This window comes from Lunatimonas salinarum (assembly GCF_017811155.1).
GTDB classification, from domain to species: Bacteria; Bacteroidota; Bacteroidia; order Cytophagales; family Cyclobacteriaceae; genus Lunatimonas; species Lunatimonas salinarum.
The window spans coordinates 115,344-173,014 of sequence record NZ_JACVCV010000013.1 but is presented as its reverse complement, the minus strand read 5'-3'; the positions used below and the strand labels follow the sequence as shown (position 1 = coordinate 173,014).

Genomic DNA, 57,671 nt, shown 5'->3' with positions numbered 1-57,671 from the left:
TCCGAAGCATTTTACATTGGTCAGTATAAGATATATTAATGGAATATATTTCATGGGTTCGGTATCAGTTCCTTTAATGGCATACAACACTTTTATTGGCGCTACTCCGTTGCGACTATGTTTTCCAATTTGGCTGCATAGGCGCTACTCGGTTGCGCCTAATGCACTGGTAACGTGGCCCTAATGAAGTTGCCGAACCGGCTTCTTCGGCTAACAATGACGGCCATACCCTGCCGCTAAAGATAAGCCATTATTGTTCCGCAAAAAATACCCTGATCGGGGTAATTTTTGGGTCAGGTATGGCTTGTTCTTGGCTAAAAGAATCGGCCGCATTGATGAGGCAGCATTGACGAGCCTGGTGCAACCGATACACCCCAGTTTACTTTCCCCGAATGGCGGCAAGCTTGGCAGAGAGCTCCTTGACGACCTCCGGATAGTGGGCATACAGGTTGTCCCGCTCCGCGGGGTCCTTCGCCTCGTCATACAACTGCCCGGCAGGATCGCCTTCTCCGGGGCGGACAATCCCCGGATCCGTAAATCCACCGGAACCCAGGCCCTCTACATACTTCCATCCACCACTTCGTAGGGCATATAGGCTTCGCGACGAGTGGTGTACCATCTCGGTCCGCAAGCCACCCGCGCTGTGATCTCGTAACACGCCCCAAAAGGATTGGCTGTCCTCTGCCTGCCCCTCTCCCAACGCTGTTTGGGTCATCGCTGCAAGCGTAGCCACCACATCCGTTAAACTCACCAACGCATCGCTATGCGTCCCGGGCCCAATCGTCCCAGGCCAGCGGGCTATCAGGGGCGTCCGATGCCCTCCGTCCCAAACGTCTCCCTTTTGCCCCCGCCTACCGGCATTGGGATCGTGGCCGAATAGCGCTATCTCCGAATCAGGCCAATAAGCGCCGTTATCGCTGGAAAAAAGCAACAGGGTCTGATCTGCAATGCCCTGCCGGTCCAGTTCCTCTATAATCCGACCCACTAATTGGTCTATATCCAGCACAAAGTCGCCATACACCCCGGCACCGGATTTTCCTTGATTTTCCGGGGAAGGCAACCACGGCGTATGGGGCCCGGTAAGCGGCAAGTATAAAAAGAAGGGATCAGCTACTCCCTTGGCCACATGCTGCTGAATATAGGAAAGCCCCTCTCCCAGGATGGTGGCATGACAGTCTGCTACCCTAAAATCGGCGGACATTTCGCCCTCCCTCCACCAAACGCCCTTTTGCCAATAGATGGCGTTGTCATCCGAGTGCTTTTTATCCCAGGCGTACTCCGTGTCCGCCTGACGAAGGGGATACACCGAGGAGGTAAGAACCACGTCCGGGTTGACCACCTGGTGGTTTCGAATAAATACATAGGGAGGAATATCCAAAGAGGCCGGGTGGATATACGAATAATCAAATCCCACATCCCGTGGGCCCTGCGTTACCGGAAGGGCATAGTCGACATTGGACCGGCCGCTTGCCGGATCCAGCCGCGCAGGTGCTCCATCCTTCGTTTGCCATCCCAGTCCCAAGTGCCATTTGCCCACGATGCCGGTATGATAGCCTGCCCGTTTCAGCAGCTTCGGCAAGGTTTCCCTGCCTTCCTCCACCACCGGCCCCGCAAAGCCTCCAATGCCAAAGGCCGCCGCTTCGGAACGAAAGGCGTACCTCCCTGTAAGCAGCCCATAACGGGACGGCGTACATACCGACGCACTGGCGTGGGCATTGGTAAAGTGCATGCCTTCTTTGACCATCCGGTCCAGGTTGGGCGTAGGTATCTTGGAGGCGGCGTTTAGCGCGCGGATATCCCCGTAGCCCATGTCATCGGCAAAGATGAAAACCACGTGTGGTCGGAGGGGAAGCTCGGTCTGTTCAGGGCCTGTGTCACAGGATCCCAATAAACCGAGGAGAAAAACCATAAGCAGGGCAAGGCAAGGGAAAGGGTATGGACGATTCATAGCTAGGGGCTTGCTAAAAGGTTGGTTTGGGGCTGTCAGGGTAAAAAAAAGCCCACAACCACGATAGACCGAGGGTTGCGGGCATGAAAGACAATCTACTGTGAGGTGCGGCGCTACACATGGTAAAATTGCTCCCATCCCTTTCTGGGAGGAGGGCCAATCAGCATGGCATTTGCCAAGGGATTGTTGACTACCTTCTTGGTTTCACGGTCAAAGACAATCTTGGTATTCATCTGCTGCGCCAGTACGCCCAGGCAGAACACTTGACTCAACGGTCCGGCGATCTCAAAGGAAGAACGGCAGGTTTCTTCCCCCTTGCAGGCTTTCAGAAAATTCGTAAAATGGTTGGAAGGGCTTTCCGGTACTTCCGGGAGCTTCGAGGCCATGTCCTTGGCGGCTTCCTCGGGTATGATGCTCAGGGTACTTCCGTGCGATCCACCCTTAAAGGTAAGGTCCTTGCCATAGATGATCTTTCCCGGATTCAGTTTGGCAGGTTGCAGTTGCCCGGTACTTGGTGGGGGTATATTGGGATCCAACTCCGACACGCCATATCCATCCGGCACGGCGGGGATGTTGTTGACACCGTCATACCAGGTGATGGTACAGGCAGGCATGCCCTTACGCTCCGGAAACTTAAACTCCAAGGTACTGGCCATGGGAAAGAAGAAGGGGTTATGTCCGTCCAGTTTGACGGGGTTCACTTCATAGGGCAGTCCTAGCTCCAAAAACTCGTGCGCGGTATCCATGATATGCGCTCCCCAGTCTCCAAGAGCCCCCATGCCAAATTGATACCAACACCGCCACTGTCCTTCGTGGAAATCTTTGTGAAAATCGTGATGCTCGATCGCTGATAGCCAGGTATCCCAATCCATGGTCGCCGGTTTTTGCTGTCCGGCAGGATAAGCTGCCATGTTCACGTCCCAGTCGTGCCATCTCCGCTTCCCATTCATGTGCGCGGTCATGGCAGTCACGTCCTGAATAATTCCGGCATCCTTCCAGGCTTTAAACTGAAAGTAGTTTCCTTCTGAGTGGCCTTGGTTACCCATTTGGGTAGCTACTTTGTACTTTTTGGCTCCTTCCATCATCAGTTCCACCTCTTGGAACGTACGGGCCATGGGCTTTTCCACGTACACGTGTTTGCCAAGGGCCATGGCATGCATGGTAATGGGGAAGTGTGAAAAATCCGGTGTTCCAACGGTCACTGCGTCGATCTGACTACCCATCTTGTCAAACATGACCCGAAAATCCTGGAAGCGGGGAACATCGGGAAACATTTCTATCACACGTTGTGTATGGGGAGCTCCCATGTCCACGTCACAGAGAGCGACTACGTTAGCCAATCCGGTGGCATGCAGGGATCGGATGATCTCACCGCCACGGTGTCCGATTCCGCAGCAGGCCAAGTTTACCTTGTCGCTCGGGGCCACATGGCCAAGTGGTTTTCCCAGTACCATCGATGGAATCAGGGAAATCCCGGCAGCACCCATCGCACCGGTTTTGATAAAACTTCTTCGGTCTTTATTCATACATTGGTCAATAAATTTTGGGCATTTCCTTTTCAAGGAGCAGTATAGCAAATCTTTTTTAAAAAGACATGATTTTTTTGGCCAATTGCGGTGCCCTTCTACAAATCGATCCCCTTCCTAAAAAGATACCGCATTTCCCGTTCATTCAGCGCCCGGTCAAAGACCGCCAAACCGCTGATTTGACCGATAAACTGATTGGTCATTTTACCGATCACCGAGTTGGCCCCCACGGTAAAGTCGGCGCCATCTTCGCCCCCATCAAAGATCCCCTCCTCATAAGGGAAGGGGTTTGTGAGTGGATTGGCACTGAGTAGACCGTCCTTGTAGGCCCTGATCTGCTTGCCATCGTAGGTGATGGCGATCATGGTCCACACTCCGGCGGCCACTTCCTCGTCGCTGCTGACGTAGGAGATCCACGCCTTTTCTCCCGGACTTTTACCACCCAAGGCGGAAATATGCCCGTGAATCCGCCCATTTGTGGGATATCGCTTCATCTCATCGTGGTGTGTCTTACTCGCTGCGTTTAAAAAGAGGTAGTATTGCCGCTTTTCCCGCGTCTCGTCCCATACACCGCCTATGGCCTGCCAGTACTTTTCGGAGTCCTTTTTCACCCAGGCCACTACCGTTACCGCTGCCTCCTTCCCGTAGATATTTAATTTGCCCAGTTTGCCACGGGGTATATAAAACCAGGTGCTGTCTACGATATAGGCGGAACTGTTGTGGATGGGGCCTTCGGAGACCTTTTCAATGGGCCCTGCCCCTTCCAATAGATGATAGGTTTCATCGTTCTGATAGGATTTGGAAACCCTCGGACTGCCCGCCTCTTCCGAAAAATCCCAAAACGCCAACAAGTGGCGCTCTATCACCTTAGACTGGGCATGGGCACCGAAGGGTAGCCATAACGCGGCCATAAAAACAAGTAAAAGCAAGTCTTTCATACTTTTTGAGGTAAAAATGGAGATGTTTTTTTTGTTGGGAAATTTAGCCGGGTGCTTACGGCATGCAGCCGGGCTTACGTTAATTTGCCACCAGCCTCATGCAACGGCAATTCCACAAAAAAGGTAGACCCTTTTCCCTCTTCGCTTTCAAACCAGATCCGGCCTCCATGTGCTTTCACTATTTGTTTGGAAATGGCAAGCCCCATCCCATGAGGGGTCTCACCGTCTGTACCGTAGCGTTTGCTATTGGTGAACAGTTCAAACAAGCTGTCCTTCAACTTATCCGGAATGCCTATTCCCTGATCCTGTATGGAAATTACCGCGTGTTCTTTCCGCTGTATCAACGCTATGTGAATAACCCCTCCCTTATGACTGAATTTAATCGCATTCGCAATCAGGTTACTGACCACCCGCCACATTTTTTCCCGGCTGATCATCGCTTTCACGGGAACCGTAGACAGTGTGATCTTTTGCTGCTTTTCATCGGCCTTAAAGCGCAGCAAATCCACGCAGTAGCCTAGCATCCGTTCGAGATCTACTTCCTCCTTCTGCAACCCTTCTGTACCTCTGTTTACCTGCAGCATTTCCGAGACAAGGTTTAATGAGTTGGTGCCGGAAATCTTGATATGTTCGATCAATGTACGGTCTTCTTCATTCCAATTCCCGCTTTCCAACAAAACGTCTGCAATCATGGTCATGCTGCTGATCGGGCTGCGGAGATCGTGCGCCACGATGTGCATCATACGTGAGTTTTCTGCGTGGCTTTGTTCCAACGCACCCAATGCGTCCTGCAATTCAATATTTTGTTCGCTGATTTGGCGATTGATTTTTCGAAACCTCCTCAGGTGATAGGCTACATGAACCAAGAATCCGACCGTAATAGCCAGAAAAACCACCGCCCCTATCAGGTAGACATTTTTCAGTTCATTTTGACGGCTGATCAGTGAAATCTCGTATTGTTGTTCCGTAACCCGGAAAGCCTCCTCCATATCGAGGTACCTGGAGGCCTCTGCCAACCGTTCATTTTCCTCGTATAGTTTCAGGTAGGCACTCAGGTCCTTGTAGGCCATCGCTTCGTCGCCGATTGCATCATAATAAAACCAACGCAACTTGAGAAATCTTGAGAGCACGTCAAAATAGCTGCTGTTTTTGATGGAGATTTGCCCTATCGACTTTTCCAAGTCGTCGATTAAGCCCTTGGCAGCAGCCAGATTTCCACGATCCAAGTAAAGGTTTGCCAGCTTTATTTTGGCCGTCCTGGCATCTGGAATATCGTATTCGGGCCGGTCATTAATCTCAATACTTCGAATTAGTGCCCGCTCGGCATTCTCAAAATCGCCCCGCTTTGCCAACACGCCTCCCAAATTCCCCAACACGACACCCTCTGCAACTTCTAAAAAATGTGCTTCCAACGGCTGGGATTCAATCGGGTAATGCTGGGTTTGCTCCTGAATGAAATCTTTAGCCGCCTGATAATAATACACTGCACTGTCCAGGTCATTCATTTTTTCATAGGAGAGGGCTACGGTGGTCAGGTACTTCTGAGGATCCATTACCTTCACGTTAAAAGACTCTGCATCTCCACATTGACTGACCTCTTCAATCGCCTGTAAAACATACGCAATTGCTGGTTCGTACTGGCGCTGATTGTACTTGAACATCCCTAACTGGTAGGTTAGATCCGCTGTGGTACACAGGGGCAGGTTGTTTCTGGCAAATTCCCTCCCATTATAATAACTCCTAAACGCATCAGCATACCGCTTTTGAGCCTTGAATATATCCCCTTCAATGAAAAAATTTTTGGAAAACTCCACTTTGTAAACCTGTTCTTTTCCCTTCAAGACCAAATCCATGCTATCCTTGTACCTTGCCGCTTGCTCCAAATCAACCTCGTAGTTTATGTAAAAAAGGGCTATATGCAGGTATTTTTCCCAGTGCTCCAGCGTATTTAGGTCTGAAAACGGCTGATACAAGGAGTCTAAATATTCCGGATAATTTGGTAGGCTTCCCGAATTCAGAAGGCGATTGGAGGTGTGATAAAGTTCATAAATCTCAGGCCTTACGGGTTCGTATTCCTCTGGATTACCTTTACAACCAAAAAGAACACTCAGCACCCCAAGAAATAATCCGCTGGCTATAAAAGATTTACGCATTTCCGACGATCAACTTTTGCACGAATAAAAATATTTTTTTAAAAATAACACAAATTTTGAAACCTCCCATCGATCCTCCAAAAATATGATGGGCTGTCCGACCTTTCGAACAGCCCCATTCGTTAAAAACCATCAAAGGGTCCTAATCCCCTTCGCTCATCCACGGAATCCCTTCACTTCACTTCCCATCCCTTTCGGTATTGTCTGCTTAGGTGCTTTTCAGCTTCCGGCAAATTGGCTATCTTCATGTTCTTCGCATCCCATTTCAGTAATTTACCAGGTTCCCGTAGTGCAACCGTTCCAAGAATAATTGCCTCCGTCATAGGTCCTGACTGATTAAAGTGGCTCTCCGTTTGGGTTCTGCCAAGGCAGGCATCCACAAAATGGTGGTAATGGTCCCTTTCCTCCAGTTGAGGTGCCGCCACTTGGCTGAATTTGGATTGCGGGAGCAAGACCGGCATTTTGGTGTGGGGAATAAGTAATGCACCCTCCGTGCCTATCAGCATGGCAGACTCGGCGGGATAATCCGTGACGGAAAACAACGCCCTTACTTCCTCAGGTGGGTAAAATTCACCGTCGAACCATTCAACCTGAAGCTGCTTCTCCGCGGTCATGGCATTTCCGGGAAACATCCAGGTGATGTGATTGGACTGAGGCCAAGTATCTGCCATTCGCTCGGGAGATTGCTGCCAGGAGTCCTGAACCCGGGCCACCACGGAGATAGGATCTTTCAATCCCATTCCTTTCCACACCGCATCAAAGATGTGGCACCCGATATCACCCGACCATCCGGTGCCGAAATCCTGCCAAGCCCGCCACTTGGACGGATGGTAAATCGTAGGAGAATATTCACGCATAGGGGCGGTACCTACCCAAAGGTCCCAGTTCAAATGATCCGGGGCGGGCTCTCCCTGCGCAGGACGGGGCCCTTTATACCGGTATGCCTCCGTTGCACCGGGTCGGTTAGAACAGAGGTAGACGTTTTTGATTTTTCCGATATGTCCTTCTTTGATCCATTGCACGGCCGTACGGTCACCCATTCCGGAAGCATGCTGGGTGCCCAGTTGGCTTACAATGCCCGCCTTGTCGGCCGCGCGGGTCAAGGCACGTACCTCTGCTACGTCGTGGCACATCGGCTTTTGGCAGTACACGTGCTTGCCCAAGCGGATGGACTCATACGAAATGGCAAAGTGGTTGTGGTCCGGCACACTGACGTTGATGGAATCGAAATTTCCCGCTTCCACCCGCAAGAGCTCTCGCCAATCAGTATATGTTTTGGCATTTGGCAACGCTTCTGCCGCCCGTTTGAGATGATTCGCATCTACATCGCAAATCGCAACGATTTCCACGTCGCTGTGGGCCATAAATCGGTTCAAATCATGCCATCCCATGCCCCCGACACCCACAGCTGCGTGCCGCAACTTGTCCTTTCGGCTTGCTGCATTCGTGGGAAGGGACATCAATAAAGGAGGCGTAAGGGCTGCCAAAGCAGCTTGCTGAATAAAACGGCGCCGGGAGGCACCTGCAAAATCGTCGTTCATAGGGCAACTATATTAGGGTTATTTTGAGTAAGCGTACACGTCCATTCAAACAGGTCGAAATCATCACTTCGTTAATCACTTTGGCAACCCTGAATTTAGGTCATCCACGCGACACGAACACAGAAAAACCCATCTAAACGACTGGAATTTAAAAATAAAATTTGGAGAAACCCGCACAAAAACAAAAATAGTCGAACGGCGATTTTACCAACGGCAAAACCTCCGTTCGACTGGAATACTACTTTCCTATAGGGACTTAATGTACATAATCAAGGAGGATACGTCATTTTCCGAAAGCACTCCCAAAAAAGACGGCATCCCTTCGTCGTATCCGGCTACTATTTTTTTGCTGGGCTCAATGATCGATTCCGTGAGGTAGGCGTCATCAGCCAACACCGGTTCCCCATCCTTCACAGGTCTTTCCTTTCCAAAAATGCCCTTCATCCCGGGACCTATACGCCCGTCGTTGTTGCCATCGATCGAATGACAGGCAATACAGTTCATCTTAGCATACAATTGACGGCCATGTTCCAATGAAACAGTTTCCTCCTCTGTCACCGCTGCCAAGGAAAAGTCCGCGTTTTCCAGTATATGCTGTAAATCCAGGGACTTAAAGCCTTCGGCCAGCAGATTTGGTTCTGCCAGGTCGTTTACGGTAAACCACAGCTTGTCATCTAGTGATAGACCGCCCTTGGCACCGATGCGGTACCCAACCTCCATTTGCATGACTTCCGCCATATTCGGCACGACCAAGAAAACAGCCTTTCGGTCTTTGGATAACTCCACTGCCAACACAGGTAGCTGCTCCTCCCCATCTTCCCCATTCAGCTTATAGTGGCCTGAACCATATTTCCCGGTCCTTTTATAGTTCCATCGCTTCACCGTGTAATTGCTGACATCTGTTGCAGACGATTCATCCAATTCGGTCGCAAAACGAATCATTACACCTCCATTTCTTGCTTGGAATTTTTCTGGAAGGTGACTTTCCCTTCCTGTATACCGTAGCCGTAGCATGGCCGTTAAAACGTCGGATTTGTGGCCCCAAAGCGCAAAGCCTGCCAAGTACATGAACCCATCTCCGGGATTGATCTCTGCTTTCATGGTTGGCGCAGGATAGTCGGCATCAATGACCGTAACGGCGCCCTGAAGTGCATTGCCCGTGTCGTCCACCAATACCTGAAACAGCCCCGGACGACCATAAGATAGGTGAACCATCTTTCCGTTCAGTGGCCCCATTTGATCACTGTGCACCCAAACTTGGCTAACACCCGATCGATCCTCCGCATGGGGTATCCAAGTTAAAGGTGGAGTGACCTCTGGGAGTTCCGGTAGATGTGCCGTAGCGGACACCCCGTAGTAGTCGCCCTTATTGATCATCATGATGGGTGTGGACGGCATATGATGTCCCTGCTGATCGGAGCCGGTCAACGTCCCGGTCTTGGGGTCTATACCCAAATATGGCCCCCGAAATCCCGAAGCAATCATCTCCATGTCCCTCCCGTCGGCAGAAACCTTAAAAACCGCCCCACCGTGCTGCGATCCGGCACGGAAACCCATAATAGCTTTGGGAGAAGAAGTCTCCGGCCCCATATCCAGCGCACCGAACTTGGCAATGTAAAAACCTCCCGTAGGATCCTTTACCATATCACTGGCCCATTCCCTCGTTTCTATGGACTGCGCCATGATGTTCGAAAAGTTCTCATAATAATCGGCCTCACCGTCTTTGTTCAGATCATGGAGGCGCACAATACCCTCCTTTCCATAGACATAAATAGCTTTATCCACAACCGAAATCGCCTGGGGTTCGTAAAATCCGGACGCAAACCGCTTCCAGGATAGCCTATTAAGTTTGTCGTTAATGCCCTCCAAAATCCAGACATCTCCATCAAAGGTCACCACGGCTGCCTTGCTTTTGTCAAAAAAATCCAAGTCCACTACCCGCACATTTCGGCTCCATGGATTCGGTACCGGAAGGGTCAAGCGATCGGTTACAAACAATGCGGTATCTGGTGCCAATTCTCCTTTGGTAAGCACTTTTTCCTTCCATCGGGGAGGCGATCCTTTTTTTACGGCAGGTATGGAATGGTCAAACCCATCCATTAGGTTGGCAAATTCCCCGGCTTCTGAATTGGCCCCGCTCCATATGCCTACCCCAAAATCCAAGGTTTCATTTGAGCGGGGAATAGATACGTACAAAAACCGGTCGTCCTTTACGTGAAGGGTTAATCCGTTGGTCTTTCCCGTCAGATGAATTCCGGTAACCCGGCCACCCTCCGCATCGTGATAGATCTTTGCGGTATGCTGCGTGACCTCCGAACTGCTTCCGTTGGTGACCTCTGCCAAGACAACATGTAACTCCTCCGGGTGCGGTTCCAGCTGAAACGATCGGGTAAATACGGTTCGGTTTGCATCCTGTAAGGCACCGGGTTTCTCCAAAATCGGGGTTCCCTTTACCGTATAAGAAAGCACCAGTTCGTCATTGGCCAAATAGTGCCCTTCCCACCTAGCTTCCTTGGCATCCAATGGCCCCCAAGAAGGGGCACCGGGATAGGGATTGGCCGGCCTGGGATCTACGAATTCGGGAGACACTCCTGCCATCCAACCGGGGTACTGACCCGTAGCAAAATGGGGTACTCCAAGAATTCGCGGAATCTTGTTATTTTTATCGTAAAAACTGTTGTAGGAAATCTGTGCCATGGTAACCATAGGCAGAAACTCACCGGTCCAAGCGACGGTCCAGCGCAACATATCGGGATCAAAAGAAGCATAGGCATCGTCGCCAAGTTTTATGGCCAATACCCTTGCGGAGATATTATCCGTTGGAAAACCATCACCCAACTCTCTGGCATCAATCGAGGTAGTAATATACGGAAAATCAGGCTCTACAAAATCCCCAAACGTCACTTGTTCAAAATCAACGTGTGTAATCTCCGGCTCCTCTTGTTTACAGCCTACCGCTAGCAGCGCAACGAAGATCCAGACAATAAATCTGTCTGCGTAAGTACTTGGCAGAAGATGCCACTTGTGAAATAGATTATTGCTTGAAATATGCATTATCAGAGATCATTTTTCGATTAAATCAAAGCAAGTAAGCACCAAATCGGCTAATTTCAAAAAAATTAAGTACGGCAATACGAACAACCAACCGGTTTCCGGCAAAATAAAAATCCCCAAACTGTCGATCCGTTACGGGATTTCATCGAGTGACACCCACTAACCGCCTATTGCCACCCATTGGCCCATTTTTCGGCTTAAACGATCCCAGCGGCATGATGTCTAACATCCAACAAACACATCATAATCCAGCACATCATGAACGCACTACGATCCATTCTTATCTTTGCCGTACTCACTTTTGGCAGTCTAACGAAGAACCATGCCCAGCAGGTACCCCATGAGGTAATCGGCCAGGTTATAGATCACGAAACCCGCGAACCGGTAGGCTTTGCAACCATTGCCCTGATCCGCGCAGAGGACGACTCGTTGGAATCCGGTGCAGTGGCGGATTTGGATGGCGAATTTGCACTTACAGGCATGCAAAATAAGCTCTATCGTCTCAAGATCTCCGTGATGGGATACCAGGAGTTCGTGAGCGAACCGTTTCAGGTATCGGAAGGAAATACACCCTCGCTTACTTCTACTTTTTACTTGGAGCCCACCCAAATCTCGTTGGATGAGGTGGTAATCACGGGGCAGCGGGACCTCTTCGAAGAAAAAGTGGACCGTACCATTTACCATGCCGAAAACGACAAAACACTCCTGGGAGGGGATGCAACAGACGTGATGCGGAGGGTGCCCATGCTTTCAGTCGACATGGATGGCAATGTGTCTATGCGGGGAAGCTCCAATATCTTGGTACTTATAGACGGCAGGCAATCGGCCATCGTCGCGTCCAACGTGGCCGATGCGCTAAAACAACTGCCTGCCGAGGAAATCAAATCAGTGGAAGTCATCACCACTCCTTCTGCCAAATACGATGCAGAAGGTACCGGAGGCGTGATCAATATCATTACCAAGAAAAACAACTTGCAGGGATCCTCTTTGAATATCAATAGCTCTGCGGGCAACAGAAGCTCCACGCTAGGGCTCAATGGTAGCCTCAAACAAGGAAATATGAGCTGGACATTGGGCGGCTTTGGTCGTTCGATGTATAACGTGTTGGGCTCATTCTCCAACGAACAAGTGATAACCCAGCCCAACGGCACCTTGATGAATGTGCTACAACAAGCCAACACCGGCACTGATATGCTGATGGGTAGGTATAATTTGGGATGGGACTTCGAGCTAGATCCTAACCAGTTCCTTTCAACATCCGTCAGTTTTGGCCTGCGAAACCGCGAAAACCTCCAGAAAAGCCTGCTTACTGAAACCTATGTATCGGATGCGTTGATCAACGCTAGCTTAAGAGATGTGGCCACCAATGACCAGGCCAATAACATTGACGCCAATTTCAACTATATCAAAACATTTGATCGCAAGGGGGAAGAATTCAGCTTATCTGCTCTATACAGCGTATCTAATCAACGCAATATGTTTGAAAACAGCCTATATGGTGAGCCCGAAACGGGAATTTTAAGTAGAATTTTAAACAATAACGTCAGCAAAAATGAAGAATTTACGGTGCAGCTGGATTATATAAGGCCACTATCGGAAAACCAAATACTCGAATACGGCGCGAAGAATATCAATCGGCAGGCAGAAAGTGACTTTGCCTACTACACGGCAGAAGGTGTGTCCGGCCCCTATCAGGAGTCTGCCAATCCAAGCAAGTCAAACAACTTTGCTTACAACCAAAACGTAACCGCAGGATATGCTTCCTTTACCACTGATTTTCTTCAGGATTTCTCCTTTAAAGGGGGAGTGCGGTATGAATATACCCACATCAACGCCAACTTTGGTTCCATGGCTCCCGAAAGCGATATCCCCTCCTACGGTGTATGGGTTCCCAGCTTAAATTTGAGTCACAAAATGACCACTGGAGACATGATCAAAGCCGCCTATAACCGAAGGGTACAGCGTCCTTTCCTCAATTTCCTCGATCCAAACCTAAACGCAGCCAATCCGCAACAAGTATCTCAGGGAAACCCGTTGCTACGCCCCGAGTATACAGACAATTGGGAGCTTTCCTACGGCACCTCCTCGAAAGTGGCTACCATTAACTTCACCACCTACTTCAGAAATACCACCGGATCCATCCAACCCATTAGAACGGTAGCGGACAAAGATGTCATCTTCACCACCTTTGAAAACATCGGCTACGAAAAGACGTTCGGATTATCCATCTTTTCCAATGTCAATCTAAGTAGCAAACTGACGGTGAACGGAAGTATAGATGGCTACTATGCCACATTGAACAACGGACTGACCGACCCCTTGTATGCGGCATTCAACTCCGGCTTCGTACTGAGTGGCAGGGGAATGGCCAGCTACCAGCTACCCAACAACTGGCAGATTCAAGCCTTTGGCTTTGCCCGGGGGCAGCAGGTACAGCTACAGGGGCAGGCAGGCGGATTTGCCATATATAACCTGAACATCAACAAACAGTTCAACGATAACCGCGGAAGCATTGGGTTTGGGTTCGAAAACTTCCTGACCAAGGAGTTTACCTTGCAGAACCAACTGGTCACACCTACCATCCTCCAACAAAGCACCGTAGGCATGCAAAATGCAGGGTTTCGCGTCAATTTCACCTACAAAATCGGGAAACTCACCGTAGATAAAAACGCAAAAAAACCAAAATCGGTCACCAACGACGATATAAAGAGCGGCGTAAGCAACAGCTCTTTGGAATAGTTAAAAAAGGTGGGGTGAGCCAACGAACGAAATCGCAGAACCCGCTCAAAAAAAATGCCACCTTTGCGCAAGGTGGCATTTTTTTTAGCTAGGAAGAAATGAGTCGATCAGGCCCGTTGACCCAAGTTGAACTCCTTAAGTTCTTCCTGCTCGATAAACGGCTGGTTTCGCAGTCGCTTACCGGTTGCCCAATAGATTGCATTGGAGATAGCCCCGCCAGTTGGAGGCAGCGCAGGCTCTCCCAACCCGGTGGGATCTATGCCGTTGTCGACAAAGTGGGTTTCAATCTCTGGTATTTCCTTCATGCGGATCAGTCGGTAGCTGTCAAAATTCTTTTGCTCCGCCAGCCCATTTTTGATGGTCATGTTTGTATACATGGCATGGCCCATTCCATCCACCATACCGCCTCTCACTTGTTGGTCCGCACCGGTTGGATTTACCACGATACCGCAATCGGTCACCGCATAGATTTTTTCCAATACGGGATTACCTTGGTTCATGCGTACTTCCGCCACCTGGGCCACATAAGATCGATGTGAGAAATACACGGAAAAGCCTTGAGCCACACCGTTTTTCTTGCCCCATCCCGATTTTTCGGCAGCTAACTCCACAACACCCCTCATTCTGTCTACATCGTAATGGATGCTTCCTACCGGATTATTTTTGGCCCTATCCAGCAATTCCAGACGGAACTGCACCGGATCCTTACCCGCAGCTTCGGCTACTTCATCTATGAAAGACTGCTCCGCAAAGGCGAGGAAATTTGTAATTGGAGCGCGCCAAGCATTTGTGGTAATGTCCGATTTGTAATCAATCGACTCGATGAGCAGGTTGTCCACCGACCCGGAGGGGAAGTTATTTTCACGGGTAGTATTTCCCGCATTGAGACCAACGCCTTTCAGTTTGTAGCCGATCAGGTTGTTATTCGCATCCAAAGCAGCTTCAAAACGATACTTAACAGCGGGACGGTAAGCACCCCCCGTATTGTCATCTTCTCTAGTCCAGATCAACTTCACGGGCGCATTGACCAACTTGGACACGTGCACGGCTTCTTCCACAAAGTCAGCTCGTAACCTTCTTCCAAATCCACCTCCTAGGCGGGTCATTTCCACCGTTACCTTCTCAGGATCTACCCCTGCAATCTCCGCCGCCGCTGCCTTGGCTCTATCGGGCGTTTGCGTAGGGCCAACCAATTCCACGCCATCGGCTTTTACATGAGCAAAAAAGTTCATCGGCTCCATGGGGGAATGTGAAAGGAAGGGACACTGAAATTCACTTTTTATCACTTTGGCAGCGTTTCGAAAGGCAGCATTTACATCCCCATCTTTGCGCATCACCTTGGCATTGCCATTGTTTAGCAAGTCGTCAAAGATCTTGTTGTGCATCTCTGTACTTTCCAATTCTCCCGCTATGGGTTCATATTGCACGTTGAGCAGCCGCCTAGCCTTCATCAAAGGCCAGGTGGAAGTCCCCACCACAGCGACATTTTCGTTAAACGAAACCACATCGGTGATCCCATTTACTGCCTTTGCAGCGTCCGCATCAAATGACTTGAGCTTCATCCCAAAGGGAGGCCGCTGCACCATCGCATGCTTCATGCCGTCCCGATAGATGTCCAGCCCATAGAGCGGCTTCCCGGTAAACATGGCCTTGTTATCGACATTCTTAACCGGCGTACCAATTATCTTGAAGTCTTTGATATTTTTAAGCGGCACATCCTCCGGCACGGTCATGGAAGCCGCTTCGGTTGCCAACTCCCCATATCCCAGTTTCTTTCCGCTATCTTTGTGTATAACTGTTCCAGCATCGGTTGTCAGGCTGCCTACCTCTACCCCTAGTCGATTTGCGGCCGCTTCCAGCAGCATCCGTCTGGCTGTAGCCCCCGCCTTACGCAGGCGCTCCCAAGAATGGGGCATGGCACCTGATCCGCCCGTAACCTGCCGATCGTATTTTTCATTATCCAAGAAGGCCTGCATCACGCGTACCTTTGCCCAATCTGCATCCAATTCTTCAGCTACGATCATGGGGAAGGAAGTCTTGATATTTTGGCCCAACTCCGGATTGGGAGAGAAAATCACCACATGACCATCCGGTGCGATCGATAAAAAGGCATTGTAATTTACCGCCTGAGCCATCAACTCCTCATCTGTTACCACCTGCATTTTGGGTGAATCACAACCGGAGAAATGAAAGCCCAGCAAAAGGCCCCCACCGGCAGTGGCTGCAATTTTCAGGAAATCTCGTCTATTGGTCTTTAGTTGTGTGCTCATGATCGATTGGTTTTAGATGCGGCGAGGAGAACAGCTTCCTTGATTCTGTGGTAAGTGCCACAGCGGCAAATATTGCCATTCATGGCTTCAACGACGTCTGCCTCAGACGGAGATGGATTCTTTTTCAAAAATGCTGCCGCTGTCATGATTTGACCTGCTTGGCAGTAACCGCATTGCGCTACGTCGATTTCTTCCCAAGCCTTTTGCACGGGATGATCCCCACTATCCGATAATCCTTCAATGGTAGTAACCTTCTCAGAGCCTACCGCAGAAACCGGGTAGGAGCAGGACTTAACCGCATTATCGTTTATATGAACCGTACAGGCTCCGCACTGGGAAATGCCACAGGAATACTTGGTGCCTACCAGCCCCAGATGATCCCGAAGTACCCACAACAAGGGGGTGTCTTCGTCCACATCAACCTGGTAGTTCTTTCCGTTGATTTGCAAGTTGTAGTTCGCCATTTTTTAGAATCTATTGTTTAACCAGAAAATTAAAAAATTATCCGATTGTTTTCAAAAAAACATGTGTATTTAACACTAATTTAATTTTAATCTATATTAACAAGGGCGACACCCCTGTACGAAAGCCGTAAATCCGAAACAGAAAAAAAACGAAGACGTAAAAAATGGATAGTATGTTTGAAATCCAGATTTAAATAATTAAATTTTGCTCAGACTTCCAAAGGCTTCAATTTTGTTGATCAAAATCCCGCCATAAGCATAGAAAACTGTTAACTTCATGAGCCGATTTCTACTGATCACCCTGATCGTCATTATTCTGGTACTTGCTGTCCTCTTTGTGGTCCAACCTCAAGTTTTGGAAGGCATTTGGATGTGGTTCGTAGGGTTTGCCGGTTATATCGTACTCTTGTTTCGCCGGGCATCCGAGGGTTTAACGAGCCTTTTTGCAAAATCCGGCGCTCAAGTAAAAGCAAGCGAACCGATGCCTGCGGCGACACCCGCTTCTTCACAGCCCGGACCACCGGCAGCCCCGGCTCTTTCGGACGATCGATTAAAAGATTTAAACGAAAAAATAAGGGTACTGGAAAATCAATTGCACAATCCAACGCAAACGGGACAGCCACTCAATTCCAATACAGTCACCGTGATGCGATACCTGGATGACGGGCAGACGACGTTGGGACTGCTGTTTTTGAAAAACCGCTTCTTTGCCTACACCTTGGAAGATGCGCACCGGGATAGCAAATTGGCCGGAAAAACCCGCATACCGGAGGGGACCTATCCCCTCGAACTCAACCGCGTGGAAACCCCGCTTACCCAACGGTACCGAAACCGGTTTGCATGGTTTGACTATCACATTGAGATCATGCAAATCCCTAACTTCAGTCGGGTATACATCCACATTGGCAACTCCCATGCCGATACGGAGGGGTGCATCCTCATCGCCGACGGCGTAAACGCAGCAGACCCCCAAAAAATGATCACCCACTCCAGACTGGCCTTCGAGCGCTTCTATAAAACACTGCATCCGATGCTCGATCAAGGGGAAAAGCTAACCATTCAAGTGCTGGATGAAGACTGGTTTGACAGGTCCCTCATCCGACAAAAAACAGTATCCCTTGCACTGGGATAGTACCACGTAAAAAAAATTAAACCTTCTCCCTATGTCACCACCAAATCCAGACAACGCCAAACCGCTATTTAAAAACAAACCTTACCTGCTGGTACAGCTTGGTGCCGTAGTGCTAGTCACCATGGTGCTTCTTTTCGGAGTCGTACCTGAATGGCAAGACAAGAACACCAGTTTTGCGGTAACATTGATCTTGCTACTCGCCGTCGGTCTCCTATATGGAATAGCCGCCCGCCACATGAACCCTAGGGCAAAGCACGTAAACCAAAACAACAACCCCTATCACGGCTTTTTCTTCAAAGGAACGGTGGTACTTACGACGCTACTCACAGGTTTTGGCCTGTTGGGGGCGTTTTTTGTATACATCGAGCACCAAAATCTCTTTCAAGCAGTCGGCCTTGCTACTGCGGTCATTTGGATAGCGGTATTTTTAGTATATTTTATGTGGTCCGTTTATTTTTACAATATCAATTATGGCATCACCGATCAAGATTGGGACAGGATCTACGAGCAAACAGAACAAAAACGCAACGGGATTTTCATTCCCGAAACCGAAGATATGGAGGTGCCAAAATACAACCCCTACCGAAGCCAGACCTTTGGCTTACCTCCCGGTACCGTGCGGGGCATGATTGCCTTCACACTACTGATGGGTGGCATGTCTTTGCTTATTACCAGCTTCGGATCTGCCTATACCGGCATGGATGTGGCTTTACTGAGGCAACAATTTGAATTCTTTGAAACGGCCTTTCTGATGATGATCGCCTTCTACTTCGGCGATAGGTCCCTGAAATACGTAAGCAAGCGATGGAGTGACCCCACAGGTAAAGGGCTCGGGGATGATTCCAACGTACAGGATGAGGGCGCCGGTGTAAAACCGCTGACGGGCGCAACGACGCCTCCTGTAGATGACGTAGAAATGGATGACCGGGAGTTTAGACGCGAAAACACCCTTTTTCCGGAACCCCAACCCAATTCAATCACAAATCAACGCCTGCTTCTCTCCGCTTCGTTGGATACCAACTTAGTAGAACAATCCGGCGATGATTTCATTCAATCCAATGACATCGAGCATGCCAAGGTGCTCAGTGACATGGATATCCGCATTGCGTTAGAGGATTTTGAAAACAACACGTCCATTAAACTAAGTCTTCCCGTAGTCAAAGCCGTCATTTCGGTGGAATCTTCCGGCAGGGGTCACCTGGCAGATGGAAGAGCAAAGATTCTTTTTGAGGGACATGTTTTTTGGCGAAATCTGGTAAAATTAGGGGAAGACCCCCATGCCCACCTGAAGGGAAACGAGGATATTCTCTTCGAAAAATGGACCCGTGCGCATTATAAAGGAGGTGCTAGAGAGTACGAAAGACTGGACAAAGCAATTGCCATCCACAAAAAGGCGGCAGTATACGCAGCATCTTGGGGGATGTTCCAAGTGCTCGGGGAGAATTTGGAAGGCAATATCAAGGGCAGGGGCTACAAAGATGTGGACGACTTTATGGAACACCAGCATCAGTCGGAGTATTTTCACCTATTGGACTTCCTGGAGTTTATCCGGACTAAAAAATCCCGCGGTAAAAGACTGGTCGATTACATTTCGGAAGACTTGGACGGTAACTACGATTGGGAGGCATTTGCCTTTGGATACAACGGAAGTGCCTATGCTGTCAGCCAATACCATACCCGAATGAAATCGGCCTACGAAAAACTTAAAGAACAGGGGCTATGAGAACCTGTGGATCGATCCTACTCCCCTACTGCCTCTTTATTTTGATTGGAATTTGGCTACTAGGCTGCCAATCAAACGACAGAGAACTGGTGGTCGGTAAAATTCAGCAGGCCAACGATCTGGTTACCTCGGAATTTGTAGTGGATAAAGTAGTGTTTGGAAAGAAAACCAAAAAGGTGTTCTTCATCCCGGTGAATGAAGCTTCCTTCCTTGCGTACTCTCAGGCAACGATCAAAACTGGAATTGATTTAAGCCGACTCGCTGAAAAGGACATTTCAACCGAAGGCACCAAAATCACGCTGACTTTGCCTCCCATAGAGGTAATCAATTTTTCGTATCCGCCGGAAAGTTTCGTGGAGGACACGCTGATTTCCAACCCAAGCCGGTTTTTGAACAACATTAGCTTGGAAGACCAAGAGGCATTCTTCCGCATGGCTGAAACCGACATTCGCGAAAGCCTCCCTTACCTAGGAATCGTGAAAGCTTCTCAAACGCATACCCGCAAGATGATGCATACCCTGCTGAGGGCGCTGGGTTTTACAGAAATTTACATCCACTTCAGCAGCGACGACCTGCTCCTTCGCCAAGTTGAAATCAATGAACCCGTCGATACGGTAAGGCAGCCATGATACGTCAGATCCTTAAAAGTGCCCGACTGATAATTGAGATTGCTTTGGTGATCGCAATCTTCCTGTTTATTTATTGGTGGAACCCAATGGGACTTTTCGGTGGAAAACTCAAACTGCAACCGACCGCCAATTTGAGTTCACAGGTACGGGAACTGGGTGAGTTGGTTACGGCCGAGTACTATGGCGAGGTGATCTCCAGTATAGAAGAGGCGCAAGTGGATGACCTACTAGAACCCAATCTGTCCGAACATGCCAATGAAGTGATCAGTGAGTTAAGAGAAATGCTAAAGCAGCTCAAAAGCTTTGATGAATTGAACATCGAGCAAATAAATTCCCTGTTGGAGTCGGAAGATCAAGCACTAACCCGGCGCGAAAAACGGCGGCTACTGACGGACGACGTGTCGCGTAGTAACCTGTTGGACCGCTTGCAGTTCCATGGTGATTGGGAGGCCCTGGAATTACTCCCCAAGCATCATGAAGTATTGAACTACCTGTTTGACAAAACCGATCTACGTAAGCGTCCGGTTCAGACCAACCTGAATAACAATCAGCTCAAAGACTTGCTGATATTGCTCTACGAAAAACCGACGGAAATTGACAGATTATGGGACGTAGATGATTTTGTCAGCGCTTATTACCAACGAAGACGAGAGGAAATGCCCAAAAATGACCAGCGGAAGAGGTTGGCGATGATTGGCCGGGGTACGGTAAAGGCAGGGTTCGATCTGCAAGAACTTACTCCCAATATGTTTTTTATCAACGAAGTGTCCAAAGAACTTCATTTTTTCGGACTAAACACAAAGATCTTGGATGCAGATATCAACCCGTGGTTCATTCCGGAAAAAGGAGTGCCCGGATTTGATATCCTCACGTATAACGGACGGGTGAATTTTAAAGATGCAAAGAAGGTCAAGGAATACGCCATTCAAAAACTAGAGACGAACGCGCTAAACGCCCGCATTTTGGAAAGTGCGGAAAAATTTGGCGGAGAGTCCTTGATGCAATTATTCAGCCTGATGACCGGAAAGGAAATCAATCAGGTGTTTTTTCATAACGACAGGTTTATTCAGTTAAGCCAACAAATTATGAAGGACCGGTTTATCAACTACGAAGAAGCGATGCTATTTGAAAGCACCCTGCGTACCGAATTGAAAATCATCGATTCTCTTCAAAACAGTTCCGAAAACCGCTTCAACAATCAACAGTTGGGAAACAAAAAGTGGGAAATTGCCAACCGGTTAACGAAAGAAATCCAAACCTACCCGTTTGAAAACGACGGGTGCCGATACGGGTATTTCTCCACTTGGGCATATGGTTTGTCTCATCGTGGGCTGATCGATTCTGTTGCGCAGGACTCCATCAGACAGCTGAGAGCGGCGTTAAAAGCAAGGCCAGTGCTGCCTGATTCCCTCTTTATGCTATGGGCAGAAAGAGACTCGTTGTTTTTGATGGACCAGTTTAACCAAGCAATGCAGTTTATGATGGTGGCTAACACCCCCGTGGGTACCACAAAGACAATCGAATACCCTTCTGACAACATTGACAGTGCAGCCGTGAATACCCTGCGAGCAACCGTGATATCCCAAACGGCCGAAAGATCCGTGTTTGAGTACATTCAGGCATCGGACGTTGATAGCGTATTTCTTTTACAAAACCTCTTCCCGTTCCGCTATCTCCCCACCGAATGGGAATCAATGGCAGATAAACGGATCCGAACCTTGAGCGATACACAGGACGATTCCTCCCTTTCGGGTGTTGGCACTTCTTCCTTTTTGTTCACTACACAAACGAGCAACGGCCCCTGGAAATTGATACCCATTCCTTTCGATCGCTTGGTCAATCCTTTCCTTTTTAAGCAGCTACCAAGAGGCCTGCTCTGTTTAGAGGGAGACCTATGCGTGGTAAATTCGGTCGGGGCTCTGCCGAATAACCCACCGATTTCGAAGGAGGTGGCCGGTATTTCATCCAATCAAAGTCAGGAACTGGCACTATTCCTAAATCACCTGATAAATACGCAGGAAGAACGCGCAGGTAAAGGCCCCATAACCCGGGCCAACCGATGGTTTTCTGAAAAACTTGAAAATGCAGGCGCTATAAGGCAACGCCTTCCCAACACGCCTTCACCATAAAAAACCGATACAGACAAGACCTCCGTTGAAAAAAAATTTAGCTTCCTACTGCATAGCATTATTGCATATTTATACGTAAATAGTGGCTCATTTTCAACAAGCCAATAGTATTTTATCCATGTTGTATACATCAGGTCGCTTTCTTCACTTTATTTTAGTGATAATGCTTTTTTTGATCAAACCATTGATACTATTGGGTCAGATACCCGCTTCAGACAGCCTATATACACAATCCTACCAGGAAATACGTTCCTTTTTTCCGGAAGTCCATACGGGATCTCAATATGCACGATCCCAAACCTCCATTGCCGGCCACCCTTATTTTGGGAACAACGCCATGGAGTTTGGCAATATTGATATACAAGGATTCAAATTTTCACGCATACCCCTTCAGTTTGACATCTACGATGAAATCTTGGTAACCTTGACTCCGGCCAAAGGGCAGCGTACCATATTGAATCCGCTTCGGATACAGGCATTCACCCTGGCAGATGGCAGTAGATTTGTCAAAAAAGACCAAGTGCCTGAGTTTTCCTTTCACCGAAAGGGGTTCTATCGGGAAATTAGTGTGGGCAAACAAGGGCTATATTGCAAACATTACAAAGAAATAAAAAAAGACAGTTCTCCTTTGAACCCTTACCTTTCCTACCTGGAAGTAACACGCTATTTTATAGAAAAAGAGAATCGCATGCACCTTATTCGGCGAAAAAAAGACGCTTATGGCGTGTTATCGCTCAATCGGAAGGAAATACGCCCCCAGTTGCGGGAATCCAAACTCTCCTTTAAAAGGAACAAAGAAGCCTACCTGTTGCTATTGGTTTCTACCGCTGACCGCCGTTCCAACTAGCCATGAAACATTTATTCCTCACAATAAGCTATTTGCTTATCGGCGCAATTTCGGCTTGGTCGCAGCATTCAGAAGGTGACCCAATCAGCGGTATCTTCCCTGGCGTAACCTTCGAGCGCTTTGCCCAAATGGTAGAAGATCGAACTTCCTATCGCTTTTACTTCAAAACATCCGATGTCGCCGTAATAGAAATTAACCTGACTGCCAATGGCAACCGCTTGGATGAAATATTGGGGACGGTTTTTTCTGGCACAGACCTGAAATATAGCATAGACGGGGCCAAACGGGTATACATCAGTAAAGGAATGGCACTGCAAACGTCATTTCCAAAAACTTTCTTCCAACGGGATCAGGCAGCAGCATCTGCTTCCGAAATCCTTATCGGAAATAGCGAACAAGATAGGCTATTCGCCAAGAATAAGCTTTGGGATATCGGTGATGCCGAGGCTTCGTTTAGTGTCCTTCAGGCGCGGTTGAGAGGTACCGTAAAAAGCTCCGAATCCGGTTCTCCCATCATTGGTGCCATCGTATATGCGGCCGGACTGGAAAGCCGGGGAATAACGGATGAAAACGGCAAATACGAGTTAGTCTTACCCAAGGGTCGCCACACCTTGATCTTCCAAAACTTCGGTGCCTATCAGGAACAACGACAAGTGAACCTGTTGGGAGACGGTACATTGGATGTGTTCATGGACGACAACATTATTTCGCTCACCGAAGTGACGGTCACTTCGCAACGGTCCGCCAACATTGAGCGTCCGGAGATGGGGTTGGAGCGCATCACCGTACAATCAATGAAAAAAATTCCGGCGGTGTTGGGGGAGGTGGATGTACTGAAGGCGATTCTGACACTTCCCGGGGTAAAAACAGTAGGAGAAGCCAGTGTTGGCTTTAACGTGCGTGGCGGCGCAGCCGATCAAAACCTCGTCCTATTTAATCAGGCTACGGTTTATAACCCATCCCACTTATTTGGCTTATTTTCTGCATTCAACGCTGACATGATCGAAAGCGTAGACCTCTACAAGGCGGGCATTCCGGTTCAGTATGGTGGCAGGCTATCTTCCGTTTTGGATGTAAAGGCCAAATACGGCAACCGGGAAAAAATCGAGGGTGGCGGTGGGATTGGCCCCATGACCGGCAGGATGTACCTGGAAGGGCCACTCGGCAGGAGCACCACTTTCGCCGCTGGAATCCGGACCACCTACTCCAATTGGCTATTTGGTCTACTGGACGAAGGTTCTGAGTTCAGGGATAGCCGGGCCTCCTTTGCAGATCTGAACCTAAACCTAAGCCATAAAATAAACGAGAAAAACGAACTAAGGCTGGCATCTTACGGCAGTGAAGACAGCTTTCGTTTTGATAGTGACACCACTTTCCGCTACCAAAACCGCCACATCAACCTGAGTTGGATAAGCTATATCAATGAAAAGGTGGAGGCCGAATTTACTGTTGGCCACGATAACTACGGCTTTCAAATAGATGGAAACTTGGATTCGTTAAATGCCTTTGATTTTGGGTTCCAGATGAACCAATCCCACTGGAGAAACCACTTCACTTACGCACTTTCGGATAAACACAAGCTTTCCTTTGGCATGAACCATGTACTTTACCGGCTTTCTGCCGGCACCTTGGATGCAAGAGGTGAAAATTCACTGGTCATACCAAGGCGAGTGGAGCCCGAACGGGCGTTGGAGAGCGCCGTCTACTTGGGCGATGAATTTGAGATTAACCCCCAATGGCTGATTAGTTATGGACTCAGGTATGTGGTGTACAATTACCTCGGTCCAAAAGCAGTAAACCGCTACGTTTCCGGATTAATCCGCTCGGACGCTACCATGGAAGGAACGGCTATATATGGGCCCGGCGATATCGCCCAAACCTACCACGGGCCGGAAGTGCGGCTTTCAGCTAGGTACTCCATAGACAACATGACCTCCATTAAGGTGGGCTATAATACAAGTCGGCAATTCATCCATATGTTGAGCAATACGGCTGCCATCTCCCCTACCGATACCTGGAAATTGAGTGATCCAAATATCGCACCGCAATTTGGCGAACAGGCCTCTCTTGGTTTTTTCAAGAATTTGAAAAACAACAGCATAGAAACCTCCGTGGAGGTGTACTACCGGCGCATGCGCAACCTCTTGGACTTCGGCAGCGGTGCCACCTTGATCCTCAACGAAGCCATTGAGCAAGACATACTCAATACCAGTGGCAAGGCATATGGAGTGGAGCTGATGGCCAAAAAGACCGTGGGCAAATTAAATGGATGGGTTAGCTACACCTATTCCAGATCCCTGCTGCAAACTTCCGCCGGAGAGTTGGCAGAAAGCATCAATCAGGGACGGTTTTATCCCAGCAATTTCGACCAACCACACGACGTGATGATGGCGGCAAACGTTGAGTTTACAAAACGCATCAATACTTCGCTAAACGCTAATTACAGCACGGGAAGACCCATTACGCTGCCCATTGCCAAATTCCAATACGGCGGCTCAGATCGGGTATTTTATTCAGACCGAAACGAACACCGCATCCCGGACTATTTTCGGGTAGATTTGTCGGTCAATATCGAAGGAAACCACCGGATACGAAAGCTGGCACATGCATCTTGGTCCTTGGGCATCTACAATGTGTTGGGCCGCAGCAACCCCTACTCGGTATACTTTGCTCCGGTGAACGGCATTTTGCAGGGCTACCAGCTTTCAATCTTTGCACGACCGATTCCATTTATTACCTATAACTTTAAGTTTTAAGCCAATGAACAACCACAAAATCGGTATTCTGGCAGTTTTTATAGTCATTTTACTCGGCCCTTTAGCTTGTAGGGAGTTTTATGAACCGGAAGTCACGGACATAGATCACCGGTATTTGGTGGTGGAAGGTTATTTGGAGACGGACGGCGGGATCAGCGAAATCAGCTTAACCCAAACGCAGCCTATCTACTCTACCGAGGGAAACCGTCCCGTAAATGAGGCAAACGTACAAGTGGAAAGCAGAAAATCAGGCACTTGGCATATGAATTTAACCGGATCGGGAATATACACCCTCGAGGCAGCCTTGCCAGTAGATGATACCTACCGTGTGAGGATTCAGACCCCTTTTGGGGAATATTTGTCAGAAGAGATTTTCCCGGTCGCTACTTCGGATGACCTCGAACTAGGGTATACCGGAAGGCCCGGCTACGTAAGCATCCATGCGTCAACCACCGGTAGCGAGCAGTCTAAATTCTTCATCTGGGAGTTTGAAGAGGACTGGGAGTTCAGGAGCCCCTATCCAAATTACTATTACTTCGACGAAGCTTCCATGACGATTATGAACACCCCATTTGACGAAATCGTGGAAAGATGCTACCAGAGCTTCCAGTCATCCAACATCATTTTGGAATCATCCGAGCGATTTCAGAATCAGCGCATCAGCCGAAAGGAAATTCAACGAATCGATACGCTGTCCGAAAAATTGGGCGAGCGCTATTCCATCTTGGTAAGGCAGCGAGGATTGCAGCGGGAGGCCTTTGAATTTTGGGATGCTATGCGGAAAAACTCGGATGAAATTGGGGGCATTTTTAGCCCCTTGCCATCGATGATCGGCACCAATATACAGAGCGTCTCCAGTCCGGGAGAATCGGTGATCGGTTACATCAGTGCCGGAAATACGGTCGAAAAAAGGATGTACATAGACAAGCGGGAACTGGACGGGTGGGCATCCCGAATCGATGATTACCAGTTTTGCCCGCTTGACACGGTCACCCCGTTGGCTTATGAAATTAGCTACATTATTGGAGAAATGGTTCCTGTCTTCCCGCTATGTGAAGGAGCCGTGTGCGTCACTTACCTCGCTTCTACTAAAAACTGTACCGACTGCCGACTAAGGGGCAGTCAGTATCCACCGGACTTCTGGGAACCATTTGATCATTCAGTCGATAGATAGGCTTTAGCACAGATTACGATGAGATATTCAGTCATACTAGGAACTTTCCTGACATTTTTCACTGTCGCCTACCTTCAAGGCCAACAGCAACTGCCGGTATTCGCAGAAGAGGTTATCCCATTCACTTCAGATGGGTATGTCATGCCGGGGGAGCACCTTTGGGTGGAAGCAAGGGTAAATTACCAAGGGAACGCGAGCCCTTCAAAAGTATTATACATCGAATTGATCAATCGTGAAGGAGTACCTGTTATTCAAGAAATGGCGCGGCTTGAGGAGGGACGAGCCATGGCCTACCTGGTGATTAGCGAAAACATCCCCTCCGATTATTACCTTCTGCGTGCCTACACAAAAGTGAGTCCTTACTTCTCCCCTGAAAAGGGCGTCCACCATCAGCTAATCGGCATCATCAATCCAGCCTTCCCACCCAAACTTCCTTCTCCTGCCCCTAGGCTTCAGGCACCGTCTATCCAAGAGCGTCATCAGCCATTTCCATTCGATGGCATATCAGACGGACAGGTAATTGGAACAAACCAAAAAATAAACCTGACGATGACGAGTCCCGAACATTCGGACCTAACCGTGGCGATCAGTTATGTAGGCGACCTTCCCGATATTATGCCGCTGTCCAGCTCGGAGTTATATGACCGTAGCCAACCGCTACCCACTCCCCAGCCGGAGATTTTTGGCCACTTGATTCACGGACGAGCGCTTCGATTTCCGATAGACACCACCGAGACCTATTACCTTTCCGCCCATGGACTAGACTCGAAATTAATGATAAGCAAACCTTTAGCGGACGGTAGCCTTTTTTTTGAATCTGCAGAATTTTTACACTATGACTTTGTGATTGTACAGACTGAGAATCAGGAAAGCCAACTCGATTTTGTATTGGAATCGCCCTTTTGGCCTGTAAAGCCAAAGAAGACGTTTCAGCTACCGGAACTGGTACTACCGGAAACACTACTGCCCACACTGCAAGACCGTTATTTGGCCAACCAAACCAGTCGCTATTACTTTCCACCAATCACCAATGTACCGGACACACTCCCTCCGTTTCTCGTAGAGGATTATGCTTACCGATTAGATGACTATAACCGATTTGAGGACATGGCTACCGTGATCAGGGAATACGTACCAACGGTTTTGGTTCGGCGGGAAAATCGAAAGACTGTATTCAAAAATGTAAACAAGCCCGCTTCGGAGGTTTTTCAGCGAAATCCGCTAATTCTAATTGATGCGATGCCCGTTTTTGACAACGATGCCTTTGCTGAATTTAACCCATCGGGAATTCAAAAAATGGAAATTGTAAACCGTCAGTTTTATTTGGACCACAAAGAATTCGAGGGGGTTATCAATCTGACCTCTTTTGCGAATGATTTTGGCAAGTTTGATCTTCCGAAAAATGCCTTGTTTATTGCCTACAAAGGGATTCAGATTCCCAAAAACCACGAATCAGGGTGGATAAAAAGTGAGGAAAGCAGACTTGCAGACCTGCGGCCGCTTCTGTATTGGGGCGGGATGGGGAACCAATCCTCGTTAGAAATAACCGCAGGGATGCTGAAGGGGAAATTTAAAATACGTTATATCAATTGGACTGACCCGCTAACTCAAACTGGAAGCAGGACAATCATCGTAAACTGAAAAGCTACATGCCCATAATAATCTGTAGGGAAAGCTTGTCCTCCACCTGAATCAGGCCTCCAAACTTCTTGGGAGGTGCCAGATCCAACACACCAAAAGACAAATCTACTTCTCCCACCAGCTGATTGTCCTGATGCTTAAATACCACATCATTCAAAAAGAGTTCCTTTCCTGCCAAATTAACGGCAAGATCGCTTAAAAAACCTTCCCTACCCCGATTTAGTGACTGCACGGTAACCATGCAAAAGGGAAATTGGTCTGCTTTGATGGTTGTTTTGAAGTCCTTGTTCAATAAAAAATTACCACAGCCAAAATCCTTTACTGGGATAACAAAATCCAGCTGCCTGGCCTTGGGTAAATCTCCAGTATAAAGCGTATCGCTTAGCGCTTCGTTTCCATAGGAACACTCGAATTTGCCGATAGAGGTGATTCCCGCTACACGGATCTCCTTCTCTTTGATGACAAACAGCTCTTCCCTGTTTGTATTGGCCATCAGCAGCATCCCACAGAACAAAAACCAAGCGATACGCATTTTATTTCCTTTAATTAGAACCCAATCACCCCTTCTATCATGAACCCGTTGAACTTACCGTCTCGGCGGATATCCGTAGCCGCAAAGTCATTGTAATTTTGGCTTACGTACTCAAATTTAGTCAAAATATTTTTGGTAATAAACCAACCCGCACCTAGTTGAACACGATTGATGCCGGGATTTGTTCCATTAGGTAGGTCGCCGCTCACTTCGTTATATCTTCCGGCGAGGTAAAACTTATCCTCGGTTCCAAATCGGTAGACGGCATCTACTCCCAGCTGATTCCAGGTTCTATCGGCACTTTCGTTTGCGGCCTTTCCGGTAGTACGCTCAATGTTGCCGAAAAGCTCCAATCCTTGGAATTTGACGAATGGGTTTAGCACCATTGCGGTTACATTACTCCTCATTCCGGGATTAAATCTACCAGAGGTAAATTGTGCAGAAGTAGTCGCAAGGGTGTTTTCCATCACCAGGTAATACCTAGAACCGCCCCGGTCACCAGACCATAGCGTGTTATTGACTGAACCTGCCGTCGTGTAAACAGATCCCGTCAGCCGGATCCTGAGTTCGTCAGAAACCTGTTTGTCATAGCCCAATTTTCCAATAAAGGACGGCTTTCGAACATCGGGATTGGTTACCCCACCCTGAATCTCTCCACCTGTCATCGATGCTACCGCCAAAAAACCCTTGTCTTGGAAGATGACCTCTCCTCCGATTTCGGTGGTGAATGCATCCATGATGTAATTGCCAACAAACGGATTATAAAATGCATTTCCGTTATCAGACCTTCTGTAGTGTGCGTCGCCATAGTTGATTTCCATGTGGCCCACCTTGATGGTAACCTTTTCCATAATCTTGTCAAACGTAGGGCTGTTCAAAAACGGAACCTTATCCACCTGCAGGTAACCGCCCTTCACCCAAGATTCGGGGTGGTGCCTCGAGGACAGGTAGGTAACCAGATTTAAACGAACGCCGTCGGCAAGGGCCACGTCAATGTTTAGGTTGGCGGTTGCCAGGTTAAAACCAGACCCTATGTTCATTAATTGGTTGGTGTTTACATTGTTGGCATTCAGAACTTCTGTTGCCCCATTTGAGTGGCTCAGCGACTGAAACTGCTGTGCAAACGCCCCCCCAATTCGAACCTTGATACCATCGTAAGCCACGGTGTCCGCTTTACCCGTTTCAAAAATATTCAGACCCCGCTGATCGTAGGGACGCCAAAACTGCATATCACGGTCGCTCTGCGCCATTAGGCCGGTAGATAAAAACCCAGCCAATCCCATTAATAATAGGTGCTTTCTCATGTCTATTGGTGTTTGTTAAGTTTAGTTGATTGGTGCTAATGTCATTTCAATGGTAAGGGTTACATCATCTCCCGTCTTGACCGATCCAAGTAATGCGGTAGGAGGCTCTATACCAAAAGCAGTAAGTTTAAACGAGGTGGAAGAATGAATGGTAACTTTGGACCCCGAAGTCTTAAGCGTTGACTCAAAAGTGACCGGCTTTTTCATTCCTGCTAAATCCAAGGTTCCCATAATCAGCCAGGAGTCTCCCTGCTTTTTGGCTTCGGTCAATTGAAACTTGATTTCCTTGTGCTTGTCTGTACCTAGGGCCTTGTAGGCATTGGTATCCATCGGGCGTTTTCCACTTTTGATACTTTCTGCCGGCATGGATAACGTTGCCGCTGTAATCGCTTGCACCGAGCCGCCAGAAACTGTGATTTTCGCTGATCCATTCGCTTGGTCAGATATCATATCCCAATCGTGTAAGGTCGAAGTGCCCGAAACCTTTAAGGTTGGCTTTCCGTCTATTTTATACTCATTTTGTGCCCGGAGCTGTAGGCTTATAAGGCCTAAAACAATGGATAACAGTAGGATAGGTTGAAATTTCATAATTATAATATTTAAATGATTAAATAATCTTAAATCAATACAAATAAAGTGGCTTGTGCGGCTTCCTTGGATTTGATGATTCAAAACTAGCTAGAAGATTTTAGCCATAACATGACGAAAATCATTCTTTTACATGAGAGAATTCAGTCTGAGAGAAGCAATATTAATTAATTGTAAAACAGGATATTGAATCAAATATAACGGTAATTCAAGCCCACGTAACAACCTCCATTTAACAAAACATCGTATTCTTTTTGATAAAACTTCCGAAAATCTATGGCACCCTATTGCCTGTAAAATACTTATCAATTTCCCAGAAAAAATTTACAGCATATTAGCGAAAAGCCAATCATGGAACGAAAGTGAAAAACCGTCCGTTATTTCTAAAAAATTACTGATCCAGCAATATGCAAATTTCCTACTCGATATTAGACTTAGCGATTATCCGCGAAGGCTACGACGCCAGGGACGCTTACCATCGTAGCATAGACCTTGCCCATAAGGCAGAAACCATGGGATATACCCGTTTTTGGGTCGCGGAACATCATAATATGGCCTACGTAGCCAGTTCTGCACCAACCCTATTGATGGGATATTTGGCACAAGGCACCGAACACATCCGAATAGGCTCTGGCGGCATCATGCTTCCCAACCACAGTCCTTTGATTGTAGCAGAACAGATTGGTTTTTTGGAAACCTTGTATCCGGGGCGCATTGACCTTGGCTTGGGCAGGGCGCCGGGTACAGATCAGCGGACGGCGTCAGCTTTGCGAAGAGGTCGGATGGAAAGTGTACAGGAATTCCCCAATGATCTGGAAGATCTCAAATCGTACTTTTCAGCAGACAATTGGGATGCACCCGTCCGGGCGTTTCCTGCCGAAGGTCTAAATGTGCCGATTTATTTGTTGGGATCCAGTATGAGTAGCGCAGTCTTGGCCGCTGAGAAGGGACTACCCTACGCCTTTGCCAGCCATTTTGCTCCTTCTTATTTTATGCATGCTTCCAACTACTACCGATCCAATTTCACCCCCTCCGATGAAAACCCAAAACCTCATTTGCTGGCCTGTGTCAATATGGTTTTGGCGGAAACCGAGGAACGGGCGCATTACCTAGCCACTTCTTTTTACCAAATGGCCTTGGGAATTATAAGAGGCAGATCCTATCCACTCAGGAAACCTGTTGCAGACATGAGCGCCATTTGGAGCGAACAGGAAGAAGCCGCAATACAAAATATGATGGCCTATACCTTTATCGGCACACCCGACACGGTAAAACCGGCGTTGGAAAAATTTATCAGTCATGGCGGTGTGGATGAATTGCTGATTACCACAAACCTGTATGACCACAAAGAAAGATTGGCATCCTATCAAATGGCCTCCGAACTAATACAGCAAATGCAGGTAAAGTCCGAAAAGTCGTTATACCATTAACCATTGCCTACAAAACTACCCGAATAGTTCAGGAAATAAAGGAATGCTTCCCACTTGCTTTAAAACAGCGAGGCTTGCGGTTACCATTTAAAAGAAGCCGTATTTCCGGCGGATTTCCTCCAACCTCCTGAAATATGGCCACATTCGTATACCGCTCAAAGACGGGCATAGGTTTCGAATACATTTCCAGCAAAAAACTTCCCAAAAGCCGCAATAGCCTGTATACCCTCTTGGGTACTTCTTGCGTGAATCGCCTTTACAGTTCGCAATTGCTGAATAAAATCCGCGATACGAATCACCAACTTACCCTTCCCCAACAACTCGCCGCTTCGGTCTTCACCCTTAAAAACATCGATAAATAGCGTGGTGGTATCCTTCCATACATCGACTACCCTGTCATTAAATATATCCTTAAAGCCTTCAAAATAGAAAGTATCTCCCTCTTCGCTCTGCAAAATCGCCGTATATTTCATCCGTTTACGTTCCGGTGCTTGTGGATCATCGATAAAGAGATTAAAACCACCCCCAAGCGCAGTCATAGGAGATTTGGACAAAGCGGGGGACCGCATGGTACCAAACAGACTGCCTGGATGACTGGGGTCGGTCGTAAAGTGATCCATATCTTCTGTCTGAATGGTCAACGTAAATTCAAACTCAGAATTAAGCCGTTTCCCTACCTCAAATCCCCTATCGTAATCTTCCCGTTCCCCCGTTGCGAAGAAGCCCCGCATCGTCTCGGTAAATTGCACACCCGTTCCCGTCGGGGATGTACGTTTATCGGGCTCTGAGGGAGGATCAAATGCATAGGAAAGCGGCCTACCCAGTTCCTCTAGGATCAGCTTACAGCTTCTCTCCGCCAAGCCGCTGATGGTGAGCAGGGGATTGGTACCTACCGGCCGGGGAATCACCGCTCCATCCATGACATAGAGTCCCTGATGCAATGCAGCACCTTCCTTTCCAGAAAAAACCTGCCCCTTGTGGTCCACCACTCCCTTGGACGCATCGTCGCCCATATTACACCCTCCTAATGGGTGTACCGTCACCAAATCATAGTTCATCAACTTATTCCAAGTCGGATTGGGAATTTTGGTACCCCCATTGGCTTTGGTAGCGGAATAAATTTCCCCATTTACCTTTTCGAATATTTGCTGCTTACCTACACCCCTCCAATTGATGGAAAGTTTGCCGTCCTCCAGTGTCATTTCACCATTCCCATCGTCGTGCGTCATCACGAGGTAAATCTGCGTATGCTTTACTGCACCGTGAAAAGACCCCAAAAGAAGGCTTCTGACCTCGCGCCATTTTTCTTTCCAATAATCCTTTATCCCTCTATCCGTATCTTTCCCCATCAACCGAGAAAACGCGATCAGTGCCTTCGGCATGATGGTTCGGATAGGCCCCGGCACGGTACCTTCTTCCAAAGTCATGCCTGACTCCATATCCTCCCTGCCACGCATGTCAATGACACTGGTGATACAGGGGCCTACTTCGGCAATGGCGTCGGTACCCTTATTCCCCAACCCAATCCCATTGATGGGCTCATCGTTATTATAGCCAAAACCCAACACATCCCCGTTGCCTGTAAAGCGCTTTCCCAATTGGGCGGACAGCGGCAACCCCTGTTGGGCGGATCTAAACAGGATCTCCGTTGACCCCAAGGAGCCTCCACTCAAAATGACCCGATCTGCTGTAATAAACATCAGAGGTGCGTTAAAGTGCTCCCTCCCTATTCCCACCGGGTGAAAATAAACTTGCCATCGATCGCCGGCATTTTTTACATAGCGTACATTGATTTCGGTAAATATCTCAGCCCCGTGATTAAACGCATCGGGAAGGTAATTCATCGCAGTGGTGTTTTTTGCCCCCACATTACAGCCAGTCACACAATCGCCACAGTTGGTACATCTGGGCTGTTTGATGCCGACATGGTTTTGTCGGTCTTCAAAATTGACATTGATATCCAGGAGACGGAATGGTTCCGACATAAACGCCGCAGACTTACGCATAGCCTCGGTTTTCTTCAGCACCGGATAACCGTTTTTATTTTCGGGATAGGGAGTTGGTTTCAACATTTCCCAGGCCCTGTCCATACCTTCGTGAAAACTCTCGATATTTGCCCGGATAGCCGCGGGCCACTCCTCCTGCACCATCACCCGCGGATCCGGCTTGATGGAGACATTGGCATTCACCAAGGAAGTCCCCCCTAGGCCACAGCCCTTAAATACGTTGATCCCGTTTCCCATCGTAAATTCATACAATCCATTACGATCGAGGCTTTCCGATTTACCACGTATAAAATTCATTTCCTTACCGGACTCGAGCAAGGTGCTGGGAAAATCTCCGGGCAAAAATTCCTTGCCTTTTTCCAATAAGCAGACGTTGAGCCCGGCACGGGACATTCTGGAGGCAGCGATACTCCCTCCATACCCGGAACCGATCACGACAACTTCGTAGTTGCTCTTTAATTCCGACAGGGGCTTAGACAGTTTTTTCATGGTGTACTTCAATGGGTTGTTCAATCAAAGAAAATGAAATGGGGCTTCCGGCAACGATGGCCCGGTCGCCTTCGGTGGATACCTTCCAATCAGATACCACCTTTTCAAAACCGATAGGGTAAATCGTCAGGCAGTCTTTGGTGAGATGCAGGCGAAGAAAATTTTTATACCCTTCCCAGCGGTAGGAGGAAGAAGCTTCGGTAATATGGTTCTTCAAAACCAATACGCTAAAGGTCAGGTAGAGTCCGAATATCAATGCACTGAGTGTTCCGCCGATCACCACCATTTCAGCTAGGAACAACGCCACCTGACTGGGTTGGTTGACCTTCAATCCCAACTGATCTAGGTTAATCCCAGAAAAAAGCCAAAGCAGTCCGTAAAACACCATCAGATGCAGCAGGCCATGGACTGCGCCGGCCAGATAGTTCCACTTGCCGTACCCCGACTTAACATCGGTAAAGACCACGACACCTCCAAGCAGTAGCAGATTTAGAAAAATGGCACCCGGATTATGGCTAAGGGATGCTACAATAGCGCCGAAGGCGGTCCCAAAACCTTCTACAAACGAGGGAATTTTGCTCAATTGCTCCATGAGTGTATCTCCGCTCGCTAATTGTTGGGTTTGCAAAATCCAACTGGTGAACGCATGCACAATCCCAAACAAGGTGAGCATGGTCAGACTAAAATAGGGAAACAACAAATTAAGCAAACTCAGCCTGACCGAGGCCTCTCTGGGCGGGAACACTCCCTTTAGCTGCGCCGAATATCCATCCACGGGAGCGATGGTATCCTTAAGGGTATGAGTAGGGTGCATAAAAGCGCCACCTCCGCCTGCGGTAATCAATTGACGGGTCTCTCCCCTCACCGTCTTTTCCTCATACCTGGCATAATGGTGTAGATCCCCGGTAAGAATCGTGTTTACGGTAATTGACTGGTTTTTTTCTTCGTAGGCCTTGTTTCCCTTGCCATATAGGATCTTGTCTATAAAAAACTTAAACCGGTCATAAGCGGTGCTTTTCTGATCAAAGGAGCGATACACCCAAGATGGCTCAGCCGTGCATAGGATAACCTTCGTTTGGGAGGTAAAATGGTGCTGGGCAATATCCCTAAAATAGCAGATCTGAGGGTAGTCTATATCTGCGTGCAATTGTATGTCGATGGCTATCAACCAGTAATCGTGGGGGAGCTTAATGGCAAAATAACTACGAGTCTGCCGGGTTTTCCAGTTTCCCAACGAACGCTCCTGTGTAAAAAGTCTAAGAAAATTGGTCAGCCCATCATACCAATCGTGGTTGCCCGGAATGGCATACACGTCAGGCCGATGCGCATCGGGTGAATCGTCCTTGGGAAAAGCGGCCTCATAGGGTCCTTTCAGTCGATTGGAATATTCGATCATTTCCGGTGTAGGATACACTTCATCTCCCCCCATCACCAAAAAATCTCCCCGCTTCAACTCCCTCCCCCCCACGGTAATCGATGGCTCCGCTAACGTCTTGGCCAGGGTATAGGTAGGATTAAACCCGTCTCCTAAGTCAGAAATAAAGTCAAACCATATTTCCTCCTTATCCGAATAGTCAAAGGGCTTCGCTTCCTGGTCAAGCGCGGCCTGCATTTCGCGGCGGTCGGCAAAATTTCCAAAAACGGAGGAAAGCAAGGTCTTCACACCGGTAAAGGCCAGCTGCTTGGGGTCGTACCAATTGACCATGGGTTTCTTTTCAAACTTCATCTTACTGTGGTTTGTATCATCACTATTTGCCGTTCCAATACCCTCTGTGTGGTATAAATCGGGTTCTCCGCTTGCTATAAGCGGTACTTTTCAATATCTTGGATCTGCGGTGCCGATAGCCATTCCTCCCCTAACCCCAAATCCGTCACCGATTCCAACCCTTCCGGCATTTGGGTCGGTAGCTGTTCGTAGGTGAGGAACCAACATTGAAAATGGTCATCCAAAATACCGTTTGCCGCAGGCATGTAAGTCGTGAACAACGGGTCAGGATTCACGTCGATTTTCCGAAGCATGGCCACATGGGGATGATCTCCAATATGAAGGGTTGCTTTGGCTTTCCCAAATAGATTTAGTCCTACCTTTGTCTGAAAATACACATAGGAGGCCATGAGCATGTTTCGGTATTGGCAATAATTGGTGGCGCCAATTCGGATACCCAAGCTGCTGGATCGCGGCTTTTGAATTTCTATGCGAAAGGCAAACTGCCCATCTTTTTCATATTGGCTGCTGACGCTTGTAGGTGTATCCACAAAGTCCAGATTTGCCTGATGCTTGGGCATGCCCCAGATTCCCTTTCCTCCTTTTACGGATACTTCCGAACTTACCGGAAGGTCTAATATAAATTGACCTGTACCGTAAACACTCGAAAAAAGCGCATTCAGTATTCTAGGAGCTGGCTTTTTTCCATGCGTGCAGCCGATAGCGATGCTAAACTCGATGTATTTTCCAATACTGGTGTCCACATAGTTGATCACCGTAATGAGCAAAACGGCCCGGCCATTGGGCAATTTCAACGCATGAATCTCGTTTCCCGGCAACAGCGCATTGGCCTTTTCCCAATCACAGGAAAATCCAGCCATAAACGCCGGGGCATTCTTGGCCTGAATAGGCATCTGATAGGGTATTCCGTCTACCAGTGCAAATCTACCCGTATATCTTTTGATCCTTCTTGGCGGCATGGGTCAATTATTGTTTAATTCGGCTATCATCTTCGGAAACACATCTACGGGAGCATTTTTTCCAAAAAACACATCCAAGTGGCTGTATTCCTTCAGAAGATATAGTTGGTGATAACCCGGGTTCAGCTTTTCCAAGTAGTCAAAGGTCCGCATCTGGCTTTCCGCCAAAAAACATTTATTCTTCTCCCCAGCAAAGAGGACGACCCGGGCATCGGTCTTGGGCGGCAAGACCTGATAGTCAATGCCTGATCCGGCGGATGGCTTAAGCACCCCCGCACGTACGCAGCTTCTTATATGGCGGAAAAATGTTAGGGGCACATGGGCGAATTCATACTGAATCCAGTCCATGGTTTTCTTGTCCAGGTTCTCCAGCTCCCAGAGTGCCGGCATGCCAGACCCGTAAGTAAAACTAACCATCTTGCCTACCGTGGTATCTTCTTCCCAATGGGTGGCTTTTACCAGCTTTTTAATCAGCTTGGATTTAAAATCAGGTGCCCCCAAACCCCAAGAGGGATCCAAGTAGTCAAAAAGGGTGCCTACGATTGGTAGCAGTACATTCAGCTTAAACACTGAAAACCGGGGGATTATAGGATGCAGCGAAACTGCATTACTGATGATGACTTTGACCTCTGGCAATAGGCCCAATGCCGCTGAGATCATAAAGCTGGTACTGCCCTGACAGTGAACGATTGCCTTCAGCTCCGAATAACCCGTGCACTCCAACACTTTCTGCACGGCTGCCGGATGATCGTGATAGGCCACTTGGTCCAAGTCCCACTCGTTGGGCATCAGGTCAATACTTGCTCGCCAATTTTCCAACCACACATCGTACCCCGCATGTGAAAGCATATGAATGAGGTTTTGCTCTGCGGGAGGATTAAAAATATTGCTCCTCACTCCTGCCCCATGAACCAAAAGCACAGGCCCTTTTGGGGTGGGATTGTTCGTGAGGTAATGCTTTAGGTTACAAGGAAACCCATCTAGCGCTGTGAAGGGCACCGTGTCAAATTGGTTATTCATGGAGGTTAGATTTTCAGGATATAAGTTATACAGAATGCATTAATTTCCAAAGAATATTCCAAAATATAAAAATCCATGGGAACCTCGATGTACTTGACTCCCCTAAAATCGACACAATCCCGCTATACCGGGGAAATTTGCCGGGAATTTGTACCTTGGAAGTCGAAAAAAACGATTCATCATGCACAAACAGATCTCTTCAATTCTGTTCGCCGGCATACTCCTGTGTGCTTGCTCCACAGAGAATACTTCAACCAAGCCAACTCCCATGGATTACCAAAAAGACATTGAAATCATCACTGCCATGAGTGGCGCAAGGGCGCGCGCATTTAACGATGGAAACGCCTCCGAAATTGCGCGATACTTTGCAGAAGATGCCTTTTTAATGGCGCCTAGTAAAGAAACGCTCAGAGGCAAAAAATCCGTGGAATCCTATTACCAAGCTATTTTTGACGAATACAAAACCATCCTGGAAAGTGGCTACGACGATGTGGTTGTTGACGGCGATTTGGCATATGGGCGGGGTTTTGCCAACGTTACCCTGATCAGTAAAATAACCGGAGACACTCTCAATTCAACCTCCAAGTACCTCAATATTTTGGAAAAAAGAAACGGAGAATGGATTACTACACACGACATCTGGAACGGAAATGAACCCTAGACCAAAGCTCATAAAAAAAGCTATGAAACAATGTTTCATAGCTTTAGTCAATTAACAATAAACCCAAAATAACCAAGCTGTAACAGAAGGATTCGAACCTCCTGCAAAGACGATTCTTTGCCTCCATCAAGCCATTTTCAGCTTTGTTACAGAAAAAACCAAAAAAATTTGTCTCTTTCAATGACACAAAGATAATAGGGGTTTTTTGATTTAAAAAATTTTTAATTAAGTATTCTTAAAAAATATATTTTTTTTAATCCATCGACTTAGAATTAAAATTTTATTAACAGCAAAGCCTATCTAGGGAAGCAAATTAAAAAAATTATAATTTGGAAAACAACCCAATTTACGCATACACACAGAACAATGATCGGATATATGTCTGATTCTAATCGTTTCAGCTTGATCTGAAATCACTTCACCCAATCATCCCAATTAATTGGATTACCCTCCCAGTGCCATACGCCATCGATCTTTTCCAAATTTCGGTGTTTACTCCCCGGCGCATGCGGGGCGTCTTCTGTCGTTAGCCAAGCAGCCAGCTCGGTCTTTACCTCGGCATAAGCTGGATTCGAGGCTAAATTCAAGTGTTCGTGAGGGTCTTCGTCGTGGTCATAGAGTTCTTCGGATCCATCCGCATATCGGATATACCGCCATCGTTCTGTCCTGACACTGTTGTTACCGGGATTATGAGTGGTGATAGCTGGTCGTTTTCGGGGCGCATTGGAATCCCGCAACTGAGGAGCGAGCGAAATGCCTTCCAATCCATCTTTGGTGGGCAATCCGGCCCACTCAACCAGGGTTGGGTAGATATCCAATAGTTCGGCCGGCCGGTTTACGACTTCTCCTTTAGGAATTTCCGGACCGGCAAAAATCAAAGGAACATGGGTAGCACGTTCCCAGAGGGTATTCTTTCCGGTTATCCCTTTCTCTCCCAGGTGAAACCCATGATCAGACCACAGCACCACAATGGTATTATCTGATAGTCCCTGCTTATCCAAGGCGTCCAAGACCCTGCCCACCTGTGCGTCGGTAAAACTAATCGTGGCCATGTAAGCCCTTACAAAACGCTCCCATTGGTTGTTTTCCTTTAGCCAACTCAAGCGCACCTCTGGAAGGTACCAATGCAAGTACCAAGAGAAATCCGGAATATCTATTCGATCATCCTCCGGTGCTTCAGGTAAGTGGATCCCGGCATGCTCCGGATATAAGTCGAACCATTTTTTTGTCGCATAGAGCGGCACATGGGGCAGCCAGAAGCCTACGGCCATAAAAAACGGCCTTCCGTCTTCCTGCACGGCCAACTCCTCCAATTTTTGTTCCGCCCATGTAGCTACTTTATAATCATTTCGCACACTGTCCCCCACTTCAGGATAAACGCCCCAATCGATTAGCGGATGATTGCCCATATGGGTATTGGGCACAAGCTTTTCGGTCGGATGTCCCGCAGTGCCTCCCCCAATCGGTCCCCATTCCTCAAAATCTGTCCGCTTCTCTTCCGAATTGCCCAGCGTATGGAATATCTTCCCGTTGGAAAGGGTACGGTACCCGTATTGGTGAAAATACTGGGGCAAAGTCACCGCATCTCTGGTCATCTCCACATCCCTAAAGTGAGGCGAGAGGTTGTAGATACCCGTTGTGGAAGGCCTGTATCCGGTTAAAATACTGGCTCGGGAAGGATTGCACAATGGCGCCTGCGTATGGGCATTGGCAAACAATACACCCCTTGCCGCTAGTCGGTCAATATTCGGGGTTTGAATCTGTGGGTGTCCGCCCAACACGCCTACCCAGTCATTCAAGTCATCAATGGCAATGAAAAGGACATTCGGTCTGGGCTTTTCCTGCGATTGCTGTTCTTTAGCACATCCAAAAAACAACACCAAGGCCATTGAATAGCCCATTACCTCTACCATCAAGCGTGATTTTAATTTCATAATGCGTCAGTTTTTGGAAAGATTACCTTCCAGATGTTCCCACCTCGTTGCCTTCCACCATATTCGATTACATACAATTCATTGCCAACCAGTACCGCATCCACTGGCTGCGAAAACCCCTCGGCAATACGCCAAGTATTCAGCCGGAAGTTCGATACCTCGGGATCAAAAGTCACCCGCAATTGCAGCAAGTCTTCCCCGCTATCTGTAAAAGGCTGCATGAGGCTGGATTTGGTTCCATTGGTATACCGAAGTGTAAAAGCACTCCCGGTGTACGAACCACCCAACCAATGCTCTCGGTCAAAATTCAAGCCTAATGGCGAAGAATGGGCGGTAAAACCAACGATACTTGTTCCTTCCTCGAATGCGTCCCTGATATCACCGGTTGCCCTGTCCCTGTATTTAACGGCATCGGGACCAAAATTTCGCATCCCAGGTGTAAATGCAATACCTTCGGGTCTTTTTGGGAACTGGGGATCATTGTAAAAGCCCTCGGGCCAGGCAGCGGCCGAAGTATTCAAGAAAGGATCTTTTTCTGGGTCGGGGTACCAATCTGCAAACTGCTGCGGGGTGTCCAACCCACCCATTACCCAGGGGAATCCATAGTGATGTCCCTCCCGAACCCAAAACATATCTTCGCTCTGGTCGTAATCGCCTGAATTGACGACGGCAAAGAGGTTACCGTCCTTGTCAAAATCGAAATCATACGCATTTCGAATACCCTCTGCATACAGGTAACCCGCGTTGCGCAATGCTTCCAGATCGTTTGGCAATAATACATCCTGCGCGTCAATGGGAAATCGAAAAATCCCAGCAGTTAACGGCTCGTTTCTGGAATTGGGATACGCTCCTTTATTATCCTGAACCTCTCCGTGGTCTGTCCTCGACCCACTGACTACGTAAATATACCGCCCATCCGGGCTAACCTTGACGGCACTCCAGCCATGGTCAAAGGGGGTGCTCGTGGTTCCGTACTCCACGGTAGAAAACACCTTTGAAACCCGATGGTTTCCCAAGGGATTCAACTCCACCCGCATCATCCATCCGGTGGTGCCCTTGTTGTCATTTACCCGTATATTGCCCGCCAAAAAAAGTGTGTTTCCATAAACGGTGGCGCCTTGAAGCCTGTTTATGCCATGCTCTGTGGCAGTAATAACCTTTTCAGCGTGCAGAGGTCTTTCGCTTCGGTCTATCTTGTAGACATCCCCTCCAAAAGTCGCATACCACAAGGCATCTGTCTCCGGTTGGTAAAATATTCTTACGGCTCTGGCGGGCACTTTTAGGTAGTGTTGTATGCTGATGTCCTCCCGAAGGCTTACAGGCGAAGCGGCCAAGGTTTCCGCCATACCCTCTCCCAATTTCCGAATGTAGGCAGTCACCTGCCACCGCTGCTGTTCAGAAAGGATCTCATCAAAGGAAGGCATGACGTTTCTCCCCTGACTGATTTTCCAAAATATCGCCCCATCTGTCTGATTCAAAAAGGATTCAGTGTGAAAATCAGCGGGCTGTGATCCCATAGCACCTCCGGCGGCTCCATCTCCCATACCACTAGCCCCGTGGCAACTCCAGCAGTATACGTTATAGAGTGCCTGACCCGCCTCCACAGACGCCTCATCTTGAAATGGGTTTAACCGATGATTCGCCTCTTCGGGAACCTTCCACGGTCGGGAATCGTCCGAATCCGCTTGGTCTGACGAAGAACAGGCCCAAAACGCCAAAAAGCACCCCAAAAAACGGCCGAGACACAACAAAGATTGCATAGCTTTACCATTCATGATGCTTTATTCATTTATAATTTAAAACTTAAAAAGCTGAAATCCTGTTTAACTTACTTGTAATGTACGTTCTGATGGACACACCTACTAAATTGCCAATTATTTTTGTATTTTGGATGTAATACCTAAAATAATATATGTATGCCACGAATCTACCTAAGTATAGGCGCACTACTCCTTTTAGCGCAGGTCTCCTACGGTCAAGTCGGCGAAAATTTCCTCAATGTGGGGTTTGATGGAGCGCTGACCCTAAATGAGTATTATCAAAACGAGTTCCCTGCCGGTTTTGGCGGTTCAGTAAAAGCGCTCTATGGAGTAGGCATGAATGGACAGGTGACCCTAACCGGCGGATTCACCTACTTCCCCATTAGATCCAACATTGTCCTACCTTTGGGCGATAACGTGGCGTTTAATCTTATCCCCGTCACCGTAGGATACCGGATGTTTTTCGAGAATCTCTTTTTTGAACCCCAGGTCGGTGCTGCGCTGCATGTGGCCCGCAACCGCTTTGCACAAAACAGTGACAACGTAACGACTGCCGAGTTGGGATTTGCAGCGGAAGCTGGTTACATTTTTGAACCGCTCGAGGTCAGCCTCAGGTATCAACACACCGGGAGAGCTCCTTTCCATCTCGGAATACTAGCGATGCGGGTAATGTTTCGCATGCCCGTTTTTTAAGGCAATTCCAGCCGATAAACGGGATAGGCATTATGCTCCCGTTCTCTCCATGGGGAGTTGTCATAGACCCATCGAAGTTGGGCGGGACCGTCGTTGGCAAAGGACTCATCTTGTAGCTTCTTTGCCTCAAGGCGTTGCCTAATCAGTGGATTTTCGTCCAAATAAGCCGCTGCCAAATCCTCAAAAACGTAGGCAGAGTAGCCCTCCTTCGCCTGAAGTATGGTGTCAAAGAAGTTCCATGCAAAAAAACTGTCCTCTCCTTGTGGTTCCAACACCTCTGCCAAATAACGGGAAGCCACTTGATTGGTGCGCACCAAATAATCTCCCTTCCGAAAAGCATAGGTAAAGGACTTCTTGACCACCTGCACGTCAGAATGCAGGTAATGGCCCTCGTAGGCCCGGGGAGAGGTTTTAAAAGCATCGATTTCGTACCCCGTCACCCTCAGCACCGTATCTCTTTCGAGCCTCTCCACCTCCACCCCATTCCTTGAAAGGTTTTCCACAACCTGATGCCAGCCCTGAGGGATCAAATAAGCTCTAGGCAGTTGAATGGAAAGACCGGGCACATAGGTGTGGTAAAATGTAACCTCCTTGGTAAAGGGTCTACTCCGATCATAATACAACCGGGGCAGACCGGAGACCTCAGACGGCTTGCTTCCCGACTCGAATCCATGGAAAACGATTGACTTGTAGCGCTCCCTGTTCAACTGATGATTGAGGGAAACTTCTCTCAGTTGCCTCAACCATTTTTGTTGGTCTTTACAAAGACGAAGGATCTTATCGCCATCCTGCTCGATAGTTGCAAAAAAGGTTTCAAATAAGGCATAGGTAGAACGAACCCTTTCGCCATAGGGTTTTAGCATGTGGGTCTCGGGCATAAAACTCAAGGTTCCGAACAAAGCGGCATAACCGCTACTATACCTACCACTGTCCTTAAACTGAGGCCATCCATCTTCGGGTTTGCCATTCCAGGCATTTACATAGGGGACCAAGGGAAATCCGGCCTCTTCCATCCCACGGTAGAGTTTGGGTTCCAACTCTTCTTCCAAGTAGCTCCCCATAGGCCCTCCCAATCGGTTATGTTGCGTGGAAATCAGTGTCATAACATGCTGATAATCGGCCCCATTACTCACGTGGGTATCAATAAAAACCTGCGGCCCTAACCAGTGAAAGATAGATTGGAAGGACTGCGCATTACGGCTATCTGCTTTGATGAAGTCCCTATTCAGGTCGTAATTGCGGGCATTGGCCCGAAAACCGTACTCCTGAGGACCATTTTGATTAACCCGGCTATGGGATCCCCGATTGAGGTGTCCTCCAACGTTATACACCGGAATTACGGCGAGAACCGTGTTTTTTGGAAGGTTACGTTTCTGTAACGCCAAATCCCGGAGCAACATCATGGAAGCATCAATCCCGTCCGGCTCTCCCGGGTGGATGCCGTTGTTGATTAACAATACCAAGCGGTTCTCCCGGTGCCAATCCGCCGGATCAAACTGCTTCCATGGATCATAGAGGACCACATGCAGTGGCAGCCCGGCATCCGTCATCCCCATTTCAATCATTTCAACAGCCTCAAAATCACTTGCCAACTGCTGGAAATAGGCAATTACCTCGGTGTATTGAGCCGTTTCCAGCCCCCCGCTGACTTCAAAACGGGTGGTATACGTTGGTTGGGCAAACCCAACTAAACCAATAGCGGGCAGGAGCAAAAGGGTAACAAGCAAATTTCGCATGGCCAAATGTCCAAAAAATAAAAAAAGAAAGCAATGCTTCACCGATACCGACAGCAGCATTGCTTTCAATGGTAACTAGGACAGGAATGTACCTAAGTGGTGTACACCGAGTTAAACATCACGTAATCCGTGGTGAGGTCACTACCCCAACCCACTGCCTCATGCTTACCAGTATTCAGCTGTAGGTGTACCCGAACATGCGACTCCCTAAGCAACTTTTTCATGTAATTCTTGTCAAAATCAGTGGGAGTCCCCTTTTTCAATACCTGCACCATGTTATTGCTATCTCCGAGGTACAGGTTGGCCTTTCGGTAATTAAAAGCGATCCCGGCATTTCCACAGGCAGCAATGATGCGGCCCCAGTTGGGATCACGCCCAAACATCGCCGTCTTCACCAGGACGGAATCTGAGATAGCCCGCACCATGATCCTGGCATTGGCCTCTGATTTGGCATTGGACACCTGGTATTCGATAAACTTTGAAGCCCCTTCTCCATCTGACACAATGAGCTTGGCCAGATGAACCAATAGCTCAGTCAGTTTATCCCTAAACATCAAATATAAAGGGTCATCGGTACTAGTTACTAGCTGGTTTCCGGCCATTCCGTTGGCTAAAACCGCCACCATGTCGTTCGTAGATGTATCCCCATCCACGGTAATCATGTTAAAAGACCGCTCCACGCAGTAGTGTAGGGTTTTTTGCAGCAGCTTTTTTTCGATGCCAATATCCGTGGCTACAAAGGCTAACATGGTCGCCATATTTGGATGGATCATACCAGAACCCTTGGCCACGCCACCGATTGAGATGGTTTTACCTTCCCATTCAAACTCGACAAATCCCTCCTTTGCAAAGGTATCCGTGGTCAATATGGCATTGGCCAGAAACGAACCTGCTTTGGGTTCGTTGCTGAGCTTGGGGATGTTGGTACGGATTCCTTCCACCACTTCCTCTGTCGGAAATTTCTCCCCTATCAACCCGGTGGATGCTACGATTACATCTTCTTTGGAAATGGAAAGCATCTCGGCAACAGTATCTGCCATGGCTTCGGCTCCCAGACGGCCCTGTTCACCAGTACAGGCATTGGCATTACCCGCATTGCATACAATCACCTGTGCCCGATTGTCCTTGAGGTGCTTTCGGGTCACCTTAATTGGCTCTGCCTGCACTTTATTTTGTGTCAGCGTAGCCGCAGCAGCCGCTGGCACCTCCGAATAAATAAGTGCCAAATCTCTTCTCATGGACTTTACACCTGAGTGCGCTCCCCAACATTTGATGCCTTTTACATTGGTAATATTCTTGATCATCGTAAATCAGTAAGATTATGGTTTCATGGGGACTTGGCCCAACCCTAGGGTTTGTTCCAATCCCAACATTATGTTCATGTTATGCACCGCCTGACCAGCAGCACCTTTTACCAGGTTATCAATGGCCGAAACCACGATAAGCCGTTTCGTTCGATCATCTACCTGCAAGTAGATATCACAGTAGTTGCTTCCTCGGACATCTTTGAGGCTTGGCGCCTCCTTGCGGATTCGAATAAAGGGTTGATCTTGATAGAACTTGCGGTACATCTCAAAGACCTGATCCTCAGGGATATCTTTGGATAATGCCGCATAAGTGGTAACCAAAATCCCCCTATCTACCGGAAGCAGGTGGGGTGTAAACTGTACCAGACACCTGTTGCCCTCGCAAAACAATCCAAGTTGTTCTTCGATTTCAATGGTATGGCGGTGATTGCCTATTCCATAAGCACGGAAGTTTTCGTTCACATTTGAAAAATGCGTGGTCTCACTCGCTTTTACGCCTGCACCGGTGGTACCGGACTTCGCATCGATGATGATCGTATGAGCCTGTATCAGCTTCCCGGCAAGTGCCGGCGCCAATCCCAAGATGGACGCAGTAGGATAACACCCCGGATTAGCGACCAAATCTGCGTTTGCTATGGCATTGCCGTGTAGTTCGGGCATTCCGTATACCGCATGATCAAATCCCCCGGCATATACATGGCGCTTTTTGTACCAATGCTCGTAGACTACAGGCCCAGTCAACCGGAAATCACCGGATAGATCGATTATCTTCGTTCTGCCCTGCCATTGGCGGGCATATTCCATCGAAACGCCGTGAGGCAATGCCAAAAAAAGTACATCTTGTTTGTCTATATCGATTTCCTCCGCCCGCTCAAGTGGCAAATCCAAGATCCCCACAAATGGCGGATGCAGATCGGAAAATGCCTTACCTGCGTGGCTCTCCGAAGTAATGTGTTCAATGGAAACGAATGGGTGATTGATTAATAGCCTTGCTATTTCGGACCCCGTGTAACCGGAGGCTCCTATGATTGAAGCGTTGATTTTTTTGTTGGTCAATGACATCTATTCGTGAGTTAGCAATTCTCTTAGAACATTCAATGCAGTTTGCAGATCGCTTTTGGGGATATTCAGCGGGGGTACTAAGCGTAAGACATTTTCTGCTGTTGCGTTGGCCACAATACCTCTGTCCATCAGCGATTTGACCAATGGAGCGGCCGGTCGGTCAAATTGTACACCAATCATCAGCCCTATGCCACGAACCTGTCGGATCCGGGGAAACTCCTCTTGAAGATCACGCAGTTCATTCATCAGCCAAGCACCTTTTTCAGTAGCCTCTTCCAAAAGTTTCTCTTCCTGTATGACCTGAAGGGTAGCCAATGCCGCCGCCGAAGCCAAGGGATTGCCGCCAAACGTGGTGCCGTGGTCGCCAAAGTCAATGGCATCACCCACTTTTTCAGCACACAAAAAGGCTCCGATAGGCACGCCTCCTCCCAACCCCTTTGCCAGGGTCATGATATCCGGCTGCACGCCGTAGTAATCCTTGGCAAAGAAATAACCTGTCCTACCCACCCCGCATTGAATCTCGTCGAAAAGGAGCAGGACTCGGTGCTCGTCGCAGTAGTTTCGTAACTGCTGCAGGTATTGGCGGTCTGCGGGTCTGACACCTCCCTCGCCTTGGATTGGTTCCACAATGATTGCAGCTACTTCCTCAGAGGGCACAGCCCTAATGGCAGCAATATCATTAAAGGGAACCTGCACAAAACCGGTTGGAATAGGCCCAAATCCCCTTTGGTATTTTTCCTGCCCGGTAGCAATGGTCGCAAGCGTCCTTCCGTGAAAGGAATTTTGCATGGAAATGATGGTGCCACCCTTTCCGTTTGTATGCGCCCACTTTCTGGCTACCTTAATGGCACCTTCTACGGACTCAGCGCCGCTGTTTGTCAGAAACACATGGTCCATCTGACTGATGTCCACCAACAATTTGCTCAGCGCAACCTGTGGCGGGCTCACGAAAAAATTTGAAATATGCATCAATTCCGAAGCCTGTTCTTGTATGGCCTTTACCACTTTAGGATGGCAATGTCCCACATTGTTTACGGCAATACCAGCCAGCAGGTCAATGTATTCCTTCCCATCCGCATCCCAAAGCCTAGAACCCTTGCCTTTGATAAAAGCAAGCGGAAAACGCTTGAAAGTTGGCAGATAGTGTAATTTGTCTTCTTCGTGCAGGTATCGATTAGAGATTTCCATTTTCAGGGGGTTATAACGGTTCCACATTGCTTTTGATCCACCAGCATGTCAGTGAGATATTCCGGCTTCGTCCCATTGAGGATGGCTACCTTCTTCACGCCATGCTGTAAGGCTTCCAAACAAGAGGCGATTTTTGGGATCATGCCACCTGTAATCGCGGTTCCAAACAATCGCTGAAGTTCTGATGAGGATATAGTCGGAATCAATGAACCGGGGTCTGGAAACGATCTGTAAAGGCCATCCACATCCGTAAGCACTACATATGCATCCACATGCAGTGCAGCGGCTATCCGACCGGCAAAGGCATCTCCGTTTACATTGTAGTCATTCCCTGCTTCGTCTGACGCCAAACAAGCGATGATCGGAGTGTATCCTCCCCTCAGCAAACAATCAATTAGATTGGTATCCACGTGTACCAAGTCTCCCACAGCACCAAGGTCTTGGGCTTGAATGGTTCCATCAGGCAGTTTCTTCTCTTGATGGCGTTTCGTTGCAATGGCAAATTTGCCATCCTTTCCAGAGATACCGACCGCTTTCATTCCGCTTCGGTTTAATGCAGAAACCAGCGAACTGTTTACCTCTCCCTTGAGGGTTCTTTCGATGCATCGCAATGCTTCCACACTGGTGTACCGGTGTCCGTCGTAAAACACCGAACTGATCCCTGCATCCTCTAAAGCCCTATTGATAAAAGGCCCTCCACCGTGAACGAGGACTACTTGGTAGTTTAAATCCTGAAGCTCCTTAAGCTGCTGGGCAATTTCTACTTTGAGATGTTCATGAATCATGGCATTCCCACCGTACTTGATGAGAATTCTAGAGGTATTCATTATAGTATTTTTTTTAGTTTTACGAGGTAAATAAAATTCATTTTCCTCTATTTTTTAGCAGTATAATACCGCACAAAAATTCGAAATAACAGCCACTTTTGGCCACTATGCAAAATGAACAAGCAACAACCGTACCATCGGCAAATAATTATTTCGAAAAATTAGACAAAACACCACTTACTTAAAAATTCACTAAAATTATTACCAAAATTCAAAAAAAAACAAATCTCCCGCAATCCACTTGGAATCAACACCTAGCGCCGTGCTTCAGCCTTCCTTCTCCCGTCGAAAATGGCCGGTCAGCCGGACTTTGGAACCCGTGACTTGAATATGGAAAGCGCCGCCCCTACTGCTCAGTTGATGGGCGGTCATATTTGCCTTGGCTAGCCGTTTTGACCAAAACGGTGACAACATGGCATGGGAAGACCCGGTTGCGTAATCCTCCAATTGCTGCACATGGGGTACCAAGGTGCGGCTTACGAAATCTACCTTGTCTCCGGGAGCAGTAACGGCGTAGCCAAAAATCTCGCTGGCACGCAGCCACTCAAAATTCGGCTGCATGGCTCGCAGGTGATGTTCGGATTCGGTGAGGATCAAATGCTTATTACCCGTCTCGTACATAGCGAGTATTGGAATGCCCAACCCTGCTCGAATTGCCTCGGGCACTTCGATCTCCTGGGTGACCGGAATCGCCTCCAAAAGCAGCGAAACCTGATCCGGATACTGAAAATGTACCTCCATTGATCCAGCGCCATACCGTAACGTAAACGTTTCCAGCCCTTTGTATTTCTGCCCCAAATAGGCCCCTGCGGCGGCGGCACCGTGACCACATAGGCCAATCTCTTCGTCAGGCGCAAACCAGCGGACCGAAAATTCGGCAGGCTGCCGTGGGTTTCGCACTAAAAAAGTCGTGGCAGGCTGCCGATATGCTGCTGCCAGGGCCTGCATATCACCGACAGCTAGCGGCTTGGATAACTCTACCACCGATGCAGGATTTCCCATGTAACCGAGTTCTTCATCGGTAAATACAGCATAAACAGGCACTTCAATAGAGGAATTACTCATTTTTTGGATTTTTAACGGGTTAAGCCTATCGATCGGGTAGAAAACCATCCGATTGGTAATTGATTCGATTTTCGAATCGCATCGGGAGCTCACCTAAACTAACTACCCACCCCCTTTGGACATCCCTTAAGGTTGATGGACCATTAGTTGGCTCTCCAGAAAAACGGCGTGAACAGTACCAAAATGGTAAACAACTCCAACCTACCCAACAACATCAAAAAACTTAAAAACAGTTTGGCAAAAGGGGAGAAAAACGCAAAGTTATCGGTAGGACCTACGTTTCCGATAGCAGGCCCTACGTTCCCAAGCGAGGTAGCTACCGCTCCAAAGGAGGTCAGCAGGTCATAACCTGCAATAGACATCACGATACTCCCCAATACGAAAATCATCAGATAAACCAGAAGAAACGTGAAAATATGGGTGATTATTCGACCATTGACCCGTTCCCCATTTATTTTTAGTGGTATGACGGCTCTTGGATGAACAAGCCGCTTGAACTCCAGGGTGGAGTTTTTCACGAAGGTCAAGTGCCGGATAAACTTGATCCCTCCCGAAGTGGACCCCGCACAGGCCCCGGTAAATAACAGCATAAAGAATATGATGGTGAGGCCTGAATTATATGCCGTATAGTCGGCCGTTACAAAGCCGGTGGTTGTTACCAAAGAAACCACTTGAAACAGGGTGTCCCGAAATGCTTGTTCCCAATGGATCCCGGTAACAAGGTAAACGGCAACCGCAATGAAGATCACCACTAAAGAAACTGATATGAAGTAGGCCTTAAACTCATCACTGGCCCAAACCCGGTTTAACTTGCCCTTCAGTCCCAAGTAGATAAGTGTGAAGTTGGTGCCAGCCAAAAACATAAAAAAAATGGCCGTGTATTGGATGATCGGCTGCGAAAAATACGCCATAGATGCATTCTTAGTGGAAAATCCGCCTGTCGCCATGGTGGTTAGTCCATGATTAACCGCATCGAAAAAAGTCATTCCTTGTAGGTTAAACAGCATGATCAACAGGACTGTCAATCCTACATAAACCAACCACAACCGTTTGGCCGTTTCCTGTATCCGGGGATGCAGTTTGTCCGGGGTAGGCCCCGAGGCTTCCGCTACGAACAGCTCAATACCGCCTATCCCCAACAAGGGAAAAATCGCTACTGTGAGTACGATGATTCCCAAACCTCCGATCCATTGGGTCATGCTACGCCAAAGCAGCACGCCCGATGGGACGGCTTCAATATCTTCCAAGATCGTGGCACCGGTAGTCGTAAACCCAGACACCGTTTCGAAAACAGCATCCGGAAAATGGACGATCGATCCACTGAAAAGATAGGGGAGCAGTCCAAAGATTGTCATAAATACCCAACTCAGTGCGACGATGAGGTATCCCTCCCGTTTACGAATGTTTTGATCTTGGGAGGCAAAGGAAAAAAACAGGGTTGCCCCCACCGTCCCGGATATGAGCGCCGCCATGATCAACGGAAAATCATCCCCACTGCGATAGTAATAGGAAAACGCTATGCAGGGCATCATACTGACAGCCAACAACATGAGTAGTCCACCCATTACTTTAAAAATCGCCTTAAAATGGATCATCTTTTAATTGAATAGTCTCTCTAATACCGGCTTAGCCGAAGGAAGGGCAAGCACTATGGCTTTGTCATTCAGCTGAAGGTGGAAGTTTCCGTCAGGAATAAAGACCTCCTCGCCACGGATCACACCGGCGACAATAGCTGTTTCGGGAAAATGAAGTTTCTTAAGCGACTTTTTCGTCAACCGGTTATTTTTGGTAACGACATATTGCACAAACTCCGCATCCACACCGTGAATACCGGCAATCGCCTCCACGTTCCCTTTCCTTAGGTACCTACTCACATAATTCGCCGCTACCAGTTTCTTGTTGATCAGCGAATCCACCCCGATGCTGTGGGAAATGTGGATATACTCCCGCGTATCCACATGCGCAATCGTTTTATACACCCCGTGATTCTTGGCACTGAGGCTCGTGATGATATTGGTTTCCGAACTTTCCGTCAGCGCCAAAAAACCATCCATGGTTTCCAAGCCTTCGTCGATGAGCAGGCTGATATTTTTATAATCCCCGTGAATAACCAACGAGTGGTCCAAACGCTGCGAGAGCCACTTGCAACGCTCCTTTTGGTTGTGTATCAGCGTGACCCGATAAGACTCCTCTAACTTCTTAGCAGTAGAATACGCCAAGTCATCACCACCGATGATCATGACCTGATTGATCTGCACTTCCTTATGCCGGATCAATTCTTTGACTGATTCCACGGCGCTTTTATTTGAGATGAAATACACATGGTCGCCGTTTCTGATATAAGTGTCTCCTTTGGGAATAATCGTGATCTGATCCCTCACCAGTGCTATGATACGAATATCTTCAAAAATCGGGTCGGTGCTGGCATCCGCAAGCCGCTTATTAACCAGTGGCGAATACCGGTCCAGGGTAATTCCCACGACATTGAGCTTGCCTCCTTCAAATTCCATCACATCCGAAAAGGTGGAATTTTTCATCATTCGGGTGATTTCGTTGCTGCAAAGCATGGAAGGTGAAATGATGGAGTCAATGCCCAGATTCAAAAAATAGCCTTGGTTCTCCGAAAACAGGTAGTCGTGGCTGCGAACCCGTGCGATTACCTTTTTGGCCCCAAGTTGCTTTGCCATTACCGCAGTGACCAGGTTTGTCTTTTCGGAGGTGGTGACCGCCAATACTAAATGGGCATGGTGCACATTAGCCCGTCTAAGTACCTCGATAGATGCCGAGTCCCCCAGTAATGTAAGCACATCCAATTGGGAGGAAGCACTTTCCAATACATCTGCATCGAGGTCAATAAGGGTGATATCGTTGTGTTCGAAGCTAAGCTGCTCCGCCAAATGAAACCCCATATCACCCGCACCGGCAATCACAATGTTCATGGCCATCACAAAAATTTTCTGTTGTGGTTTACTTCGGCAAAAATACGCAAGAATATTCGGCATTTTGCAATTTCATTGAACTATTTGCGGCTCAGCAGCAAAACCTAAGGATCTGGTCAACAGAACGAAAACAGGGGCAAAAAAGGCTCTGGAATGGGATTGCAAGCGGTCTTGATTCTTTTGGTCAGAGACAAATTTGGAGGTCTTTCCGGTGACCTGTCGGAGTCTAGCCGAGTTTCAGCTCATAGATCAAGTTTTTCATCTGTTTATATTTCATCGCATCAATGGAGTGGAAGACCATATACACATGGCTATTTCCCAGCACCCATCTATTTCCTTAGCCAATCTCATAAAAGACATAAAATTAGCATCCAATAAAATGATAAAAGCCCAAGGTCTTTTTGATGATTTTGAAGGATGGCAAGAAGGATATGGGGCATTTACTTTTGGGTATTCTGCTCTTGGTCGGGTGGTCGATTACATCAAAAATCAGGAGCAGCATCACCGTAAAGTCAGTTCTTTGGAGGAGTATGTGTTGCTGCTAAATGAATTTGGGGTCAATTATGATCCTCGGTATCTCTTGTAATTCAAGCCCTGCCAGGGTTGGGGGTATTTTGGGGATCTGTATTTTTTACCCCGAGTGGCGACTCGGGGCTAGGGCCCACAGGGGTTTGAAACCCCTAAAGGGGTTTTACGGGCGTGTGGATTTTTCTCCTCTTTGGCGACACGGATATTTGCATGGATCTGAGCATTGTGAAAATACTTTCTATAGGCCTCAAAAGCCTCCAGCATGGGCTGCTGATCTTGGTGTGAGAGGTATTTCTTTCGTACGGAGTTTTGAAATAGCGCCATGCTAGAAAGAAGTGGAAACGGATTACTAAAAGGATACAGTTGCTAAAAATAGAAAGAATGTACTTGAATTTAAACTAATTCCGAAAAATCATCTGTAAAAGGATTCCTCAAAAAAATTTGGTTAAGCATAAGAAATCTGAATTAATGAAATTATTTCAATTGGTACTCAATAGAAAAGTCTAAATTGATTCCGGAAAACTCATTCAAATTGGGTAGCTTATCGGTAAGAAAAATTGCGTTAAACAAGGTACCATCATACGTAGAAATTAAACTAACTATATGACTTCAAATCCATTGTTAATGAAAAGACATCAGGCAAACCTTCTACGAATTGGACTACCCGACTCCATCATTTTTACATTGATTCTCAACGCATTTGCGCAGAAAAGTCCAACACCTCTGAAAATAGTTATTCTTGCCGGACAATCCAATATGGTAGGGCATGGTGAGATCGAAAAGGGAGGTCGGGGAAACCTGAACTACCTGGTGGAAAACGATGATAAGGGAGAATATCAGCACCTAGTAAATGAACATGGTGAATGGAAGATGCGGGAGGATGTATTTATTTATTTTAACAATGCGGAGAAAATTCATTCCGGAAGATTGACGGTTGGCTTTGGTGCCAATGAAAATACAATAGGCCCCGAATTGCAATTTGGCCATGTAATAGGAGATCATTTCGATGAAGATGTGCTGCTAATAAAAACAGCCTGGGGTGGCAAAAGCCTTGCGGTTGATTTTTTCCCTCCGGGTGAATTGGAGCATGTAAAACCTCCTCTCGTTGCCGGAGATACCGGATACTACTATGTTCAGATGATATCCATCGTAAATGAAGTTTTAGGCAATTTGCAAGATCATGTGCCCTCATACACAGGACAGGGGTATGAAATTGCGGGATTTGGCTGGCATCAGGGATGGAATGACCGGATCAATCAAGTGGCCAATGATGCCTACAGGGAGAATATGATCCGGTTTATCCAGGAGGTTCGAAAAGACCTTGGCGTTCCAACCCTTCCATTTGTAATTGCTACGACTGGCATGTCGGGCTGGGAGGAAACCCATCCTAGGGCCTTATCATTGATGGAGGCCCAATTGGCGGTAGCGGATTACCCGGAATTTATGGGCAATGTCAACGTTGTGGATACAAGAGATTTCTGGCGTAACGTAGAAGACTCCCCAGCGGATCAGTCCTATCACTGGAACCGAAACGCCGCATCCTATTTCCTTATTGGCAAATCAATGGGTGAATCAATGATTGCTATTCTTGAACCCTGAATCGTGATCAGGATTGAAAATGCAAAAAATCAGGGCGATAGAAAGGAGTACTTGCAAATTACACCTGTGCCGTTCTTTGCTGGTCGGCGAACCCTTTTGTTCTATAGCAAGTAACCAATTAAATGAACATTTCGTAACCATAACATATGGACTATCAACTTCTGAATAGAATCACAATAAATCCCGAAATTTGCCATGGGAAACCCACCATTAGGAATAAACGATACACAGTAGATTTAATTCTTGACTTGTTATCAGCCGGAACAACCCATGCTGAAATATTGGCCAATTATCCTAAACTGGAAGAAGAAGATATCTTGGCTTGCTTAGCCTATGCGAGGAAAATATCAAAGTATTCAAACTACACGAAGATTTCAGGATGACGCATCCTTTTGTGTGATGATTTCGTCATGCCTGCTTGCCATAGGCATTCTCGATTTCCTGACCTATAATTTAATTAGCCTCACCCTCAGCTAAAAATAGGTTATCCGCATAGAAATCACAAATGAAATAAAAGGACCGTTATTTTTTAATAGATGTGTGTATAACAGGCCTTTTCAAAACTAAGCCAGACCGAGTTCGAAATTGCGAACTTTTGTTTACTAAGACGTTCTTTAGTAAGCCATTGCAAATGGCCTAAAAGGGGTTACGACTGCAAAGGAGTTTAGGAATATTAGGGTGTAGATCATTCTACACCCAGTCGAAGTTTTCCTCATACTCGATTTCATTCCATTAGAGGTATGAATAGCCTCCATCAATATTTTGCCTCTTCACCCTTCATTGGAACTGATTGTTGAATAAACTCTCGGAGATCATTGGTAGAAGATACCAAATCTTCCTCCCGCACGTACATCATATGACCACTTTCATACACTTTAAAGTGAAAACGGTCTTTCATTTTGCCGCTTGGATCAAGCTTCCACATACCATTCATTTGTCTGAAATAATTGACCAACATGTCGTAATATCCTGCCTGAAATAATACTTCAAGTTTGGGGTTTTGCATCATGGCATTACGTAATTTCTCTCCGGTCCCATCCGTAAATCTATCCCATGGCCAAGGAAATACCGGACCGGAAACAAGGTATTGCAGGTCTGTTTTAAAATTTAAATCATCTCGAAGATATGCGTTAATGGCAGGCGTGAAGGCATTATCCCAAGCAGCTGCCTCCGGTGGCGTACTTCCGGTAAAGGCATCGCCAGCATCCATTTTATCTATGCCCTTATACCTTGCATCCGAAAGACCAACGAAATATCCTTCATCCCTTAGTAACTCTTTTCTGAAAGCACCAGTAGGGACGGTCAGATTGTGGTCCAAGATGAATTCCTTTTTGAGACCGGTGTACCGGGCCAGTTTTTCCGCAACCTCCTGTTTCTGATCTTCACCAATAAATCCACCTCTTTCGACTGCCGGCAAATATTTCTCAATGGCGTAGGTTTCAACTTCTGAGAGAACTTCAGTAAGGGTTTTTTTCTGTAAATCATCCGGTAGCTTTTTGTGATACCAGGCTACCGCAGCGTAGTTTGGTAATTGAAGTACTTCATTACTGGCAATAGGTAGTTCCATTTTTGTTCCGGAAACAATAATTACTCCGTTGAGGTAAATCCCGTGGTTATCCTGCAGTTCACCGGATAAGCCCGCTACGCGTGTAGC

At 47.7% G+C, this 57,671-nt stretch carries 43 protein-coding genes (2 of these 43 cut by a window edge); 15 read left to right on the top strand and 28 right to left on the bottom strand.

Annotation, left to right across the window (positions count from 1 at the left end; genetic code table 11):
• The 7 genes from IAQ59_RS16125 to IAQ59_RS16095 form a co-directional block, all read right to left on the bottom strand.
• A protein-coding gene (locus IAQ59_RS16125; RefSeq protein ID WP_209331861.1) for a hypothetical protein crosses the window boundary here: on the bottom strand, positions 1 to 54 show its start. Its footprint begins 528 nt before the window's first position; 54 of the gene's 582 nt are visible here — the first part of the coding sequence; the start codon lies at positions 52 to 54; its stop codon lies beyond the left edge, outside the window.
• Positions 55 to 379: 325 nt separating this feature from the next.
• Positions 380 to 1,948 carry a sulfatase family protein gene (locus IAQ59_RS16120; protein ID WP_209331860.1) on the bottom strand — a complete coding sequence of 523 codons (1,569 nt, stop codon included), beginning with the start codon at positions 1,946 to 1,948 and terminating at the stop codon, positions 380 to 382.
• 113 nt (positions 1,949 to 2,061) lie between these two features.
• Positions 2,062 to 3,474 (bottom strand): Gfo/Idh/MocA family protein, encoded by a 1,413-nt coding sequence (locus tag IAQ59_RS16115; RefSeq protein ID WP_209331859.1) that lies wholly within the window; start codon positions 3,472 to 3,474, stop codon positions 2,062 to 2,064.
• Positions 3,475 to 3,572: 98 nt separating this feature from the next.
• Entirely contained in the window at positions 3,573 to 4,412 is an 840-nt protein-coding gene (locus tag IAQ59_RS16110; RefSeq protein ID WP_245189650.1) for a LamG domain-containing protein, read from the bottom strand.
• Positions 4,413 to 4,486: 74 nt separating this feature from the next.
• Positions 4,487 to 6,565, bottom strand: a complete 2,079-nt coding sequence (locus IAQ59_RS16105) for a tetratricopeptide repeat-containing sensor histidine kinase (RefSeq protein ID WP_209331858.1) — start codon at positions 6,563 to 6,565, stop codon at positions 4,487 to 4,489.
• A 173-nt stretch (positions 6,566 to 6,738) separates the two neighbouring features.
• The gene (locus IAQ59_RS16100) at positions 6,739 to 8,106 is read right to left on the bottom strand and encodes a Gfo/Idh/MocA family protein (RefSeq protein ID WP_209331857.1); all 1,368 of its coding nucleotides are present in this window, start codon (positions 8,104 to 8,106) and stop codon (positions 6,739 to 6,741) included.
• A gap of 246 nt (positions 8,107 to 8,352) precedes the next feature.
• On the bottom strand, positions 8,353 to 11,160 hold the full coding sequence (locus IAQ59_RS16095) for a c-type cytochrome (RefSeq protein ID WP_209331856.1): 2,808 nt from the start codon (positions 11,158 to 11,160) through the stop codon (positions 8,353 to 8,355).
• Between the two features lie 258 nt (positions 11,161 to 11,418).
• Between IAQ59_RS16095 and IAQ59_RS16090 the strand changes: the two genes are divergently transcribed.
• A complete protein-coding gene (locus IAQ59_RS16090) occupies positions 11,419 to 13,899 on the top strand; it encodes a TonB-dependent receptor domain-containing protein (protein WP_209331855.1) in 2,481 nt (826 codons plus the stop codon).
• Positions 13,900 to 14,006: 107 nt separating this feature from the next.
• On the opposite strand, the gene IAQ59_RS16085 is transcribed toward IAQ59_RS16090, so the two are convergent.
• Both IAQ59_RS16085 and IAQ59_RS16080 read right to left on the bottom strand, forming a co-directional pair.
• Positions 14,007 to 16,169, bottom strand: coding sequence for a xanthine dehydrogenase family protein molybdopterin-binding subunit (locus IAQ59_RS16085; protein WP_209331854.1), 2,163 nt, complete (start codon positions 16,167 to 16,169; stop codon positions 14,007 to 14,009).
• Positions 16,166 to 16,633, bottom strand: coding sequence for a (2Fe-2S)-binding protein (locus tag IAQ59_RS16080; protein ID WP_209331853.1), 468 nt, complete (start codon positions 16,631 to 16,633; stop codon positions 16,166 to 16,168). The genes IAQ59_RS16085 and IAQ59_RS16080 overlap by 4 nt, the downstream gene beginning before the upstream one ends.
• 277 nt (positions 16,634 to 16,910) lie before the next feature.
• Between IAQ59_RS16080 and IAQ59_RS16075 the strand changes: the two genes are divergently transcribed.
• From IAQ59_RS16075 to IAQ59_RS16040, 8 genes are all read left to right on the top strand, one after another.
• Positions 16,911 to 17,765: a DUF5675 family protein gene (locus IAQ59_RS16075; protein WP_209331852.1), complete on the top strand. Its 855-nt coding sequence runs from the start codon at positions 16,911 to 16,913 to the stop codon at positions 17,763 to 17,765.
• Positions 17,766 to 17,796: 31 nt separating this feature from the next.
• Positions 17,797 to 19,488: an N-acetylmuramidase family protein gene (locus IAQ59_RS16070; protein WP_209331851.1), complete on the top strand. Its 1,692-nt coding sequence runs from the start codon at positions 17,797 to 17,799 to the stop codon at positions 19,486 to 19,488.
• Positions 19,485 to 20,117, top strand: coding sequence for a DUF4230 domain-containing protein (locus IAQ59_RS16065; protein ID WP_209331850.1), 633 nt, complete (start codon positions 19,485 to 19,487; stop codon positions 20,115 to 20,117). Before IAQ59_RS16070 ends, IAQ59_RS16065 begins: the two co-directional genes overlap by 4 nt.
• Complete coding sequence (locus IAQ59_RS16060) at positions 20,114 to 22,246, top strand: DUF4230 domain-containing protein (protein ID WP_209331849.1); 2,133 nt, start codon at positions 20,114 to 20,116, stop codon at positions 22,244 to 22,246. The genes IAQ59_RS16065 and IAQ59_RS16060 overlap by 4 nt, the downstream gene beginning before the upstream one ends.
• Positions 22,247 to 22,409: 163 nt before the next feature.
• A complete protein-coding gene (locus IAQ59_RS16055) occupies positions 22,410 to 23,093 on the top strand; it encodes a hypothetical protein (RefSeq protein ID WP_209331848.1) in 684 nt (227 codons plus the stop codon).
• Positions 23,094 to 23,095: 2 nt separating this feature from the next.
• Positions 23,096 to 25,849 (top strand): TonB-dependent receptor, encoded by a 2,754-nt coding sequence (locus IAQ59_RS16050; protein WP_209331847.1) that lies wholly within the window; start codon positions 23,096 to 23,098, stop codon positions 25,847 to 25,849.
• 4 nt (positions 25,850 to 25,853) lie between these two features.
• The gene (locus IAQ59_RS16045) at positions 25,854 to 27,023 is read left to right on the top strand and encodes a DUF4249 domain-containing protein (RefSeq protein WP_209331846.1); all 1,170 of its coding nucleotides are present in this window, start codon (positions 25,854 to 25,856) and stop codon (positions 27,021 to 27,023) included.
• Between the two features lie 18 nt (positions 27,024 to 27,041).
• Positions 27,042 to 28,664 carry a hypothetical protein gene (locus IAQ59_RS16040; protein ID WP_209331845.1) on the top strand — a complete coding sequence of 541 codons (1,623 nt, stop codon included), beginning with the start codon at positions 27,042 to 27,044 and terminating at the stop codon, positions 28,662 to 28,664.
• A gap of 4 nt (positions 28,665 to 28,668) precedes the next feature.
• Here IAQ59_RS16040 and IAQ59_RS16035 read toward each other — a convergent pair whose 3' ends face one another.
• The 3 genes from IAQ59_RS16035 to IAQ59_RS16025 are packed head-to-tail and all read right to left on the bottom strand — an operon-like array spanning position 28,669 to position 31,088.
• The gene (locus tag IAQ59_RS16035; RefSeq protein WP_209331844.1) at positions 28,669 to 29,196 is read right to left on the bottom strand and encodes a hypothetical protein; all 528 of its coding nucleotides are present in this window, start codon (positions 29,194 to 29,196) and stop codon (positions 28,669 to 28,671) included.
• 14 nt (positions 29,197 to 29,210) lie between these two features.
• Positions 29,211 to 30,500, bottom strand: a complete 1,290-nt coding sequence (locus IAQ59_RS16030) for a hypothetical protein (protein WP_209331843.1) — start codon at positions 30,498 to 30,500, stop codon at positions 29,211 to 29,213.
• Between the two features lie 21 nt (positions 30,501 to 30,521).
• Positions 30,522 to 31,088 (bottom strand): YceI family protein, encoded by a 567-nt coding sequence (locus IAQ59_RS16025; RefSeq protein ID WP_209331842.1) that lies wholly within the window; start codon positions 31,086 to 31,088, stop codon positions 30,522 to 30,524.
• Positions 31,089 to 31,495: 407 nt separating this feature from the next.
• Here IAQ59_RS16025 and IAQ59_RS16020 point away from each other — a divergent pair, with 407 nt between their 5' ends.
• Positions 31,496 to 32,518 (top strand): LLM class flavin-dependent oxidoreductase, encoded by a 1,023-nt coding sequence (locus tag IAQ59_RS16020; RefSeq protein ID WP_209331841.1) that lies wholly within the window; start codon positions 31,496 to 31,498, stop codon positions 32,516 to 32,518.
• A 155-nt stretch (positions 32,519 to 32,673) separates the two neighbouring features.
• Here IAQ59_RS16020 and IAQ59_RS16015 read toward each other — a convergent pair whose 3' ends face one another.
• The 4 genes from IAQ59_RS16015 to IAQ59_RS16000 form a co-directional block, all read right to left on the bottom strand.
• Positions 32,674 to 35,013: a GMC family oxidoreductase N-terminal domain-containing protein gene (locus IAQ59_RS16015; RefSeq protein ID WP_209331840.1), complete on the bottom strand. Its 2,340-nt coding sequence runs from the start codon at positions 35,011 to 35,013 to the stop codon at positions 32,674 to 32,676.
• Positions 34,997 to 36,739, bottom strand: a complete 1,743-nt coding sequence (locus IAQ59_RS16010; protein ID WP_245189649.1) for a metallophosphoesterase — start codon at positions 36,737 to 36,739, stop codon at positions 34,997 to 34,999. The genes IAQ59_RS16015 and IAQ59_RS16010 overlap by 17 nt, the downstream gene beginning before the upstream one ends.
• A gap of 74 nt (positions 36,740 to 36,813) precedes the next feature.
• On the bottom strand, positions 36,814 to 37,698 hold the full coding sequence (locus IAQ59_RS16005) for an acetoacetate decarboxylase family protein (protein WP_209331839.1): 885 nt from the start codon (positions 37,696 to 37,698) through the stop codon (positions 36,814 to 36,816).
• A gap of 3 nt (positions 37,699 to 37,701) precedes the next feature.
• Positions 37,702 to 38,718 (bottom strand): esterase, encoded by a 1,017-nt coding sequence (locus tag IAQ59_RS16000; protein WP_209331838.1) that lies wholly within the window; start codon positions 38,716 to 38,718, stop codon positions 37,702 to 37,704.
• 181 nt (positions 38,719 to 38,899) lie between these two features.
• Here IAQ59_RS16000 and IAQ59_RS15995 point away from each other — a divergent pair, with 181 nt between their 5' ends.
• Entirely contained in the window at positions 38,900 to 39,379 is a 480-nt protein-coding gene (locus IAQ59_RS15995) for a YybH family protein (protein ID WP_209331837.1), read from the top strand.
• A 413-nt stretch (positions 39,380 to 39,792) separates the two neighbouring features.
• Here IAQ59_RS15995 and IAQ59_RS15990 read toward each other — a convergent pair whose 3' ends face one another.
• Both IAQ59_RS15990 and IAQ59_RS15985 read right to left on the bottom strand, forming a co-directional pair.
• On the bottom strand, positions 39,793 to 41,313 hold the full coding sequence (locus tag IAQ59_RS15990) for a sulfatase (RefSeq protein ID WP_245189648.1): 1,521 nt from the start codon (positions 41,311 to 41,313) through the stop codon (positions 39,793 to 39,795).
• The gene (locus IAQ59_RS15985) at positions 41,310 to 43,088 is read right to left on the bottom strand and encodes a c-type cytochrome (protein WP_245189647.1); all 1,779 of its coding nucleotides are present in this window, start codon (positions 43,086 to 43,088) and stop codon (positions 41,310 to 41,312) included. The genes IAQ59_RS15990 and IAQ59_RS15985 overlap by 4 nt, the downstream gene beginning before the upstream one ends.
• 141 nt (positions 43,089 to 43,229) lie before the next feature.
• On the opposite strand from IAQ59_RS15985, the gene IAQ59_RS15980 reads away from it, so the two are divergent.
• Complete coding sequence (locus tag IAQ59_RS15980) at positions 43,230 to 43,766, top strand: hypothetical protein (RefSeq protein WP_209331836.1); 537 nt, start codon at positions 43,230 to 43,232, stop codon at positions 43,764 to 43,766.
• Here the strand turns inward: IAQ59_RS15980 and IAQ59_RS15975 are convergent.
• From IAQ59_RS15975 to trkA, 8 genes are all read right to left on the bottom strand, one after another.
• The gene (locus IAQ59_RS15975; RefSeq protein WP_209331835.1) at positions 43,763 to 45,502 is read right to left on the bottom strand and encodes a M14 family zinc carboxypeptidase; all 1,740 of its coding nucleotides are present in this window, start codon (positions 45,500 to 45,502) and stop codon (positions 43,763 to 43,765) included. The two genes, IAQ59_RS15980 and IAQ59_RS15975, sit on opposite strands and share 4 nt — an antisense overlap.
• A gap of 92 nt (positions 45,503 to 45,594) precedes the next feature.
• Complete coding sequence (gene argJ, locus IAQ59_RS15970; protein WP_209331834.1) at positions 45,595 to 46,806, bottom strand: bifunctional glutamate N-acetyltransferase/amino-acid acetyltransferase ArgJ; 1,212 nt, start codon at positions 46,804 to 46,806, stop codon at positions 45,595 to 45,597.
• Between the two features lie 15 nt (positions 46,807 to 46,821).
• Positions 46,822 to 47,871, bottom strand: a complete 1,050-nt coding sequence (gene argC / locus IAQ59_RS15965; protein WP_245189646.1) for an N-acetyl-gamma-glutamyl-phosphate reductase — start codon at positions 47,869 to 47,871, stop codon at positions 46,822 to 46,824.
• Positions 47,872 to 49,059: an aspartate aminotransferase family protein gene (locus IAQ59_RS15960; RefSeq protein WP_209331833.1), complete on the bottom strand. Its 1,188-nt coding sequence runs from the start codon at positions 49,057 to 49,059 to the stop codon at positions 47,872 to 47,874. It abuts the gene before it with no gap.
• Positions 49,060 to 49,061: 2 nt separating this feature from the next.
• Entirely contained in the window at positions 49,062 to 49,886 is an 825-nt protein-coding gene (gene argB / locus IAQ59_RS15955) for an acetylglutamate kinase (protein WP_209331832.1), read from the bottom strand.
• Between the two features lie 267 nt (positions 49,887 to 50,153).
• Positions 50,154 to 50,951, bottom strand: a complete 798-nt coding sequence (locus IAQ59_RS15950) for a PhzF family phenazine biosynthesis protein (RefSeq protein ID WP_209331831.1) — start codon at positions 50,949 to 50,951, stop codon at positions 50,154 to 50,156.
• 143 nt (positions 50,952 to 51,094) lie between these two features.
• Complete coding sequence (locus IAQ59_RS15945; RefSeq protein WP_209331830.1) at positions 51,095 to 52,546, bottom strand: TrkH family potassium uptake protein; 1,452 nt, start codon at positions 52,544 to 52,546, stop codon at positions 51,095 to 51,097.
• A gap of 3 nt (positions 52,547 to 52,549) precedes the next feature.
• Positions 52,550 to 53,896, bottom strand: coding sequence for a Trk system potassium transporter TrkA (trkA, locus tag IAQ59_RS15940; protein WP_209331829.1), 1,347 nt, complete (start codon positions 53,894 to 53,896; stop codon positions 52,550 to 52,552).
• Positions 53,897 to 54,101: 205 nt separating this feature from the next.
• On the opposite strand from trkA, the gene IAQ59_RS15935 reads away from it, so the two are divergent.
• Positions 54,102 to 54,476 carry a transposase gene (locus IAQ59_RS15935; RefSeq protein WP_342450717.1) on the top strand — a complete coding sequence of 125 codons (375 nt, stop codon included), beginning with the start codon at positions 54,102 to 54,104 and terminating at the stop codon, positions 54,474 to 54,476.
• 68 nt (positions 54,477 to 54,544) lie between these two features.
• On the opposite strand, the gene IAQ59_RS15930 is transcribed toward IAQ59_RS15935, so the two are convergent.
• Entirely contained in the window at positions 54,545 to 54,742 is a 198-nt protein-coding gene (locus IAQ59_RS15930) for a hypothetical protein (RefSeq protein ID WP_209331828.1), read from the bottom strand.
• 300 nt (positions 54,743 to 55,042) lie between these two features.
• On the opposite strand from IAQ59_RS15930, the gene IAQ59_RS15925 reads away from it, so the two are divergent.
• Together IAQ59_RS15925 and IAQ59_RS15920 are read left to right on the top strand one after the other, a co-directional pair.
• Entirely contained in the window at positions 55,043 to 56,017 is a 975-nt protein-coding gene (locus IAQ59_RS15925; protein ID WP_209331827.1) for a sialate O-acetylesterase, read from the top strand.
• Between the two features lie 146 nt (positions 56,018 to 56,163).
• Positions 56,164 to 56,400: a DUF433 domain-containing protein gene (locus tag IAQ59_RS15920; protein WP_209331826.1), complete on the top strand. Its 237-nt coding sequence runs from the start codon at positions 56,164 to 56,166 to the stop codon at positions 56,398 to 56,400.
• A 371-nt stretch (positions 56,401 to 56,771) separates the two neighbouring features.
• Here the strand turns inward: IAQ59_RS15920 and IAQ59_RS15915 are convergent, their stop codons facing one another.
• Positions 56,772 to 57,671: the 3' portion of a S10 family peptidase gene (locus IAQ59_RS15915; RefSeq protein WP_209331825.1), read on the bottom strand. The gene runs 606 nt beyond the window's last position; the window shows 900 of its 1,506 coding nt (coding positions 607-1,506); its start codon lies beyond the right edge, outside the window; its stop codon occupies positions 56,772 to 56,774.

What these genes read in the sequence shown, in the direction of transcription:
- IAQ59_RS16120 (WP_209331860.1), bottom strand. Translation starts at nt 1,948, where the DNA reads ATGAATCGTCCATACCCTTTCCCTTGCCTTGCCCTGCTTATGGTTTTT.
- IAQ59_RS16115 (WP_209331859.1), bottom strand. Translation starts at nt 3,474, where the DNA reads ATGAATAAAGACCGAAGAAGTTTTATCAAAACCGGTGCGATGGGTGCT.
- IAQ59_RS16110 (WP_245189650.1), bottom strand. Translation starts at nt 4,412, where the DNA reads ATGAAAGACTTGCTTTTACTTGTTTTTATGGCCGCGTTATGGCTACCC.
- IAQ59_RS16105 (WP_209331858.1), bottom strand. Translation starts at nt 6,565, where the DNA reads ATGCGTAAATCTTTTATAGCCAGCGGATTATTTCTTGGGGTGCTGAGT.
- IAQ59_RS16100 (WP_209331857.1), bottom strand. Translation starts at nt 8,106, where the DNA reads ATGAACGACGATTTTGCAGGTGCCTCCCGGCGCCGTTTTATTCAGCAA.
- IAQ59_RS16095 (WP_209331856.1), bottom strand. Translation starts at nt 11,160, where the DNA reads ATGCATATTTCAAGCAATAATCTATTTCACAAGTGGCATCTTCTGCCA.
- IAQ59_RS16090 (WP_209331855.1), top strand. Translation starts at nt 11,419, where the DNA reads ATGAACGCACTACGATCCATTCTTATCTTTGCCGTACTCACTTTTGGC.
- IAQ59_RS16085 (WP_209331854.1), bottom strand. Translation starts at nt 16,169, where the DNA reads ATGAGCACACAACTAAAGACCAATAGACGAGATTTCCTGAAAATTGCA.
- IAQ59_RS16080 (WP_209331853.1), bottom strand. Translation starts at nt 16,633, where the DNA reads ATGGCGAACTACAACTTGCAAATCAACGGAAAGAACTACCAGGTTGAT.
- IAQ59_RS16075 (WP_209331852.1), top strand. Translation starts at nt 16,911, where the DNA reads ATGAGCCGATTTCTACTGATCACCCTGATCGTCATTATTCTGGTACTT.
- IAQ59_RS16070 (WP_209331851.1), top strand. Translation starts at nt 17,797, where the DNA reads ATGTCACCACCAAATCCAGACAACGCCAAACCGCTATTTAAAAACAAA.
- IAQ59_RS16065 (WP_209331850.1), top strand. Translation starts at nt 19,485, where the DNA reads ATGAGAACCTGTGGATCGATCCTACTCCCCTACTGCCTCTTTATTTTG.
- IAQ59_RS16060 (WP_209331849.1), top strand. Translation starts at nt 20,114, where the DNA reads ATGATACGTCAGATCCTTAAAAGTGCCCGACTGATAATTGAGATTGCT.
- IAQ59_RS16055 (WP_209331848.1), top strand. Translation starts at nt 22,410, where the DNA reads ATGCTTTTTTTGATCAAACCATTGATACTATTGGGTCAGATACCCGCT.
- IAQ59_RS16050 (WP_209331847.1), top strand. Translation starts at nt 23,096, where the DNA reads ATGAAACATTTATTCCTCACAATAAGCTATTTGCTTATCGGCGCAATT.
- IAQ59_RS16045 (WP_209331846.1), top strand. Translation starts at nt 25,854, where the DNA reads ATGAACAACCACAAAATCGGTATTCTGGCAGTTTTTATAGTCATTTTA.
- IAQ59_RS16040 (WP_209331845.1), top strand. Translation starts at nt 27,042, where the DNA reads ATGAGATATTCAGTCATACTAGGAACTTTCCTGACATTTTTCACTGTC.
- IAQ59_RS16035 (WP_209331844.1), bottom strand. Translation starts at nt 29,196, where the DNA reads ATGCGTATCGCTTGGTTTTTGTTCTGTGGGATGCTGCTGATGGCCAAT.
- IAQ59_RS16030 (WP_209331843.1), bottom strand. Translation starts at nt 30,500, where the DNA reads ATGAGAAAGCACCTATTATTAATGGGATTGGCTGGGTTTTTATCTACC.
- IAQ59_RS16025 (WP_209331842.1), bottom strand. Translation starts at nt 31,088, where the DNA reads ATGAAATTTCAACCTATCCTACTGTTATCCATTGTTTTAGGCCTTATA.
- IAQ59_RS16020 (WP_209331841.1), top strand. Translation starts at nt 31,496, where the DNA reads ATGCAAATTTCCTACTCGATATTAGACTTAGCGATTATCCGCGAAGGC.
- IAQ59_RS16015 (WP_209331840.1), bottom strand. Translation starts at nt 35,013, where the DNA reads ATGAAAAAACTGTCTAAGCCCCTGTCGGAATTAAAGAGCAACTACGAA.
- IAQ59_RS16010 (WP_245189649.1), bottom strand. Translation starts at nt 36,739, where the DNA reads ATGAAGTTTGAAAAGAAACCCATGGTCAATTGGTACGACCCCAAGCAG.
- IAQ59_RS16005 (WP_209331839.1), bottom strand. Translation starts at nt 37,698, where the DNA reads ATGCCGCCAAGAAGGATCAAAAGATATACGGGTAGATTTGCACTGGTA.
- IAQ59_RS16000 (WP_209331838.1), bottom strand. Translation starts at nt 38,718, where the DNA reads ATGAATAACCAATTTGACACGGTGCCCTTCACAGCGCTAGATGGGTTT.
- IAQ59_RS15995 (WP_209331837.1), top strand. Translation starts at nt 38,900, where the DNA reads ATGCACAAACAGATCTCTTCAATTCTGTTCGCCGGCATACTCCTGTGT.
- IAQ59_RS15990 (WP_245189648.1), bottom strand. Translation starts at nt 41,313, where the DNA reads ATGAAATTAAAATCACGCTTGATGGTAGAGGTAATGGGCTATTCAATG.
- IAQ59_RS15985 (WP_245189647.1), bottom strand. Translation starts at nt 43,088, where the DNA reads ATGAATGGTAAAGCTATGCAATCTTTGTTGTGTCTCGGCCGTTTTTTG.
- IAQ59_RS15980 (WP_209331836.1), top strand. Translation starts at nt 43,230, where the DNA reads ATGCCACGAATCTACCTAAGTATAGGCGCACTACTCCTTTTAGCGCAG.
- IAQ59_RS15975 (WP_209331835.1), bottom strand. Translation starts at nt 45,502, where the DNA reads ATGCGAAATTTGCTTGTTACCCTTTTGCTCCTGCCCGCTATTGGTTTA.
- argJ (WP_209331834.1), bottom strand. Translation starts at nt 46,806, where the DNA reads ATGATCAAGAATATTACCAATGTAAAAGGCATCAAATGTTGGGGAGCG.
- argC (WP_245189646.1), bottom strand. Translation starts at nt 47,871, where the DNA reads ATGTCATTGACCAACAAAAAAATCAACGCTTCAATCATAGGAGCCTCC.
- IAQ59_RS15960 (WP_209331833.1), bottom strand. Translation starts at nt 49,059, where the DNA reads ATGGAAATCTCTAATCGATACCTGCACGAAGAAGACAAATTACACTAT.
- argB (WP_209331832.1), bottom strand. Translation starts at nt 49,886, where the DNA reads ATGAATACCTCTAGAATTCTCATCAAGTACGGTGGGAATGCCATGATT.
- IAQ59_RS15950 (WP_209331831.1), bottom strand. Translation starts at nt 50,951, where the DNA reads ATGAGTAATTCCTCTATTGAAGTGCCTGTTTATGCTGTATTTACCGAT.
- IAQ59_RS15945 (WP_209331830.1), bottom strand. Translation starts at nt 52,546, where the DNA reads ATGATCCATTTTAAGGCGATTTTTAAAGTAATGGGTGGACTACTCATG.
- trkA (WP_209331829.1), bottom strand. Translation starts at nt 53,896, where the DNA reads ATGGCCATGAACATTGTGATTGCCGGTGCGGGTGATATGGGGTTTCAT.
- IAQ59_RS15930 (WP_209331828.1), bottom strand. Translation starts at nt 54,742, where the DNA reads ATGGCGCTATTTCAAAACTCCGTACGAAAGAAATACCTCTCACACCAA.
- IAQ59_RS15925 (WP_209331827.1), top strand. Translation starts at nt 55,043, where the DNA reads ATGAAAAGACATCAGGCAAACCTTCTACGAATTGGACTACCCGACTCC.
- IAQ59_RS15920 (WP_209331826.1), top strand. Translation starts at nt 56,164, where the DNA reads ATGGACTATCAACTTCTGAATAGAATCACAATAAATCCCGAAATTTGC.